Source organism: Oxobacter pfennigii (assembly GCF_001317355.1).
GTDB classification, from domain to species: Bacteria; Bacillota; Clostridia; order Clostridiales; family Oxobacteraceae; genus Oxobacter; species Oxobacter pfennigii.
Window position 1 is genome coordinate 1 of sequence record NZ_LKET01000014.1, and the last position, 57,671, is coordinate 57,671.

Here is a 57,671-nt window from a genome sequence, read left to right on the forward strand (position 1 = left end):
TAAATACCGCTTCAATTACCCTTGGGTTGGGGCTGTCTATGCAAACAGGCTTGTCTACCGCATTTTGAACTATGTCCATAAGCCATTTTAAAGTCTCAACTTCTATGTCCGGTGCAGTGCTGGCGCACACATCTATAAAATTAGCACCTGCTTCTGCTTGCCTTACAGCCAAATCCCGGATAAAAGCCTCATCTTTCTGTTCGATGGCATTTTTAACGCTGGGTATGGTACCGTTGATTTTTTCACCAATGATTATCAATTTAAACACCCTCCTAAAAAACCGTTATTTTCTTATATTTCATATATTTACTTGCAGTTTAGCATTATTTTTATTTTGTGTCAAACCTATTGATTGCTGTTATTCCTAAGCTCAATCAAGGCATCTCAATATTCTCTTCAAAAACTAATAAAAAATAGATATATTATTATTGTACATTTAAACCAAAAAATACAAAAATTTGATTTATTTTTGTATTTTACATCTTATTAAATGTTCTTTTATTATTTCTGTATATTTTAAAATGCATATATTTGTGTTATACTAATATATAAAGAATCAGGGTAATAATATAGCTTTTATGGTATTTTATGAACTAATAATCTTTTTTATAAAGTTTTCTAATGTACAAGCTATATGCTGCTTTTATTCTTTAAAACTCGAAATCAGAATTACATACTAAATTTTTCGGAGGAGCAGAGATGAGAATAATATTATTAGGCGCACCTGGATCCGGAAAAGGCACCCAGGCAGCAAGAATCCAGCAAAAATATAATATACCCCATATTTCAACGGGAGATATTTTCAGGAGCAACATACAAAGACAAACAGAAATAGGAATGGAAGCAAAAAAATACATGGATCAAGGGCTTTTAGTTCCCGATGAGCTTACATTAAGAATTGTTGAAAGCCGTCTTATGGAGGACGACTGCCAGATAGGATTCATGCTGGACGGATTTCCAAGAACAACTGTGCAGGCCGAAGCTTTGGATAAAAGGCTCAACGAGCTTGGAAAAAGCCTGAATGTAGTGATAAGTTTAGATGTTAATGATGATACCATAATAAAGAGAATAACCGGCAGACAGGTATGCAAAAGCTGCGGCGAAGTCTTTAATTTATATTTCAAAAATCCGGCAGAAGCAGGCAAATGCGATAAATGCGGCGGTGAGCTTTATACCAGAGCAGATGATACCGAAGAGACTGTAGCAAAACGGCTCAAGGTATATGGGGAACAGACTTATCCTCTTATTGATTTTTACTCCAAAAAGGGCAATCTTGTAAAGATCAACGGCGAGCAGGAAGAAGAGCAGGTATTCTATGACATAACTCAGACATTGAACAGCATTATATAGATGGAAGGGGCTGTTGCATTTGGAACAACATGAATGAGCATTGTGAGAGTTCTTTAAAAGCTCTTGGTGGCTCTGCCGAAGATACCTAGAATTTTAGATTGTTTGAACGAAGGAAGTTTAAAAATTATTGTATTTTCAAGGCAGGGCACCTTAGAACTTGAAGAACTCAAGCACAGCAATGCAGTGTTTCAAATGCGACAGCCCCAATCTATTAAGAAGCCATTTGCAATTTGCAAATGGCTCTTTTGCTTCTGTTATGCATTTTTGTGTGCACTGTAAAACTCCAGATATTTTTTAAGCTCTTTCTTTAAAAGATTGGGAGTGTCAATTTCATAGGGACAGTGGCTTTTGCAGTTGCCGCAGTCTATACAGTCATTGATAAGCTCCATTTTTTCTTTCCAGTCATCCTCAAGATACCGCTCGAAAGGAGCTCTCTTTAAAAGGAGTGACATCCTAGCGGAGTTGTTTATCTCAATTCCAGCAGGACATGGCATACAGTAGCCGCACCCCCTGCAGAATTCCCCCGCCAATTCCAAACGGTCCTTTTCTATAACCTTCATCATGTTTTCGTCCAGAACAGGAGGATTTTTTTCAAATTCAATAAATTGCTCCAACTCGCTCAACCTCTGGATCCCCCAAATGGGAACAACATTATCAAACTGCCTCAAAAATGCAAATGTGGAAGCCACGTTTGTTATCAGGCCGCCTGATAAGCCTTTCATGGCAATAACCCCCAAATCCATCTCCTTGCAGGCTTCAATAATTGTCAAATCCTTATTGGTAGATAAAGAATTTAAAGGGAACTGGATAGTGTCATATTTTCCTGATCTTGCAGCTTCTATTGCTATCTCTATCCTGTGATTGGTAAAACCTAAAAAACGTATCATTCCCTTTTTCTTTGCTTCCAAAAGCCCGCCGTATAAGCTGTCGGGATCATCGGGGTCAGGGATATCTTTGGGATTATGAAGCTGAAGTATATCTATATAGTCAGTTTTTAACATCTTCAAGCTGATTTCTATATCTTGAAGCAAGTCCTTTTTATTTTCTGCCGGGCTTTTGCTGGCTATTATTATATCCTTTCTGACATCTGACAGAGCATGGCCGATTTTCTCCTCACTGTCTGAATATCCCCTTGCAGTATCGAAAAAATTAACTCCGTTATCATAGGCTTTTCTTAAAATAATTTTTGCATCCGCAAATGAAATTCTCTGTATGGGAAGCGCTCCGAATCCGCTTTTGGATACCATCAAATTGGTACGCCCCAGTCTGAACTTATCCATAACTAATCTCCTTCCTATGTTTCAAACTTAGCAATATATAATTCACTCCAGGGATAAACTGATTAATTTATTCCTGGAGTGAATCTTTACTTTTTTAATATTCTTTTCCTAAACCCAACACCTCATGAACCTTTGGCATCCATTGGCTTATCTCTATCTTCTGCGGACATTTTTCTTCACAGACACCGCACTGTATACATGCGCCTGCCCGGTTTTCTTCACCTAGAAACCTTACGTATGTACCGCGGGCACCCGATAGATCATCATACATATATCCTTCATTATATGTTTTGAAGTTCCTCGGTATTTCCACATCATTTGGACATGGAACACAATAGCTGCAGCCGGTGCACGGGATTAATGTTCTTTGTGAATATTCTTCCCTGACCTTGTCAATGAGCTTTAAATCTTCGCTGCTCAATGAATTTGCTCCGGAGGAATCTGCTGATTTTAGATTCTCTATCACTTGCCCCATGGTAGTCATACCGCTTAATATGACAGTAACCTCAGGCTGGTTCCATAGCCACTGTAATGCCCAGTCGGCTGGAGTTTTCTGCTTGCTGTGTGATGCGAACAAATCCTTTACTGTTTTAGGGGGATTTGCCAGCTTTCCTCCGAGTAAAGGTTCCATAAGTACGACGGCTATGCCCTTTGAGGCAGCCAGCTTCAAGCCTTTCATTCCTGCCTGATTATCAACATCCATATAATTATATTGTATCTGGCAGAAGGTCCATCCATCATAGTAATTTATTATTTCTTCAAAGGTATCATAGTCATCATGGAATGAAAAGCCTAAGTGTTTAATCCTTCCGTCCGATATTGCGGCCTCTGCTTTTTCAATGAGCTTTAAATCCTTGACTGTTTTAAAGCTATGCTTCGAAAGGCCGTGTAAAAGATAGAAATCAATGTAGTCTATATCAAGCGCCTTTAATTGCTCATCTAAAAATCTGTCAAAATCGCCTTCTTCTTTTATAATTCTGACAGGGGATTTTGTAGCCACTTTGACTTTTTCCCTGTAACCATCCTTCAGTGCTTTTCCTAAGACCACTTCACTTTTTCCGTGAACCCAGCCTGCGCCATGATAAAAGTATGCTGTATCCACATAATTTACCCCATTATCAATGGCATGGCGTATCATTTTTATGGCCTCTTCTTCATCGACGCTTTCATTTCTTCCGTCCAATGTAGGCAGCCTCATACATCCGAAACCCAGGGCGGATGCTTCCCAGTCCAATTTACCAAATTTCCTGTATTGCATTTTTTCTCCTCCTTAGAGCTAAATATAAAAAAATTTTTTTAATCTTATTTAAATCATTCTGTAAAAAACATAAGTCCTTATAGATAATAACTCATTTCTTATATTCTATACCTTATATGGCAATTTTTAAATAAAAAATATATTTCTGCCCAATATATAAATATATTTTTTGAAGAAAAATTATAATAAAATTTAATATTTCACGCTGAATTAACCTGATTTAACCTGCTTAATACATAAAATTAATGTGATTTTGTTAGATTATATTCTAGAAATAATATTAGGAGGAATTGTTATGTTTTCACACACCCATGCATACATTGCCGATATGATTTCAAAAAAGCTCAGAGAAGAAAAGCAAATATTGCTGAATAATGCAGCTTTCAGATTTGGCAGCATTATACCGGATTTTTCCCCCAAGTATTTATCCATAGGCCACTATATGGATGAAAGTATGGACTTCATAACAGGTGAGGCTTTAAAATTATCAAAAGTATTGTTCCAGAACCATGAAGCAAAAGCTTCGGATTACTCCAAAAGGCTGGGAATAATAGTCCATTACGTTTCTGATTATTTCTGTTATGCCCATAATGATGATATATACAAAAAAGATAAAATCAGACACTTCTTTTATGAAGCAGACCTTAAATCCCAAATCGGCAAACTGAAAAACAGCATCACAATCCCTGCAGACACCCTGTCCCACACCATATACAAGGATAATTTCATCGATTATTTGGAGAATAAGCTTAAAAACTATAATATGGAGGACAAATCTCATCTTAAGGATATAAATTACGCTCTTGAAGCAAGCTATACCGTATGCAATTTCATATTAACAAGATCATTAAACAGGTTGGATATTGACGCAGCATAATATACGTACCATAACCTGTTTTTTATTTATGCAAAAATAAGAATCCCACATGCTATAGTTGCCAGCAGCCCCAGGAATCTATGTTTATGCAAAAATAAAAAGCTCCGTGAATTTTCGGGGCTTATTTTTATGGCTTAAATTATACTGATATTTTTTGGCTGCATTTTTTATCAATTATCTTTTTCCATTGAGGCCTTCTGTTTTCAAATACCGTTATATAGTTAAACCCGGCTTCATGAGCAAGATTTACGGCATCTATAACCCCTTTTCCCACATCACAGGCAAAATGGGCATCTGAGCCTATGGTCAGTATTTCTCCCCCTAATTCCCTGTAAAGCTTAAGAACGTCTATTCCCGGCATGGTTTCCTTTGGAGCCTGCCTTAATCCGGAAGTATTTATCTCCAGCCCCCTCCCCTTCTCAATCAATGTCTTTAAAACATCCCTTAAAAGTTCAGGCTTGTTCATAAGTGTAATCCTTGTTTTAAAGTGGTTTGCGCCATATCTTTTTATCAAATCCAGATGCCCTACGCAGTCCAATTGACCCCAGTCTGCCAGCGCTTTTAGCTCTTTAAGATAATCAACATATAAATCATCGAGATTGATTTTATCAAAGTTAAGTTCACTGACATCAGTGCCATCAGGGAATTTATGGGCCGAACCTATTACATAATCATAAGGCAGTGATTTTAATAAGAGCTCCGATGTCTCTTTAAACTGGTGAGGCTGACCTAATTCCACACCCATTTTTATATTAAGCTTTCCTTTGAATTTATCCCTTGCCGCTAAAACATCCTTCCAGTAAGCATTGGGTTTATATTCTCTGTAGCTTATATTTTTGGCTGAGGGTTCGAAATGGTCGGTTATAGCTATTTCATCCAGGCCTTTTTTAATGGCATTTTCGCACAGCCTAGATATTGTATCATTTCCATCCGTTGAATGCTTTGAATGCATATGGTAATCTATTAAATACATGCATACCTCCTGTTTTTATGATATTTAGCCTTATTGGTTTCAAATACATATTAACATAATAATGTTAAAGGCATATTAAGTCTTGATTAATTGCATATAACAAAGACTTTTAACCTCAAATTAACAGCTCTTTAATGCCCCTGTGACAAAGATATTCCATAATTAAAATCACACTGCAATTTTGAGGAATACTAATAACAAAGGATGGTTTATATGAGCATATCAGATGATGAAATTTATTATTTGGAGCTGAAGAATATGCTTGCTGCAAAAGAAGTGCATACGCATTTTCAGCCTATTGTTTCATTGACCGATGGTCATGTAATAGGCTATGAGGCTTTATCCCGGGGTAAAATAGGCTCAATTCTAGAAAATCCGGATACCATGTTTGAAATAGCCCACAAATATAACATGACCTGGGAATTAGAGCTATTGTGCAGAATCAAAGCAGTTAATAATGCACAAACAATGCCTTCCGAAAAAAAGCTTTTTTTAAATGTAGACCCTGGCGTTATCAAGGATGAAAATTTTAAAAGAGGCTTCACTCAGGATTTTCTTTTAAACAATAACATAGACCCAAACAATATAATCTTTGAAATAACCGAAAAAACCGCCATAGAGGACTATAAAACTTTCCGCATGCTTCTGGAAAACTATGTTGAGCAGGGTTATAAGATAGCCATTGATGACACCGGTGCAGGCTATTCGGGACTGAAGCTTTTAGCAGAAACTCATCCTCAGTACATAAAAATAGACATGGACTTAATTAGAAATATTGATAAAGACAGCTTCAAGCAGTCTCTTTTAATTAGTTTTTTGGATTTTTCCCAGGTTACAAATATGAAAATAATCGCAGAAGGCATTGAAACCTTGGATGAATTAAATACCCTCATAAATATCGGTATACCTTACGGTCAGGGCTTTTATCTTCATAAGCCCTGCAAAAAATTTGCAGAGCTTCCCCAATCCCTAAAAGAGCATATAGCAAATGCCAACAGAAGAAAATCTTCCAAGTACTTCAACAATTCTGAAACAGAAATAGTGGGGAATATAATCCGCTATGATTCCTCTATATTGCCTGATACCCTGTGCAAGGACGTCAAAGAAAAATTCGAGGACGATAACCTTCAGGGCATAGCCGTCGTAAATAAAAATCAGGAGCCTTTAGGTCTTATCATGAAATCTAAATTTAATGAACGCCTTGCCACTCAATACGGAGTTGCAATTTATATGAACAGGCCTATAAAGCTCCTTATGGACAAAAATGCCCTTATTGTTGATTATAATGATTCCTTATCTATGGTATCAAGAGCTGCTATGGCAAGGAAAGAAGAAAATATTTATGATTATATTATCATCACAAAGGATAATAAATACTGCGGTATAACTACTGTAAAAAGGCTTCTTGAACAGACAACCAACATCGAGCTTATATATGCAAGGCACTTAAACCCCTTAACCGGTCTTCCGGGGAATATACTTATAGAAAAAAAGATTAAAGAACTCATAGATTCAGAGGGAGACTTTTCTGTTCTTTACCTGGATTTGAACGATTTCAAAGCATATAATGATATTTACGGCTTTGAGAGCGGAGACGATATATTAAAGCATACGGCTAAAATAATTGAAGAAAATTTAAGTGATGTACCCTCCCGAGATCGCTTTTTAGGGCATATAGGCGGTGATGATTTTATAGTTTGCTTAAACTCATTTCAAAGAACAGAAGAAATTTGCAGTAATATCATTAAGAATTTTGATGAAGCAATAACTCATTATTATAATGAAAAAGACCTTGCAAAGGGATTTATAACCGCAATTAACAGATATGGGGTCTTAGAAAATTTTCCTTTAATGTCCGTTTCAATTGCCGTGATAACCAATAAAGGAGGGCAATTTATGAACTCTCATGAAATATCCGAGCTGGCTGCACAGATAAAGAAAAAATGCAAATCAATGAAGAAGAGCTGCTATATAAATGCAGATAAGGATATTTCCTGTAATATGACTAATATTTAGTTTTATCCTGCTGTATTAAAAAAATATTCTCGATATTTTTTCTTTGTGTTTTTACATGGTCTGCTCCCATTATAACAAACACTCTGTCATATTTGTTCAAGCTATCCTCTATGACAGACAGCAGATGTTGATTTCTGATATTCAGAACCTCACTATATATTCTATTGAGCTTGGTGCCACTTCTATAAATCAAATCATAATAATTAATATCCATCCAATTGCTGCTGTCAATATCTGCATTCAGATGTTCTTTCAATAAAGCGAGTACTTTCTTTAACAGAATTTCTTCAGAACTAAAAGGAAAACCCTGATTTGCCATAACATCCAGATATCTTTCGAGCTTCTGTTCAAAATCCATATTTTGAACAGAACTTTCTCTTTGGAACTGATAAAGCTGCCTTAGAACATACATTAACAGAACGTCCTCTTTGCTGTATTTTTCAAGAAGGATATCATATTGTCTTCTCATTGAAGGCTCCACACTTTGTAACGGTATATCCTTTTGCTGAGCCAGATATGAAACATATGCGCTTTCTCCCTTTTCTATTGCTTCATACATATCAGCATATTTTATTGCATTAAAATCCCCTTCTACCAGAACAACCTGCGGTTTAATTCTGTTGAAATTCTTTTCTATGTCTTTAAACATGGGGCTGTCTATATCGTTTGAATGATTTGAACCGTAAAACAATAATTTTTTATTGTTTTTGTCAAGGTTAATAATTTCCACTCCCCTGACTTCCTTTGAATTTATATTGTAATAATACAGCCCAAAGGTCAAACAAATTATTAAAAAGAACAGTATAAGAAAATTTCTTTTTTTCAACCCTCGCCCTCCTCGCTTTTAAAAGAATTATCCATGTCAATAGTACCGCAATGTCTGCCGCCAATTCAACATTGATTATTCAATGATAATTAACTAAAATTAAAGATATATAAAAAGATTACATATTATATATCAATACAATTCATTGAAAATATCGAGCAAAAAGAAGGGGTACATTTGCAAAAATATATAGAGGTTATAAATGTAAAAAAAATATATCAGATGGGGGAAGTGGAAATCAAAGCTTTAGATGACGTTTCCTTTTCCATAGACAAAGGCGAATTCGTAGTTGTGGTAGGACCCAGCGGTGCCGGCAAAAGCACGGTATTAAACATTTTAGGCGGTATGGACACATTAACAAGCGGACAGGTTATTGTGGACGGGCGAAACATAGGAGACTATAATTCAAAGCAGCTGACAACCTACAGGAGACATGACATTGGCTTTGTTTTTCAGTTTTACAATCTGGTGCAAAACCTTACTGCCGTTGAAAACGTGGAACTTGCCACTCAGATATGCGATAATCCCTTCGACCCGGCAGAAGTTTTAGAACAGGTAGGTTTAAAGGACAGAGCAAACAACTTTCCCGCCCAATTATCCGGCGGCGAACAGCAAAGGGTTGCCATAGCAAGGGCCCTTGCCAAAAACCCCAAACTGCTGTTATGCGACGAACCAACCGGGGCATTGGATTATAATACGGGTAAATCCATATTAAAACTTTTACAGGATACCTGCCGTGATTTAGGCATGACTGTCGTTGTCATAACTCACAATCTTGCCATTTCCCCTATGGCTGATAGGGTTATAAAAGTTAAAAACGGTAAAGTGGATGATATATCTGTAAATGAACATCCTATGCCTGTGGAAAGGATTGAATGGTAGCTATGAAAAATGCTCTGCTCAAGGATACATTGAGAGAGATACAAAAGACCTTTTCCAGGTTTCTCTCCATTTTTGCCATTGTTGCCCTGGGTGTTTCTTTTTTTGCGGGAATCAAGGCTGCCTGTCCGGACATGAAAATCACTGCCGATACCTATTTTGATGAATACAGGCTTATGGATATAAGGCTTGTATCAACTATAGGGTTTAATGACGAGGATGTGAAAGCCGTTAAAAGCACATCCGGAGTAGAAGGAGTTTTCCCCACCTATTCCATGGATGCAATAGTTAGCATCCAGAAAAAAGATGTGGTATTTAAAGTATTGTCCCTGCCTATGAATAAGCTGTATAATCCTGACGAATCATATATAAACAGGGTAAGGCTTATATCCGGAAGGTTTCCGCAAAAGGAAAATGAATGCGTAATAGAAAGCGAGAATATAAGTCCCAACCTAAACATAGGCTCTAAAATTAAGCTGGAATCGGGAACGGACTGGAACATTAGCCAGAGCCTTAAAGTAAGCGAATATACCATAACGGGCATCGTGGAATCGCCTTATTACATTTCCTTTGAGAGAGGAACAAGTTCTATTGGAAACGGCAAAGTACACTGCTTTATACTGGTACCTCAGAATAATTTCAGGCTGCCGCTTTACACCGATGTTTTTGTAACCGTAAAGGGCGCCAGGGATGCACAAAGCTATGATGATATATATGAAACAATTGTCGACCCTGTGAAGGAAGCATTAGAGGATGTAGGGGAAGACAGGGTAAAAAAACGTAATGATGAAATTCTTTATTATGCTTATAAAGAGCTTAACAATCAAAAATGGCAGCTGGATATGACACAAAGAAAGCAAAATAAAGAAATAAATACTGCCGACCTTGCCCTTTTGGAATCAAAGCTTCAAATTATAAGCGCAAACATGTCCCTTTCATCCGGCGAGGATGAATTTTACAATACCATGAGAGCAGCCGAAGACAGCATAAACGATGGCTTCAGAAAATTAGAAGAAAATGAAAGGGAACTGAATAAAAACCTTCAAAGTATAAATTCTGCAATGAAGCGGGCATCAGAAACCGAACTTCAGCAATATAAGGCTATGGAGTCACAGCTTAATGCAGCAAAAGCCAGCCTTGAAGTCTCGAGGCAGCGGCTTGAAAGTGAAAAAAGGGGACTTGAAGCTTATAAAAAAAGCATACTGGATGATTTTATAAGCAATAGAACTATGATTGATAATTCAATTGAAGACATCATAAGAGGTAATCTTGACATAAAGGCTGGGAAAAAGTTATCTGATATAAAATTCCACCAGGCCAACCAGCAAATAAAAACTGCTGAGGAAGAATTGGAGGAGATGGAGGAACCGGAATGGTATGTACTGGATAGGGACACCAACCCCGGATTTGCCGAATACGGCAGCGCCGCAGACAGAATGGATGCAATTGCTGCAGTATTTCCCGTGTTCTTTTTCCTCATTGCCGCACTGGTTTGTTTAACTACCATGACCAGGATGATAGATGAACAAAGGACATATATAGGAACACTTAAAGCTTTAGGCTACAATAAACTGTCCATAGCTTCAAAATACCTTCTATATGCCGCCGTTGCCAGCATAGGCGGCAGCATATTGGGGCTTTTAGTGGGCTTTAACCTGTTCCCTACAATAATTTTCAATGCCTATGGCGCCATGTACTCATTGCCTCCCATTATTACGGAGTTCAATGTGGAATATGCCGCATTATCCATGGCAGCCGCCGTATTGACGACTACACTGGCAGCCTTTTTTTCCTGCAACAAAGAGCTTTTAATGACACCTGCTCTTCTTATGAGGCCTAAAGCGCCCAAGGCAGGAAAAAGGATATTGCTGGAGAGAATTACTTTTATATGGTCCAGGTTTAATTTTACCCATAAAATAACCGCCAGAAATATGTTCAGGTATAAAAAGCGTTTTTTTATGACGGTAATAGGTATAAGCGGCTGTACCGCCCTGCTGGTAACCGGATATGGCTTAAGGGATTCTATTCTGTCCATATCTCAAAAACAATATGGGGAGATTTATCACTACGATTTATCCGTCAACCTTAAGGAGAGCTATAAGACCGACGAAACTCCGGAAATATTGACTGATATTGCAAAGGATAACCGTATAACAGATTATATACTTTTGAATGAACAAAATGTGGATGCCGGAACTGAATTAACCGAAAAAGCTGCATCCTTAATAGTTTCAAAAAATACCACGAAGCTTCAGGATTTCATAACCTTCCGGGTGAGAACAACGGGGGAAAAGCTAGAGCTTGATGACAAGGGCGTAATTATTACCGAAAAGCTGGCTAAACTTTTAAATGTAGCTGTTGGGGATACCATATATCTAACGGATGAAGATGATAACAAGGTGTATGTAAAAATAACGGGTATAACAGAGCACTTCGTATTCCATTATATTTACATGACCCCGGAGCTTTACAATTCCCTTTTCGAGGATGAGATAGAGTTTAATCAGGTTAAAGCCGTCATTGCCGATGGCTCAAAGGAATTTGAAAATACATTATCCACAGATTTGATTAAGGATTCCGAGGTGAGCTCCATAACCCTTTCCTCCAATACAATGGCAACTTTAAGCGATATTGTAGAGAGCCTGGATTTTATCATAATAGTTTTGATTGCATCTGCAGGAGCTTTAGCCTTTGTGGTTTTATACAACCTTACAAATATAAATATAACCGAGCGTTTAAGAGAAATTGCCACCATCAAGGTCCTTGGCTTTTACGATAATGAAGTGTCCGCCTATGTATACAGAGAGAATGCTATTTTAACCGTCATAGGCATTTTTGCCGGCCTGGTACTTGGCATATTCCTTCACAAGTTTATAATACTTACAGCTGAAATAGAAAGCCTTATGTTCGGAAGAGAGATAAAAATACCAAGCTACATTTACTCAGCCATTCTCACAGCAGTATTTGCAGCATTGGTAAACACGGTAATGTATTTCAAGCTTAAGAAAATAACCATGGTTGAATCCTTGAAATCGGTAGATTAATAATTTATACTGTTTATATTATTGTCTAACAAGCCAAGTGGTGTTATTATAATTGTGTAAATTATTTTGGGGAGGCCGCAAATGGGCGAAGAAATAACACAAAAGCCAATGTATCAGCAAATAGCACTGGATATTGCCCGCCGCGTTGTAAACGGCGACTTTCAGGCAGGCTGTAAAATTCACGGTCGTTCCACTCTTGCCGGCGAATATAATGTGTCTCCTGAAACTGTGAGAAGGGCGGTAATTCTCCTTCAGGACATGGATGTGGTTTCAGTTTCCCATGGAAGTGGCATTACCATTAACTCCCAGGAGGAAGCCTGTAAGTTTATAGACAAATTCAAGGATATGGAATCCATAGCATCCTTGAAAATGAATTTAGACAAGCTATTTGAGGATAAAAAAGAGATTGATTCAAACCTTGCCAATACCATTGAAAAAATAATAGATTATTCCGACCGCTTAAGAAACATAAGCCCTTATAATCCGCTGGAAATAGAAATCAAGGAAGATTCGATGGTGGTCGGTGAGACCGTTTCTTCCGTAAAGTTCTGGCAAAATACCGGCGCTACCATAATAGCAATCAGAAGAGACAAGGACATTATACTTTCTCCCGGCCCTTATGCTGAGTTTAGGGCAGGGGATGTGATTGTGGTGGTTGGAGATGAAGGAGTTTTAAAAAGAGTTAAAGTTTTCCTGAATGTATAGAATGTTATACTTAATTATATATAGTTTTTATATAAACAGGGTCTGTTGCATTTTAAACAACGTAATGAGCATTGTGAGAGTTCTGTACAAGTTCTTGGTGACACTTTCGCAGAAAATACTTAGAATTTTAGATTGTTTGAGCGGAGTGAAGTTTAAAAATTCTTGTATTTTCAAGGCAGGGAGCCTTAGAACTTGCAGAACACGAACATAGCAATGCAGTGTTTAAAATGCAACAGACCCTTAATTTATTTATTTTAAGAAATTGACAACTGACAACTTAAATAATATAATTAAGTTGTATCTTGCTATCTCAAGGAGGTCTGGTAATTTAAAATTATTAACAAGCGCTGAATTCACAGTATGTGAAGCGGGGGACCCGATAATATGGGGTGAATCCGATGCATTTAAATGCATTGGAGGGGTCATACTCTTTCGATCCTAATCCGTCAGCTAACCTCGTAAGCCAAAGAAAGAGGAGGTAAAAATTATGAAGAACAATAAAAAGAGCTTGAATTATGCTGTTATCGGAGCAGGTAACGGCGGTCAGGCGATGGCCGCGCATCTGGCCTTATGCGGGCACAATGTGCGCTTATACAATAGAAGCATTACGAAAATAAAGAAAATACAGGAACAAAGAGGTATTTATCTCACCGGAAAAGAAGAAGGCTTCGGCAGGCTTTCTTCAATGACAGACAATATAAAAGAAGCAATAGAAAACGCAGATGTAATAATGGTAACCATCCCGGCATCAGGCCATAGAGAGATAGCAAATCTATGCCATCCTTACCTTAAAGACGGGCAAATCATTGTCTTAAATCCCGGCAGGACAGGCGGCGCTTTGGAGTTTCTTAATATCATAAAGCAAAAAGCTCCCAATAAAAATATTATAATATCTGAAGCCCAGACCTTTGTTTATGCTTGCCGTGCAGAAACAGCAGGCGTTGTTAAAATTTTCAGCATTAAAAACCAAGTATCCTTGGCTTCCATACCCTCATATATGACAAAGTACGTTGTGGATACCATAAAGGATGCTTATCCTCAGTTTATTCCGGCAGATAATGTTTTGGAAACCAGCCTCAATAACATTGGTGCTATTTTTCATCCTTGTCCTACCCTTTTAAACTGCGGACGGATAGAATCCACCAATGGAGATTTTGAATATTATTTAGAAGGCATCACTCCCACTGTTTCAAAAATTTTAGAGCAGATGGATTCAGAAAGAGTTAAAGTAGCCCATGCGCTGGGAGTCAAAACAGTTACGGCCCTTAAATGGCTTGAAGTCACTTATGGTTCAAAGGGAGAAAGCCTTCATGAAGCCATTCAGAATACTTCAGGATATATGGGCATTAAGGCCCCTAGTTCAATGGATACCAGATATATTTTTGAAGATATACCCGAAAGCCTGGTTCCTATTTCAGCCATAGGGGCAACTGTAGGCATCAGGACACCAATAATTGATTCTATCATAAATCTGGCATGCACTGCTCACGGTGAAAACTATTTTGCGGCAGGCCGAAATGTAAGAAATTTAGGAATAGAAGGACTTACGGTAAGTGAGCTTATGGAGCTTGCAACTTTCGGTATAGTTGAAAGGCCCAGGGAGGTTGTTGCATAATGAAAAAGATAATTGCAGCTGCTATCGGAAATTGCGTCCACGTAGCAGGTGTTGCAAATTTTCTCAAGCTTGCAGAAAAAGAAGGATATGATACGGACTTCTTAGGCCCTGCAGTTTCCATAGAAAACCTTATTAAAGCCATAAAGAAGCAAAAACCCGATATAGTGGGGGTAAGCTACAGGCTGACTCCATCTGCGGTAAAGCCCCTTTTGGATGAGTTACAAAGAGCAATTGAAGATAACGGTTTATTAAACATAGAATGGCTTTTTGGCGGTACCCGTCCGGTATGCGAAGTAGCAAAAAGCTATAGCTTCTTTAAAGAAATCTTTGACGGGAGCAGCGATGATGAATTTACCATATGCTATCTTAGCGGTAAATCCAGTGACTGTAAGGATACTTATTTTGAAAGTAGCTTAATTGAGAGAATAAATAGAAAATATCCATATCCTGTGCTCCGGCATCATTTTGGTCTGCCTTCACTTTCGGCTACCATTGAAGGCATAAAAACCATATCGGAAGCAAAGGTGCTGGACGTTATTTCCATAGCCCCCGATCAGAATGCCCAGGAACATTTCTTTGAAATGGAGAAGGCCAGCAGTGCCTTGGATGGTGCCGGGGGGGTACCGGTAAGATCTCCTGAAGATTTCATAAAGATGTATGAAGCATCAAGAAGGGGTAATTACCCTCTTTTAAGATGTTACAGCGGTACCAGCGATGTGTTCCGTTTCGCAGAAATGCTGAGAGAAACTATAAATAACAGCTGGGCTGCAGTTCCATTATGCTGGTATAACGTCTTAGACGGAAGAGGCCCAAGGGATGTTGAAACTTCCATAAGGGAAAATCAGGCCCTTATGAAATGGCACGGCGATAGAAATATACCCGTGGAGGTTAATGAATCACATCATTGGAGTTTAAGAGACGCCCACGATACCATCGGCGTGGCCTCGGCTTTTCTAGCTGCCTACAATGCCAAAAGAATGGGAGTTAAGGATTATATTGCACAATACATGTTCAATGTACCTCCGGCCATATCTCCAAAAATGGATTTAGCTAAAATGCTGGCTAAAATAGAGATGATAGAATCTCTGGAGAATGAACACTTCAAAGCTTATCGCCAGGTCAGGTCCGGACTTGCAAGCTTTCCGGATGACTTAAATACTGCTAAAGGACAGATGGCAGCTTCAATTTATCTTGGTATGGCAGTTAAGCCTCACATAGTACATGTAGTGGGATTTTGCGAAGCTCATCACGCAGCCCTGCCCGAAGATATAATCGAAAGCGCCAGCATAGCCCGGGGAGTAATTAAAAACTGCTTGTTAGGGCTTCCTGATATGTCCATGGATAGAGAAGTACAGAGCCGTAAGAATCAGCTTATTGATGAAGCCCAGTATTTATTAAAATCCATGTATCAAATTTCCCCTGAATCAAAGGATCCCTGGTGTGACCCATCCGTCATTGCAGAGGCAATTGCTATTGGAATTTTGGATGCACCCCATCTTAAGGGAAACAAAGCTGCAAAGGGAACTTTGAAAACCAGGATGGTAAATGGCTGCTGTGTAGCCTATGACGATGTAAAAGACACGGTTATATCTGAATGCGACAGAATAGATATGCTTTTTAACAGAATAGATATGCTTACAAAATAATTGAAAATAGTCCTCCTAAAATAAAAAGGGCATAAGGATTTTTAATTAAAATTCTTATGCCTTTTCCATTTATCCTAAAATGTTCTTGATAAAAATTAATTGCAATAAATTATCGATTTATATATTATATTATAAATAATAAGTTGTAATATAAATTTATAAATACTGATTTTTAATGCGAAAATAATATGCTTTTTAAAAGCAGAAATCAATTAGGAATATATATTATGCTTGAACCGGAACTTAGGACTAAAATATAATAAAAAGCTGATAAGCATTAAATTTATATGAAATCCTTGGTTATATTTATTTTTGTAAGCTATGGTTATGTTTATAATAGGGGGGAAAAGAATGGCCGATTTCAGCCTATTGAGAAAGATGTTTATGTTCCGTGACTTAAGCGACGAAAGCCTTATCAAAGTCTGCAGCATATGGCATGAAAGGATGTATAAAAAAGGAAAGATAATATTCATGGAGGGCGAGCCCGGATATGCCTTTTATTATGTAATATCGGGCAAGGTTAAAATATATAATACAGCAAGTGACGGAAGGGAACATATTATTCACATTTTCGGTGATGGTAATGTATTTGGTGAAGTGACAATATTGAATAATATCGCTTATCCTGCTACTGCAGAGGTACTTGAAGACAGCCGGATAGGCATGATAAAAAATGATGAACTTGAATTACTCATGAAGGAAGATGGCTCTCTGGCCTTTGAGCTCATTAAAGTATTGTGCCGCAGGCTTCACATGGCAAGTATAGAGATACGCAACCTGGCATTTAAGGACACCCTGCAGAGGACTGCCATATCCCTTTTAAAGCTCTCTCAAAGCCATGGAGTAAAAACTTCAAGGGGTATAGAATTAAATATCGATATAACAAGGCAGGAACTGGCAGACGTTGCCGGAACTACAAGGGAGTCGGTTACCCGGGCATTATCAAAACTTAAAAAAGATAAAATCATAGATATGGGCGACACTATAATCATAAAGGATGTTGACCAGCTGATAAAATGGATAGATAATTGAATAAAAACACCCCGTTCTGCTTAAATGAACGAGGTGTTTTTATGCTTATTAAGTTATTATGGAGACTAATACCATATCAATTCCATCAAATACCTAAGCTTGCCCGTTTTGACATAATGTGTTCCTCTATCTGTTCTGCAGCTTTCACCATATCCTGCTCTACGTTAGCCTTACCCCCCACAAGGTCTTCAACGGCGCCTGTAAGAATGCTTGTAACATTTGGTGCTCCAGCTACCGGCGGTACAGGTCCTAAGTGTGTTAAAAGTCCGAAGGCTATGGCAAATACTCCGTCAACCACAGCTTTTTGCTCCAGATATTCCGGTGCCGACGCTGCCACAGGCAGTTGACTTGGGTCTACCCCAAGGGCTTCGGAAATTGCAGTTACCGCGATTCCTATCCTGCCTATATCTATGCAGGAGCCGAAGTTTAATACCGGCGGTACATTCAATGCCTTGCAGATAGCCTTAAGTTTTTCTCCTGCATAGTCTGATGCTTCCAGAGTCTGAAGCCCTTCTATCTGAGCTCCGCTGGCTACACAGCCTGCAGTTATAACCATAATATCTTTCTTAAGCAATTCCTTTATAAGCTGCAGTGACGCCGAGTCATGTCCGTTCCTGTTGTTCGTACATCCAACAACGGCTACTATACCTTTTATCTGACCCGACTTTATTACATCAAGCAATGGGTCTAAGGATCCGCCAAGAACTCCAAGAAGGGATTCAACGCCTACTCCAGCTATAACATCCGACTTATATTTAGGGACTTTAACTGCATTTACGGTGCCGCGTTTTTTATATGCTTCGATAGCCATCATAACAAGCTCTCTTGCCTGTTCTTTTACTTTTTCGGGGACATAATCCATATTCGTATCTACTCCATCCATCCTAAGGACGTGAGATACCGAAACAAGTTTGGTATGGAACTTGTCGGCAGCAAGTTTAAGGCCGGGTATGGAGCAGTTAAGATCCATCATTACAAGGTCAACAGCCCCTGTTGTAACCATAAGCTCCTGGGTCAGCCAGTTGCCAAGCTGCCCTGCAAATCCCTTTCCTGCCGTATTAAGCCTTTGTAAAAGTTCCTGCCCCGTATCCATTGACCCATAAAGCTTTATACCTTTTGCTCCGGCTTCCTTTGCCAGGTAGTTAAGCTCCTCATCTTCAGCTATTGCCTTCAGTACGGCCACTGCGACGTATGGCACGTGTCCATGGGCTACGATGTTTACAGTTTCAGTATCCAGCACCCCAAGGTCTGCTTGTGTTACGCCAATCTGCGGATTACCCAAAATAATGTCCTGAAGTGTGATGGTAGCTATCAATCCCATGTATCCTGCCGCGATAGAAAGCCTCATTGTGGTCAGCAGCAGGTCAACAGGGTCTGTATTAATATTGCTCATGGTCTTTGTCATTGCATCCCTTAATTCGGAAAGAGGCCCTCCGGGAATAATACCGAGTTTATCCCATGCGCTAAGCCTGGTCTTAGGCGCAAGAAGCTCTACCAATTTTAAAGGCTCCCTTGTCTCTTTCCTCAACTCATATGCTACTGCATTTGCAAGATCTGCCGCAATAGCATTTATATCTCTTGAGGTATCTATACCAAGAGCCCCCGCTATATCCTTAAGCTTTCCTTCCTCCATAATCTTATATGGAGTCTTACCCTCGGCTGTTGCTTTCAGTGTGTTTATCGCTTCTTCCAACTGGTGGGAATAGGCTGAAAGGCCATGACATGCCAGGCGCAGCAGGTTTCTTGCGGCAATAGTATCGGCTGTAGCCCCGCATATAGCCCTTGGAGCTTTTGGGGTTATCCTGCAGGGTCCATGGGAGCAAAGCTGGCAGCATACTCCCTCCATTCCAAAACTGCATTGTGGCAGCTGGTCCTGATACCTGTCGAAAGTTGTTTTTATTCCAAGTTCCTGGGCCCTTCCGTACATCTCCTGTATGGAAGCATGACTTGATGTGCATGTTGAACAATCTATTGTGCATTTAGCCATATTAATTCTCCTCTCCTATCTAAAAATTTATTGGTTTACCAATTGATACGCATAACTGTATCTGTCGGATAATAAACGATGTTTGACATTGGAAGCGTCTTTCCCATTCCTGATATAGCCGGCTACAACTCCGGCATTTTGTATATCTCCGAGAAATATCATTCCTACAGGTATATCATCCTTTAGTACAATTTTCCTATATACTTTCTGATGTTCATCATAATGCACCAGAGTCTCAAATCCTTCTCCTTCTGGAGGGTTAATGGTGCCTACCGATATAAAAGGCACTTCTCTGAATTCCGATGTATTTTGCATACTTACCTGTTCAACAAATCTTTTCTTTAAACCCGCCATATTATATCCTGCAAATTTTCCCTGGATTACTGCATTAGGCCATATTGGACTTAGCCGTTTAAGTTTTGTTACAGCATCCGTCGTCTCCGTCACATCTCCAGCGGCGTATATATTTTCTATATTTGTCTGCATATATTCATCGACAATGATTCCCTTATCTGTGCTTATACCGCTGCCTTTAACCATATCCATATTGGCTTTTGTGCCTGATGCAAACACCAGCATATCGCAGGATATCATCGTACCATCGGCCAGCATAACTCCCTTGATTTCCTTAGCTTTAAAGAACCTCATTAACTTTGAATATGCTATTATTTCCGATATTTTGCAGCCTAGCTTAAGCTCTATGCCTGACTTTTCAATCTCATTTCGCATCAGTCCGGCAGCAAAGTCATCCAGCTGGCCGCTGAGTATTCTATTTGACCTTCCGATTACCACTACGTCCTTTTTTCTTTTTCTAAGGGCAAAGGCCAGTTCAATTCCTATAAACCCGCTGCCTATAATGGCTACTTTTTTACATCTTCCGCTATCCCTCAGTATTTTTTCTGCATCTTCAAGGCTGTTCAAAGTGTATGGAGTTATATTCTCTATGCTCATGAATTCCGGGATCAGCGGAATACTCCCTGTAGCGATGAGAAGCTTGTCATAATGGATCCGGCTCATATCCTCCAATATAACGCAGGCAGACTGGGGCAAAATAGCTGTTACCGTTTTACCGAGAAGGGTTTTTATTTTATTGCGGCGATAAAAATCAAAATCCCTGATGCCAAGTTCTTCTTTACCCAACTCTCCCGATATATAGTCCGGCAATAAGCAGCGGGAATATACCGGCTCCTGCTCTTTTGATATAATGAGGATGTCGCATTTTTTATCCAGCTTCCTTATCTCCTGGGCAGCTGAAATTCCGGCAGCGCTATTACCGATGATTACATAGTGCATAGAATTCCCCCTCCTCCCTATCAATCTTTAATTTCATACGCGGTAATTTTTCTTTTATAATCGGCAAATTCCTCTTCTTCCATTAACACAATAGCACCTGTTGGACATGCTTCTGCGCATGCCGGACCGGCAGCCCTGTTTTTGCATAAATCGCATTTTACGGCAACTTTTTGTGACCCGTCTTTTTTAGGAGTAATTACTCCATAAGGACATGCCATGATGCACATCCAGCAGCCTACGCATTTCTGAAGGTTTCCTTCGTTGCTTACAATTCCTGTTTCGGAATCTTTTTGCATGGCTCCGCTCATACATGCATTTACGCATGCAGGGTTTTCACAGTGATGGCACACTAAAGGTACCGGTTTGCCCTTCACCGCCTGGACGCTTATGCGGCCCGGCTCAATTTTTGATGCCGATTGATATGTGGAAGCCTTTTCATGGGCAAGTGTACATGCCACAACACAGCTCATGCAGCCGTTGCATTTTTCTTTTATCACAAATATCTTCTTCATCAACAACCCTCCTTCTCTGTATATATTGAAATAAGTATACGAAAACCTCATAATAAAGAAAAATAAATATCTCACATAAAAATGTGTTTTATATCACACAAAAAATGTTATTAAAATGGAAATACATAAATTTTAGAATCATGGAGAACCTTTGAGAATATCTTTCGTCTAATAAATGGAAATAATTAATTAACAGAAAGGGGAGCGATGTCTTGGACAATTTAAATAAATCCAAAAAAATTATGGCTTTTGCTGCCGTTTTAGTAGCAGTTTTAAGCTGTACATTTGTATTGATGGCTGTGTATAACAACGGCAGTTCACGGCAAGAAATAAGTAAACTGTTACCTGACAAGAAGGATAATCTTAAACAGGACGAGCAGGATGTAGAGGAATTGGTGGAAGCTTTCGGAAAAAGGCTCCAAATGGTCTCCCTCCTGGCTCCAAAAGATGTGGTGGCTGCAAGCATTGAAAAGAATTACAGCAGTTATGTGACGACTGAGCTGCTGCAAAAATGGAGCTCTGATCCGCAAAGCGCACCCGGCCGCAGGGTTTCCAGCCCATGGCCCGACCGTATTGATATTTTGAGAATGGAAATGGCAGATAAGAATGAATACACTGTTTATGGAGAGATCATCGAGGTTACCAGCGTGGAGCTGGCAAAGGGAGGGGCTGCCGCCAAGCGTCCGGTCACCATTGTGGTCCAGAAGGTAAAGGACCGCTGGCTTATCAGCAACATGACCCTAGGCGAGTACGTACAATATGGCCCTGTTGTTTATGAAAATATCCGGTATGGCTTCCAATTTCATCTTCCGGAAACCTGGAAAGGATATTCAATAATTGAGGAACAATGGGAAGGAACCTCCGGGACGGATATTATTGAAGCCGGTCCGCAGCTTTTGATACGGCATCCGGATTGGAGCCAGAAGGACCCACATCAGGACATCCCTATTATGATTTTTACATTTGAACAGTGGGACGCTCTGAATGAGGGAGATTTCTTTGTCAGCGCGGCGCCTATTGGCCCAAGCAAATTGGGCAGCAATTCTAAATACGTTTTTGCGCTGCCGGCCCGCTACAACCATGCCTTAATGACGGGCTTTGAGGAAGTGGAGGAAATTTTAAAAGGCAGCCCCCTTTGGCCTCTAGAACCGTCTTAGAAGATGGGGGATATTCAATAATATTCATGGGCTGTCGCATTGACACACTGCATTTACTGTGCTTGAGTTCTGCAAGTTCTAAGGTTCCCTGCCTTGAAAATACAAGAATTTTTAAACTTCTTCCGTTCAAACAATCTAAAATTCTAAGTAATATCTTTGGCAGAGTCACCAAGAGCTTTAGAGAGAACTCTCTCAAATGCTCATTTATGTTGTTTCAAATGCGACAGCCCCATGAATATCTGTCATCACCTGCATATTAATTTTCCGTTGAATTAGTAAACTGGCTAAAGTAAAGGTTGTGATATACGCCTTTATATTTTAAAAGGCTTTCATGGTCTCCTTTTTCAACTATCTCCCCTCCGTCAATTACCATGATTATATCCGCATCCCTTATGGTGCTTAAACGGTGGGCTATAATAAAGCTGGTTCGGCCTTCCATTAATTTCAGCATAGCTTCCTGTATATGAAGCTCGGTGCGGGTATCAACGCTGCTTGTAGCCTCGTCCAGTATCAGTATGGAGGGGTTTTTCAATATTGCCCTGGCAATGGCCAGAAGCTGTCTTTGTCCTTGGCTTAAATTTCCTCCGCTCTCCGTGAGTACGGTATCATATCCTTTAGGGAGCCTCCTTATAAAAGGATGGGCATTTGCCATAATTGAGGCTGCAATTATATCCTCATCTTTAGCATCAGGACTTCCATATTTTAAATTTTCTTTTATGGTACCGGTAAATAAATAAGTATCCTGCAGCACTATCCCAAAGCACCTTCTTAAACTGTCTCTGGTATATTCCCTTATGTCTAAACCGTCTATTAAAATACTTCCTTCTGTTACATCATAGAATCTGGTCAGCAAATTTACTATTGTGGTTTTACCGGCTCCGGTAGGTCCGACCAAGGCTATGGTGCTTCCCGCATGTGCTTCAAAGCTTATATTTTTAAGTACTTTTAAATCATTCCGGTAACCAAAGCTTACATTGTCAAATATAACATTACCTCTTGGATTTTTAAGTTCAATTGCATCTTCAGCATCCTTAGGCTCTTCCTCCTGATCTAATATTTCAAAGACTCTTTCAGCCCCGGCTACTGCCGACTGAAGGTTATTAAATATGTTTGCCATCTCATTTAAGGGCCTGGCAAACTGCCTTGAATAACTTAAAAAGCTGGCAATGATGCCGATGGTAATCAGATCGTTGACTGCCAATACTCCGCCTACACCGGCTACAGCAGCAAAGCCTATGTTGTTTATGACGTTCATCATGGGCATTATAAATCCCGACCACATATTGGCTTTCAAACCAACCTCGCACAATCTGTCATTTACTGCATCGAATTCTTCCATGGCCTTTTCTTCATGGTTAAAGGCTTTGATTATCTGTATACCCGATATGGTCTCCTCTATATGTCCGTTTAGCCTTCCCAATTCCGCCTGCTGGCTTTTAAACAATACATTGGTCCTTTTGGCAATGGTTTTGGTCAATAAAAATACCATTGGTATGGTTATAACACTTGCCAATGTCAGCATGGGGCTTAGTATAACCATCATTACAAATGAACCCGATATAATTATTGAGCCTGTCATAAGCTGTGTGGTAATCTGGGATATAATGGTGCTTATGTTCTCAATATCATTTGATAATCTGCTCATAATTTCTCCATGGGTGTGCCTGTCAAAAAATGATACAGGCAAGCTTTGAAGCTTTGAAAAAAGTGTCCGCCTCAAGCTCATGACAATTCGCTGGGCAACGCCTGCCATGGTCCATTCCTGTAGAAAAACAACAATGGCATCAGATAGATAAACAATGGCAAGGATAGATATCATTTTGGTTAAAAGATTGAAATCCACCAAACCGCCCCTTGCTTCCATAGCATCCACAGACCGTCCTATGAGAAAGGGCACTAAAAGGCCTAAAAATGAGTTCAATAAAATGAACATGAAGGCAGCCATCAATAGTTTTCGTTCACCTGCGAAATATTCCCACATCCTTAATACCGTTGCCTTAAAATTTTTAGGCTTTATGACAGGCATGCCGCGGCGATTGCCTCCCGGCCTTCCGCTCATATTTATGACCGGAGTATAGGAATTATCCGCCCCTTTATTTCTTCCACTACTCTCTGCCATTTAACTAACCTCCCTGCCGATCTGTGAATGGTATATATCCTTGTATACATCACAGCAATTTAAAAGTTCCTCATGACTGCCCATCCCTGCAATCTCACCATCATCCAATACAATTACCCTGTCAGCTCCCATGACGGAGGTTATGCGCTGTGCAATTATAATACAGGTCAGCTTATTGAAATGCTGCCTCAGTGCCTGCCTTATTTTTGCTTCTGTATTCATATCCACCGCACTTGTGCAATCATCAAGGATGAGTATCTTAGGCTCTTTAATAAGAGCTCTTGCTATAGATACTCTTTGTTTCTGACCTCCGGATAAATTGACTCCCCCCTGACCCAGCATGGTATTATAACCTTCGGGGAAAGAGGCGATGAAATCATGAGCCTGGGCTTCTTTTGCAGCCTTTAAAACTTCCTCGTATTTTGCATCTTCCTTGCCCCATAAAATATTATCCATGATAGTCCCTGTGAATAAAATTATTTTCTGGGGTACAATTGCTATACTGTTTCTCAATTCCTTCATATCCATGCTTTTAACATCCATACCGTCTATTTTTACACAGCCAGCCGACACGTCATAAAAACGGGGAATCAAATTTACAAGGCTGCTTTTACCCGAGCCTGTAGAACCGATAATACCTAATGTTTCACCCGGCATGCAGGTAAAATTAATATTTTTGAGTGCGGGATGATTGTCATATCCGTCATATGAAAAATACACACCTTCAAAATCAATTCTGCCTTTTATATTTAAAGGCTTTACAGGTTCTTTTGCCATAAACATAGTATTTTCTTCTGAAAATACTTCGCTTATACGTTCGGCAGAAGCCCGGGCTCTCACGAATGTGGTGAAGACAAAGGATATTCTTAAAAGAGAAAAAAGAATCTGGGTCATATAATTTATAAAAGCTATTATTTCTCCCACGCCCATACTGCCTATATCTGTTAAGAGACCTCCAAACCACAGAACCGCAACTATGCCTAAATTAACAGCCAAGGATATTCCGGGTGAAAATATTGCCATAATCCTTGCGGCATTTATGGACATGGCTGCCATATACTCGTTGGTCTTTTGAAACCTTTGGTCTTCATAATCAAAGCTGTTAAAGGCTTTAACTACCCTTACACCGCTTAAGTATTCCCTCATTATAGTATTAACCTTATCCAAAGATTTCTGAACTTTTACAAAACGGGGGTATCCAAGCTTTAAATTAAGGTATATCAAGATACTTATAAGAGGAATAACGGCCAGAAGCACCAAAGACATCCTTGGATTCAGCCTCACAGCCATTATAATGCTCCCAATACATAAAATAGGTGACTTCGCAAAAAATCTCATAAGTCCGTTTGTAAAAGTCTGAATTTGTGTCACATCATTGGTCAGCCTTGTAATGAGGGATGCACCTTCAAATTTATCCAGATTGTCAAAGGAATAGGTCTGTATCTTTTTAAAAAGGTCGGAACGCAATTGTGCGCCAAATTTCTGAGATACATTACTGGCCATTATATTGCGCCCCACTGCACCTATAGCTCCGATAAAAGTTACTAAAAGCATTATGGCACCGTTTTTAAGTACATAGTCCATTTGCTTATTCTTGACACCTATATCAACTATCTTTGACATTATAGAAGGCTGAAGGAGGTCGCAAAAAGCTTCTGTCATCAGAAATAAAATTGCAAGTGAAAAGCCCTTCCAGTATTTTTTTATATATTTATTTAAAAATTCCATCTATTCCTCACCCCATAAAAATATATTCTCTCATTTAATCATCCAATGTCAATGCTTTTACTGTAACTATTTAAATTCATTTTAATATAATGGTATGATAGCAAATAAAAATCGGAGGATAAAATGTACTTCGGCAATTTAGACAAGGGCTACAGAAGCCTTATAATGGGTGCAGATACCAAGGTTCCTATTGAGAACGGAAGGTTTGTCACAGCCATTAATTTTGATAATGCTGCTACCACACCTCCCTTTGTATCTGTCATAAATGAAGTAAATAAATTTGCACCCTGGTATTCTTCGGTGCACCGGGGCAGTGGATATAAGTCCAGGTTATCATCGGATTTATTTGAAAGCGCCAGATTAAGGGTGCTGAATTTCGTCAATGCCGACCCGGAAAAATACACAGCAATCTTTGTAAAAAATACAACTGAAGCGCTAAACAAGCTTTCATATTGTTTTTACAATAACCACAAAGATTGTGTCATACTGTCATCATACATGGAACATCATTCAAACGACCTGCCCTGGAGGGACAAATTCAAGGTGGAATATATCGATATCACAGAGGAAGGCCGCCTTCAAGTCAGTGATTTGGAGAAAAGGCTTATAAAACATAAGGGTAAGGTAAAGCTGGTGACCATAACAGGCGCTTCCAATGTCACAGGATATAAAAACCCAATTCATGAGATAGCCGCCCTGTCACATAAATACGGAGCCCAAATCTGTGTGGACGGCGCCCAGTTGATTCCCCATTCTTCAATTGATATGATGCCTCACACTCCATTGGAAAACATAGATTTTCTTGCATTTTCGGCCCATAAAATGTATGCTCCCTTCGGAACGGGAGTGCTAATAGGCCCTAAAGATATGTTTGAAAGGGGAGATCCCGATTATAAAGGCGGGGGTACCGTAAAAATTGTGACAAAAGACTTTGTCATATGGGATGAAGCCCCCTACAGAGAAGAAGCCGGTTCTCCCAATATAATAGGCGTTGTGGCACTTTTAGCTGCCATCAATACTCTTGAGGCAGTATCCATGGAAAACATTGAAAGTTACGAGCAGGAATTAACCGGCTATGCCGCTGAAAAAATCCGCCATATTCCGGATATAACAGTATATGGAGATTCTTACAGCAAAGATGACAAGGTAGGAATCATATCATTTAATATAAAAGGGCTGCACCATGAAATAGTTGCAGAGGCCTTGTCCCGGGAAGTCGGAATCGCCGTTCGAAACGGCTGTTTCTGCGCCCAGCCTTATATACAAAAAATACTGAATTTAACTTCCGGGGATATTAAAAATATTATTGATAATGCTTATTTTCCGAGGCCGGGCATGGTAAGAATAAGCTTCGGACTTTATAATTCCTTTGAAGAAATAGATAAAGCAATAAATGCACTTCAATGGATTACAGCACATAGGTACAGATACACTGAAAAATACGCATCTTTCAGAAGAAGCCGGTAAATTATCTTTAATAATAACCATATATAAGGTAATAATAAACATTGAGTTTAAATGGAACTTTTAGGAGGAAAAATACTTGGAAAAAAAATTGAATATACTTCTTTTCAGCGGAGATTACGATAAAGCTTTAGCAGCCCTCATAATAGCAGACGGTGCTGCAGAAATGGGTGTAAAGGTTACATTATTTTGTGCATTCTGGGGTTTGATGCTTTTAAGGGATCCGGATAAGCTAAGCTTGGAAGACAAGACCATATATGAAAAGATATTCGGCATGACAACACCAAAGGGGCCGGAGGAGCTGCCTTTATCAAAAATGGATATGAAGGGCATGGGGAAAAAGATGCTGACCATGATGATGAAGGACGCAGAATCTCCAAGCCTTAAGGATTTTTTGGAAGAAGCTCGAAAAAAGGGCATAAAATTTTATGGCTGCCAGCTGTCGGTGGAGGTCATGGGATTTAAAAAGGAAGAGATGATACCCGAGCTTGAGATCGTGGATGTCAAGGAATATTTAAAGGATGCTTTGGATTCAAACATGCAGTTATTTGTTTAAAATAAGTAGCTGTCGCACTTGAAACACTACATTCGCCGTGCTCATTTATGTTGTTTCAAGTGCGACAGCCACTATTAAGCTATTAAAAAAACAAAGCTGCTACAGTCAAAGTCCAGTCAGTAATAGGACCGGGATAAATTCCCATAGCCAAAATCATAAATAATGATACTGCCATTACAATCTTTAAAGAAGGCGGTATATTTATCCTTTCATCGCCCTCCGGTTCTCCCATTATCATTGTCTTTATCACCGTTATATAATAATATATTGAAACCACGCTCATAGCCATGGCTAAAAATGCCAGCCATATATATCCCTGTTTTACGACTTCCGAAAACAGATAGAATTTTCCTATAAAGCCTGCAGCCGGAGGAATGCCGGCTAATGATAAAAGGCTTATTAAAAGCACTGAGGATAAAAAGGGCGAACGTTTCCACATGCCGCTTAAATCCTGTATGTCCTCCCTGCCTGTAGAATTTATAAAGGCTGTTATTGAGGCAAAAGCCCCCACATTTGCAAACATATAGAGCATGAGGTAATAAAGCATGGCGCTTATACCAAATTCAGTGTGGGCAATTAAACCTAAGAGTATATAACCGGCATGGGATATCCCCGAATATGCAAGCATCCTTTTTATATTTTTCTGAGGTATTGCCGTTAAATTGCCCACAATCATGGATAATACCGCAAGGCCAATTATAAGTACAGATATTTTATTGAAGGCCGGGTTTAATACTTGCGTCATGATTCTAATCAAAGCCGAAAAAGCTGCTGCTTTGGAGCCTACGGCCAAAAATGCCGTAACGGGACTTGGTGCTCCTTCATATACGTCCGGTGACCACATGTGAAAAGGAACCGCCGATATTTTAAAAGCAAAACCTGCAAGCATCAAAATGCTTGCTAAAAGAATCAAGGGTTCATTGCCATTATTCAATGTACTTATCAACTCCTTGAAGTCCACACTACCGTAAATACCGTAAAAAAAACTCATTCCATATAAAAGTACAGCCGAAGATATGGCATTTAACAGCACATATTTCATCCCGGCTTCCGATGATTTTATATTCTTTTTTTCATAGGAAGTCAGTATTATAAAGGATATGGACATCAATTCCATGCTGACATACAAGGTTATAAGGTCGCCAGAGGATGATACGCACATCATTCCTAACGCTGCAAACAGAATTATTGCAAAAAACTCGCTTCTGCTGTCCGTAAGCCCCTTTATATAATTTACCGACATCAAGGTCACCATAATTGCCCCTATTATAAAAACTTGCTTAAAATACAAGGACATACTATCATTTACATAAATTCCTTCATAAAAGCTTGCGCTCATATTGCTTTTAAATACAAAGCTTAAAATAAGAATGCACAAAAGAATAAATGCCGAGAAATAACCAAGGTATCCTTTTTTTTCTTGAGCAAACATAGGGCCGATAACGAGTATTAAAAGTCCAAGGGCTGCAACTCCTATTTCAAGCAAAACCGAAGAAAAATTCATTATAAAATCCCCCCTATCCCAAGGGTAGTAAACTTATTAACTATGGGCACTATACTGGCTTTCAGCATATTCATCATAAGTCCGGGGAATATGCCAAGAACTATCATTACACCGCAAAGCAATACAACCGGAATCATTTCCATAGCCTTTGCATCTTCTAAATGGTTCCATCTTGTATTTTTAGGCCCGAAGAACACCTGCTGAATAATCCTCAATACATAACTGGCAGTTACCACCACCGCAAATATGGATATTACCGAAAGCAGGGGATAAACCTGTATGGCACCGACAAATACCGAAAATTCCGCAATAAAGTTAAACATTCCCGGCAGGCCTAAAGATGCAAGTCCGCAGATTATAAAGGCACAAGCTATCCTTGGCATCTGGTGAGCCAATCCTCCTAATTCTGAAATCATTCTGGTGTGTGTTTTTTCATAAATCAATCCTACAAGTGCAAAGAATAATGCCGCCATTATTCCGTGAGCAAACATCTGGGCTGCCGCACCGCTTATGGAGGCTGCATTATAGGATGCTAATCCTAATAATACATAGCCCATATGGCTGACTGATGAATTGGCAATGACATATTTAATATCCTTTTGAACCATGGCAACATATGCAACATATACTGCATTTATTGAAGCTAAAAGAGCCATCAAAGGCCCCCAGAACACGGCGCCTTGAGGGAAGAAATTTATTCCGACTCGAATGAGGGCATATCCCCCCAGCTTCATGATTACGCCGGCCAAAATCATGCTTATAGCCGTAGGCGCTGCAGAATGCCCATCCGGTGTCCACCTGTGAAGGGGAAACATGGGTACCAAAACTCCGAATCCCAGCATGACTATAAAAAAGGCAAATCTCTGAAAATTAACATCATACTTTATTGATGAAAGCTTTGCAATATCCATGGTATAGCTTCCAAGCCCTAAAACTTTATCGCCGCCGTAAATATATATGGCCATAATACCCACCAGGGCTATGGCGCTTCCCCCTAACAGGTAAAGGGTGTATTTCATTGCAGCATATTCCTTGTTTTTGCTGCCCCATACATTTATCAGTATGAATTTGGGTATAACAGCCATTTCCATGAACATAAACATTAAAAGCAAATCTCCCGACATAAATACGCCAAAGACTCCGCTTGATAGAATGAACATGAAAAAGAAAAATTCCTTTACCCTTTCCTGAAGCTTATAGGAAACAAGGACACTGCATGTTAAAATAATGGAGGTTAAAAGCACTAAGGGAAGGCTTAAGCCGTCCACTCCCAGTGTAAAATCAATTCCATAGCCTTTAATCCAGGTATAATGTTCTAAAAACTGCAAACCTCCTGTTTTGCTGTCATAATTTAAAAATATAGCAAATGAAAGCATCAGAGATATAAGTGCAGTTAACAAAGCTATAATTTTTACTGCCTTTTCTTTTTTTCCAGGCACAATGAGTATTGCCATCCCTCCTATCATGGGAGATAGCAATATAATCAAAAGTATATGAATTCCCATTATTTAAATGCACCTCCTAAGTATGGAGCACATAGAATAATTGCCATTACAACCACGGCACTAAGCATTACCAAAGCATAGCTTTGAAGGTAGCCCGTCTGTATCAAGCGTATCTTTTTACCGGCAAACCCAATGGTTTTGGCAAAACCATCAAAAACTCCGTCTATAAGCTTGTGCTCAATTACATCAAAGGCGCGTCCTGCTCCTAACATAACCTTCTCAAATAAAAAAGCATATAAATTGTCTATATAAAACCTATTGTATATCAAGTTATATAAACCTTTCCATTTCTTTTTAATTGCACTTGCATGTATAACCTCTTTACGATACATAAGCCAGGCAAGGAATATTCCAAAGAGTGCAGCGAAAGTAGAAACAGCCGCAACAGTTATATCAACATCAGGCATTTCCGCTTCCTTGTAAAATATAAATGTGCCGAAGCTTTTGTTAAATGCATTATAAAACCATGGAGAATTAACAAAACCTGTAATTACAGACAAAACTGAAAGCAATACCAAGGGCAGTTTCATAAAAATGCTTCCTTCATGGGCATGGTAGTCTGAGCGCTTTTTACCGAAGAAGGCAGTAAAAATCATCCTGAACATATAAAAGGAGGTCAAGAATGCCACAAAGGTACCCAATATATATAAGCCTGTGTGGCCGCTTTTTAATGCTGTGCTTAATATTTCATCCTTGCTCCAAAAGCCTGCCAGAGGAAAGATCCCCGACAGCGCTAAAGAGCCTGTAATAAAGGTATAGCAGGTTAAAGGCATATACTCCTTTAAGCCACCCATTTTAAATATGTTTTGATTATCGAGAGCATGAATTATACTTCCGGCACCTAAAAAGAGCAGTGCCTTAAAAAATGCATGGGTTGTCAAATGAAACATGCCGGCGGTTATATTGCCCATACCCATAGCCATTATCATATAACCTAACTGGCTTAAGGTGGAAAAAGCAAGTATTTTCTTGATATCATCCTGAGTAATTGCGATAACTGCCGCAAAAACTGAAGTAAAGCCGCCTATATAAGCCATTGCAGTCAAAATATGGGGCAATCCTTCAAATATAACAAAGCTTCTGGCAATAAGAAAGACACCTGCCGCCACCATAGTTGCCGCATGAATAAGGGCGCTCACCGGTGTAGGACCTTCCATGGCATCGGGAAGCCATACATGAAGGGGAAACTGTGCTGATTTTCCTATAGGCCCCATAAATATAAGGGCTGCAATGAGTATATTGGAAGGTAAATCATTCGCAGCAACAAGAATGATCAGCTCATTAAAATTGAATGTGCCATATTTAATAAATAATAAAATAATGCCGATCATAAAACCAAAATCCGCCCACCTGTTTGTTATGAAGGCTTTCTTGCTGGCATCCGATGCTGATTTCTTATGAAACCAGAAGCCTATTAAAAGATAAGAGCAAAGACCTACCAATTCCCAGAATACAAAGATCTGAAAAAAGTTGCTTGAAACAACAAGACCCAGCATCGAAAAGGTAAAGAGGGAAATATATGCAAAATACCTGGAATATCCTTCATCTCCCTTCATATATTCAAAGGAATAAAGAATTACTAAAAAGGCTACAAACGTCACTATTACAAGCATTAATGATGAAAGAGGGTCTATAAGTAAACCCATCTCTATATTTAAACCTTTTATGGCACCCATTGTCGGTATATCAAGCCAATTTATGCTTACTTCCACCGGTGCTCTTCCGGATAAAATATTTACTAAAACTATTATGGATAAAAGTGCGGAAATTGCCGCAGCAGCCAATGAAATACAAGCGCTTAAAAATTTATATTTCTTTGTAAAAAATACGATCAATATAAATGCTATAAGAGGCAGCATTTGGATTGCTAAAACATTACCTAGCATTTTTTTCACCTACCTTAAAATATCTACCACTTTAATAAATCTATATCGTCAACGTTGGTGGATTTGCGGTGGCGATATAAGGACAATATAATTGCCAGGCCTACCGCCACTTCAGCTGCAGCAACTGCAATCACAAAGATGGCAAATACATGTCCTGACAATACATTAGGCTTTAAATAATGATTGAAAGCCACGATATTTATATTTGCTGAATTCAGCATAAGCTCCACTCCCATGAATACCGCAATGGCATTTTTCTTAGAAGTTGCACCATACAAGCCTATACAAAAGAGAGCTGCGCTCAATATCAAATAATGATGTAAGGTAATCATTTCTGTTCCTTCACTCCTCTCCCGATTACAATTGCCCCAATGGTGGCAGTTAATAAAAGCATTCCCGTAATTTCAAAAGTTATGGCATCATCATTGAACAATAATGATGATATTGCATGGATTGAAGACTCCGGAGCAGCTTCATTTGAAGGAACATACTTAAATGTTAAAAGACAAGCTGCAAAAACTGCAAAGACACTTAAGGATACAATAATACCTCCTATCTTATATCTGCCGAAGGTACTGCTTATACTTATATCTTTGCGTTTGGTCAGCATTACGCCAAAAACAAAGAGCACCGATATGGCACCTACATAAATCATCAATTGAACGATTGCAAGATAATCCGCATTAAGCAATATATATATAATTGCGATACCCGCAAAAGCAGCCGCCATGAAAAGGGTGCTGTGAACCAGGTTTGTGGAATTAACCATCCTTATGGCTGCAAAAATAATTAAAAGCGCTGCCACATAAAAAATTACGGTAACCAGCATGGCTATACCCCCTGACTTATGGGTTTACCCTCTATGTCCCTTATATTATCCACGGGCAAATCTTCAGCTGAATTAGTTATTTCATGTCTGTCCCAGTGATATGCCGTATCGCATTTCTGGTAGCATACCATATGAAAGTCCTTTTTAAAATATACGGCATCCTTAGGGCAGGCTTTTACGCAAAGACCGCAAAAAAGGCAGTAACCGAGGTTCATATTGTAGTCTTTAAGAACTCTTTTTCCTTTTTCGTCCTTTGTAAAATCAACTTTTATGACACCGTTAGGACAGGCATCTGCACACATGTTGCAGGCTATGCATTTATCAAAATCAAATCCCAAGGAACCGTGAGATCTTTCCGGCAATACAGGTTTCACATCGGGATACTGTACTGTCACCTTCTTTTTAAAGAATCTCTTCATTGTTATACCCATTCCCTTAACTATACCTAAACCGTACAATTTAAATTACCCCCAAACTATTTTATAAATTGAATTATTTTTAAACCTACTCCAGTCATAAACACATTTGCCATGGATACAGGAATAAGAAACTTCCAGTTAAACTGCATCATTTTATCTATTCTTGCTCTGGGCAAGGACCACCTCAGCCACAAAATAAAAAATATCATCATGTAGGTCTTAACCATGAACCACAGCCAGGAAGGAAGGAATGGCCCCTGCCATCCGCCGAAGAACAAAGTTACGCCCAATCCTGCCATAACAAAGAGGTTTGCATATTCCGCCATAAAAAACAATGCAAAGCGCATTCCCGAATATTCGGTGTGATACCCTGCCACGATCTCCTGCTCGGCTTCCATCATATCAAAGGGAGATTTATTAAGCTCAGCCAATGCCGAAATGATGAATACTAAAAATGCCACCGGCTGATAGAGTATATACCACACCTTTTGTTGTGAAGCCACTATTTCATTTAAGTTCAGTGTTCCCGCAAGCATCACTATACCTAGCATTGAAAAACAAAAGGGAATTTCATAGCTTATAATCTGTGCTATGGTCCTCATGCCGCCTATAAGTGAATATTTATTATTTGAACCCCATCCTGCCATAAGGATTACGATTGAAGACATGGACGAAATGGCAGTGAAATATAAAATCCCTACATTAATATTTACTGCCGACATATCCTTGCCATAAGGAAGCACAGCATAAAGCATTATTGTAATTGTAAATATAAAAATAGGAGCCAGCTTGTAAACATATTTATCCACTGCTTCAGGTATTATGGATTCTTTTCCTATGAGTTTGACTGCATCATTTAATGATTGCAGCAGCCCAAAGGGTCCTACTCTGTTTGGCCCGACCCTTTCCTGAAAGAATCCGGAACCGCGCCTGTCAATCCATAAAATAAATATTATATTAAAGGTTACTACGGCTGCGACAGCAACAAAATAAATAACCGACATTAAGAAATCCGTTATAAGTCCGTTAAATCCCAAATATATCAATATATCCCTTACTTTTGCTGAACCCTTAGTAAAAATATCATTTAAAATATTCATAAAACTTTCCCCTTAAATCAAGTCTTAATTTTAGCGATCGATCTCCCCCAAGCAGATGTCAAAGGATGCCAGGGTGGCTATAAAATTCTGCATGCTCTGTCCCGCAGCCAGCTTCGGAAAAATACCTATATTGACAAATGAAGGCGAGTGAATATGAAGCCTGTATGGCTTGTCACTTCCATCGCTTACTATATAATAGCCTAAGATTCCCTTAGCGCTTTCTATCTGGCCGTATACTTCACCCGGAGATGGCTTTATTATCCTTGGAACCTTTGAAGATATATCACCTTGAGGCAGCATATCAAGAGCCTGTTCAATTATTTTTACGCTTTCTCTTATTTCAAGGATACGTATATGATATCTGTCAAAACTGTCACCATTTTCAAGCACTGGAACTTCAAAATCAAACTTGTCATAAACGCTGTAGGGTGCGATTTTCCTTAAATCATGGGCTATTCCCGCCGTTCTTATATTAGGTCCGGTTATTCCATACTCCATAGCCATATCCTTTGTAATAACCCCGACGTTTTTTGTCCTTCCCTGAAATATTTCATTACCCAAAACCATGTTTTCTATATCCGCTAATCTGTCATTTAATTCGGCTATGGCCTTTTTTACGGCAGCATCAAAACCATAAGGCAAATCATCCATGACGCCTCCTATTGTAAAATAATTTGGTGTCATTCTGGAGCCTGTTACCATTTCTATTAAATCAAGTATTCCTTCCCTTGCAGTAAAGCCATACATCCAGGCAGTGACCGCGTTTAAATCTATAGAGGTGCTGGACAGCATTACAAGATGGCTGGCAATGCGCTGCAATTCACCTATTATTACACGAAGATACTCCGCTCTTTTAGGCACTTCTATACCCATTAACTTTTCCACAGTATACACATATCCCCAGTTATTAAGCGCACCTGCCAAATAATCCAGCCTGGGGGTTAAAGCGGCAAACTGGGAATATGTTTTGCCTTCCGCAAGCTTCTCAATGCCTCTGTGAAGATAGCCTATATGGTTTTCACATTTTATAATCTGCTCACCGTTTAATGTGAGCACTGCCCGAAATACCCCATGGGTACTGGGATGCTGGGGGCCTAAGTTTATTTTATATTCCTGGGTTTCAAAATCCGTCTCAACAATAGACATCCCAAAAATTCCTCCTGTCTTCAGATGTAGCTAAAATCTCTTTGCCGGGCTTAGCTTGAAACTCTTCTGCAAGGGATGCCCGACAAAATCGTCAGGGCACAAAATCCTTTTCAGGTTTTCATGCCCTTTAAACACTATACCCATCAAATCGTATATTTCTCTCTCCTGCTCATTCGCATATTTAAAAACATGAGTAATGGTGGGTATTATCATATTATTTTTATCAAGCTTCACTTTCAGTGTAAGCATTTCTGCTTCATTATCGCTTAAATGGTATACGACTTCATACCTGTCTTCATAATCGACTGCTGTCATATCCGACAGCCTTACAATATCAAATTCCTCTTTTAGAAGCTTCATAACATTTACTATGCTTTTGCTCTTTACATATATAGATTGCCCATTCTCTGAAATTTCAAGTCCCTCGATAAAATGTTTATTCAGCTCACTTACTATTGAAATAATATCATACATTCCTTCTCACCTTCGCAACTTCCGGATTTCTTACTTTTTCCTTAAGACTTAAAAAACCATCTATCAACGCTTCGGGCCTTGGCGGACAACCGGGTACTATAACATCTACCGGCACTATTTCATCTACTCCCCTTACTACAGAATAGGAATCTGCAAAGGGACCTCCTGAAATTGCACAGCTTCCCATGGCTATGACATACTTAGGCTCCGGCATTTGATCATATAGATGTTTTAAAAGAGGAGCCATCTTTTCAGTCACCGTTCCTGCCACAATCATGACATCTGCATGGCGGGGTGAAGGGCGGAAAACCTCATAGCCGAATCTTGATATATCATATTTTGCTCCGCCGGAGGCCATCATTTCAATGGCACAGCAGGCCAAACCAAAGGAAACAGGCCACAAGGAATTTGAGCGGCAGAAATCTATGGCCTTTTCAAAGGTGGTGAAAAATACCCTGTTATTTATCTGTTCTCTTAATAATTCTTCTTCCTCTTTTTTAAGCCTCATTTCTTTTTCAAGCAAGGATACATTTTTATCTATTCCCATTCCAATGCTCCTTTCTTCCACGCATACCATAAGCCTAAAGCAAGGATAGCTATGAATATACACATTTCAACCAGGGCAAATAAGCCTACAGAATTAAATGCCACCGCCCAGGGATAAAGAAATACCGTTTCCACATCAAATAAAACAAACAATAAGGCATATAAAAAATAGTTTATTTTAAATTGTACCCAGGTAGGTCCCTGAGTATCCAGCCCGCACTCATAGGTGGTTTCCTTCTCGTGGCTGGGTTTTCTGGGTCTAACCAGCCAATTGGTGATTAAAATAACAAATCCGAAGGCCATGCCGCCCAGCAAAAATATGCCAAGTATACCGTAATCTCTGAGCAATTTTCATTCTCCTTCCTGATCTGAGCTAAGTTTTTATGTCTATACTTCTTTAAAATTATTATTAGATATCTCACATTTATTTATTGTAAAACTATAAAATTACTATTTCAATATGTAGAAGTAAATAAAATTTTAACATATAGCAATTTTGCTGTTGTATAACACACACCCTTTTGTAACCCATTGTGATCACAGTAAAAAAGCTGATTTCAATGCCCTATAGCCATACCTTAGAAGCAATGGGAGTTTATAAATTTTTAATAATTTATTAATTGTGCCATAATGATTTTGATTTGTGTATATATTCACATGCAGAATAAAAATCTTCAGAATTTAGAGAAGTTCAATAGAAATCAATAAAAATCAATAATTTTTACAATAAAGAAAATGCGCCTCAACTTTCGTCAAGGCGGCATTATTTTTCCCGTTAATTATAATCTCATATTGAATATTCTTCTCATGGCTTCCTCATCCTCTTCTGATATTAGCTGAGGCGTTCCCAAACTTAAGGCATGATGATATATTTTTGCGGCATCTTCCATATATAAAGCCCTGAAATAAGCTTCATTAAGACTTCTCCCTACAGCCAATGTGCCGTGGTTCTTTAAAATACAGCCGTATCTTTTGTCTAAGACCTTTAAAGCTTCAAACCCCAATTCCGCTGATCCAGGAAGCGCAAACTCCGCAACTGGTATATCCCCGCCTATAGAGGGAATCATTTCAATCAATATAAGCGGTATGCTTTTGCCTAGCACTCCAAGGCTTGTGGCATAGGGGGAATGGGTATGTATGATAGCTTTAATATCCCTTTTGTGCTTATACAAAACCGCATGCATCCTCCATTCCGACGAAGGCATTAAATTCCCGTGGACTATATTGCCTTCTAAGTCTATTACCACAATATCCTCAAGCTTCATTACTCCGTAATCCATGCTGCTGGGGGTTATGGCTAAAAGCATACATTCCGGATCATAAGCACTGGCATTTCCGCTGGTTCCGACAACCAATCCAATATTATAGGAAGCTTTAGCTATATTTAAGACATCCTTCTTCAATTCCAAAATATTGTCCATAAAATTACCCTCCATAAATATATTATCACAGCTTAAGGCATATTGTATTTGTCCGAAATAGATTCTATAATAAATAATTGTAGATATTTAAACATAAATGTCAAATTTATAAAAAAATTGATGTTCTTCTATAAAATATTAAGGACTGAGGAGTAAAAAATGATAAGCAGTTACATAAAGGACATAAAACAGGAATTTTCAGGATACAATTTGAACAGCTTGAAACAAGACCTTATGGCCGGCCTTACAGTTACGGCAGTTGCCCTGCCTTTGGCATTGGCTTTTGGTGTAGGCTCAGGCGCATCTGCTGCTGCAGGGCTTATAACCGCAATAATTTCAGGGCTTTTGATTGCCCCCCTTTCAGGCGGTTCTTATCAAATCTCCGGACCTACGGGAGCAATGACGGCAATATTGATACTTCTGTCCCAGAAATACGGTTTAAATGGAATATGGGTTGCAGGTTTAATGGCTGGTATTATAATGGTTGCCGCCGGATTTTTAAAATTCGGCAAGGTAATATCCTATATTCCCGTTCCTGTTATAACAGGCTTCACATCAGGCATAGCAGTTATTATTGCTGTAGGCCAGATTGACAATTTCTTCGGTATAACCTCAGAACATACAGAATCCAGTTTATTGAAGCTTTTTTCATATTTTAAAAACGGCATAAACCCGGACTGGCCTTCTGTAATTTTAGGGTTGATTGTAATCGGGGTAATGGTTTTATGGCCCAAAAAATGGAACAAGGTCATACCCTCTTCCCTTGCAGGCATAGGTATTTCTCTTATAGCAAATATGTTTCTTAAACTGCCGGTAGCGGTAATCGGTGAAATTCCAAAAACTCTTCTGCCAGATAGCAGATTAAACCTTATGTCCATAAATTTATCGGATATTCGGGATATGCTCCTTCCCGCATTGAGCATATCTGCATTAGGTATGATTGAAAGCCTGCTTTGCGGTGAGGTGGGCGGAAAGATGAGCGGCGAAAAGCTGGATGCTAACCGTGAGCTTATTTCCCAGGGTATAGGAAATATTCTGATACCTTTCTTTGGCGGAGTTCCTGCAACAGCTGCTATTGCCCGCACCAGCGTGGCAATAAAATCCGGAGGCAAAACCCGTTTAGTCAGCGTATTTCATTCCATCGGGTTATTGATATCCATGTTCATTCTTGCTCCGGTAATGTCTCAAATAGCTCTGTCCGCTCTTGCAGGAGTCTTGATGGTAACTGCATGGCGTATGAATGAATGGCATAATATCAAGTATATATTCTCGAAGAAATTTAAAAGTGCCATGGCAAAATTTTTAATAACCATGACAGCAACTGTAGTGTTTGATTTGACCCAGGCTATTATAATAGGCGTTGTATTTGCAAGTTTAATGTTTTTGGTCAAGATATCAAACATGGAAATCGCCATCCATGAAGTTGATAAAGCCAGAATGAACGGAAGTTTGAATATCAGCCTCAATGATCTTTTAGGCTATATAAGGGTAGTATACTTCACAGGACCCATATTTTTTGCAACGGTACAGCAGCTGTCTTCAAAGCTTAAACAGCTTGATGATGTACGTGTGCTCATACTTTCCATGAGAGGTGTTCCTCTTATTGATACATCGGGCATTTATGCACTGGATGAGCTTATACATGAACTGAGCAAGAAAAACTGCAAATTGATGCTGTGCGCTCTCCAACCCCAGGTAAAAAACATGCTGGAGAAAAGCTCACTATCTGACAAAATAGGCAAGGATATGATATTCTGGAGCGCTGATCAGGCAATTATAGCCGCTCAGGATATAGTTGTAGCCTAAAAAACAGGCTGCTCAATTTTTGAACATGACCTTCGCTGTGTTGAGAGTTCTGCAAGTTCTAAGGCTCCCTGCCTTGAAAATACAAGAATTTTGATAACTCGCTATTGCTCAGACAATCTAAAATTCTAAGTATTTTCTGCGGCAGAGTCTCCAAGAACTTTTAAAGAACTCTCACAATGCTCATTTCATTGTTCAAAATTGAGCAGCTACTTATTTCTTCCAAGAAGTATTTACCCTACATAGTTTAATGTAACCTTCTTACTGTCATCACAAAAATATTGGATATTTTTATGTTTTAACTTTGTGTTCAGTTGAATGGGATACCCCCAAAGGTCATATATATGCTTTAATGTAGCCTCAGTATAGGCTGAATTTAAGTCCCTGCCCTCATGGATATGATTGAGTACGAGGGCGTTATTGTGCTTTGATATACTGTCTACCTTAATATCAGGCATCATCCCCATTCCGGAGTTGCTGCATAATGTATTTCTTATCTTTTGCCAGCCTGAATCATCGGATATTTCATCAACAAAATAGTCGTCATCTTCCTTGATATATTGGAAGAGATTCAAATCATGGCAAAGGTCTTTTGTAAGATACCTTCTTATAAAAGAGTCATCCCTCTCCAGCATCCTTATTTCGAATATCTTTTCAATGCCGTATCTTTTTTCTATATCCTTATACATTTCAAAGCCTAAATGATAAGGGTTAATCCTTCCCATGGCCGGCCTTATTACATCATTATGCCGCTTTATAAACTCAATATGAAGGGAATTGGGAAGGTTCAGCATATTGAGTATTTTATAATGCCAGTAGCTTGCCCAGCCTTCATTCATTATCTTTGTTTCTATCTGGGGTATGAAATAAAGGGTTTCTTTTCTCACAACGTTTAAAATATTTTTCTGCCATTCCGTCAAATTGCCATAAGCCATTATAAATCCCATTAAATCATCTTCCGAGGCTTCATTTTTAACGCCTGGATGGGGCATTTTTGCTATTCCTACTACTCTGTTTACCTGAAATCTTACGGCATGAGCAGCGTTTAATACCTTTTCAACCTCATCATAACCAATGCTTGGATCATTTATATACTCCCTCACCATACCTGCATTGTTTTTGAACATCTCCAAGGTATATGAAGCCCTGGTGCCTTCCTTAAAAAGGCGGTTATTTTTAAAGAAGTCATTATGGCCGTATACATGAGCAATGGTTAAAATCTGCAGAAGCAGGGTATTGTCTTTCATTAAATATGCCAGGCAGGGATCTGAATTTATCACCATTTCATAAGGCAGTCCCGTAAGGTTATATTTATACAATGACTCTGTACGCTCAAAGGATTTTCCAAAGCTCCAGTGAGGGTACCTTGATGGCATTCCTACATAAGCTTCGTAGCCTATCATCTCCTTGTGGCCTATTATTTCAAATTCCTGGGGATAAAACAGAAGGCCGAAATCCTTTGCAGCACCTTCAATTGTTTCGCACCAGCTCATCAACTCTTGTCCTGTGTATTCCATGGAAATCACCTCCCATAGAGCTCTTTTTTGAGTATTTTTTTAAGAGATTCCCACACATCATGCTTATCCATAATGGTTACGGCGGTGAAATTATTTCTCCTTATTCCTTTTTCAAGTATTTCTTTTATGTCGCTTTCAAAGGAACCTGGAATAATTTCGCTGTAACCGAAAAGATTGCATATCTCACTTAATTTTATACCATATTTTAAAGCCTGTTCGTTGTCTTCATACCAGTTCTCACCATCGGTAACGCAGAAGGTATATACATTCCAGAAGGCCGGGTTATAATTTTCCTCAATTACTTCCAGAGCTTTTTTAAGCCCGCTGGATATATAGGTTCCTCCCGATTGCACCTTGTGGAAGAACTCGCTTTCCGTAACCACCTTTGCGATGGTTGAATGGGCTATAAATTTTACTTCCACGTTATTATATTTCATTTTAATAAACTGATAGAGAATGAAGAAAAAGGACCGTGCAAGAAATTTCTTGGTGTTATCCATGGAACCGGATGTATCCATGACGCAAATAACTGCGGCATTAAGCTCTCTTTTGGGCTTTTTCTTTACCCTGAAATATCTTAAATCATCCTGACGGAAAGGAAATCTTATCTTTATTGTGCTGTTATCTGTTAAGGAGCCATCGTTTGACTCCCGAACTGCCCTCTTTGCTGTCTGCTCTCTTTTGAGTTTTTCAATAACAGTCCTTTTTTTAGCAAACCTGGGGTTAATTCCATTCCTTTGATAGCCGGACCTTTTCTTTGAATTGCTGGATATTATTTCAGAAAACTTTTTCTTATCCATCAAAGGCAGCTCCAAATCCTCAATGAGATAGTTAATAAGGTCTTCCAATGTTATCTCAGTCTCATAAATATCTTCCCCTTCTTCATTTCCAGGACCATCCTTTCCCCTTCCTTTCTCACTGTCCTGACCAATCTTGTCTCCCCTTTTTTGATTTCCGTCTCCGCTTCCTACACCTTTTCCATTATTATCCCCATAGATAAACTGATATTCTTTTATACCCTTTATGGGAATTTTTATTTTTTTATCCTTGCTTTGGCCTATAATGCTCTCTTCTGATATTACATCGGCCAGATTATCTTTAATGGACTTTTCCACCAGCTGCCTGTGACGCCTTCTGTCCTCTATTGACCTGTCAGGATGATTAGGTTCAAATTCCCTCAGGATAGCCATGCTATCAATCCTTCCATAAATTATTTGCAGCGTATTTCAAAATGACATCACAGCAGTGGTCACAGTATCCATTTGCCTTCATTTCTTCTACCATAGAATTGTATTTTTCATCCTGATTGTTGTCCCTCACTTTGGATTTTGTTATTATTCTGGAAAGCTCTTTCACGGATGCCGTAAGCTTCTTTTCTATTGCTTCCTTAAGGGGTTCATAGGATGTATAGTCAATTTTGCCTCCATTCCTTATTATATAGAACATATAAGAGGTTACATCCGTCCTGAAACCCTTGGCAGAGCTTATGGATATTCCGATGTGCTCTTCGATGGATCTCATGAATTCCTCGTCGGGCTCTAATTCCTCACCTGTCTGACGGTCCTTTATCTTATTCCTGTTTACATAGGCCTCAGCATGGTCAAGATAGTTGTCAAAGAGGCTTTCAGCCTGTTCTTTGAAGCTGTGTATAAAGGCTTTTGTAACTTCCTTTTCCAATATCTTGTTGTATTCTTTCCTTATGGTATCCTGTAAAAATGTGAGATATCTTTGTTTGTCATCATCTGCAATATCCAAATCCTTTACGGCTCTATATAGGCTTTCCATAACGCTCAGGGGATTTATGCAATTATGCTCCGAGCTTGATAATGCATGGTCTAAGGCCTTTATGATAAACCTGGTTGAAATTCCTGTCATACCTTCCCTCATGCCTGCTTCTTCTTTAAGCTCGGTATAATCAATTTTTTTAGTAGTTCCCTTTTCAACTACATCTTCTCCGTTATATATTTTTAACTTGGTCATGGGATCCACCTTGTTTGAAGGTGCCAGCCTTGATAGAATTGCAAACATGGCTGCAGTTTCTATGGTATGGGGGGCTATATGGGCATCATACCTGCTTTTATTCAATATCTTCTGATATATCTTTACTTCCTCACTGAGTTCCATGCAATAAGGGACCTCTATTTTTACAATTCTGTCCAATATAGCTTCATTGGTATGGTCGGATTTAAACTTATTCCATTCGGCTTCATTGGAGTGGGCTAAAATTATACCGTCAAAATAAATCATTGAGCCCTTCCCCGGTGAGGGTACGGATTTCTCCTGGGTGGCTGTTATTACGGTATGGAGGTATTCCACATCATTTTTAAAGACTTCTATAAATTCAACGATACCTCTGTTTCCGACGTTAAATGCCCCGTTTAATGAAAATATTCTGGGATCATCTTCAGAATACATGTCCATCTTTGATATATCAATTGAACCTGTGAGGACTGAAGTATCCTGATTGTTAGGGTCAACAGGGGGCACAACGCCTATTCCTTTTCTTGATCTTATGGAAAAATCCGTCGTCACTACAGGAACTTTTTCATATTCACCGCCGTATTCGTGCTTAAGCCTGTACTTGCATACCGGGCATAAATCTCCCTCGATCTCAACGCCCAAAGCCTTTTCAAAGTCCTTTCTCAAATGCTTGGGTATCAAATGCAAGGGCTCTTCTCTCATGGGGCATCCTTTTATGGCGTATATTGGCTCTGCACTTTCCAATGCCTTTTTAACCGACTCAACCAAAGAGGATTTTCCGGCTCCCACCGGCCCTACCAGATAAAGTACCTGCCTTGATTCCTCTCCTTTCATGGCCGCCGAATGAAAATAATTTACAAGCTTCATTACCACCTTATCGATACCGAAAAAATCATCTTTAAAGAAATTATATTTCCGTATGGATTCATTTCCGTATAATTTCTTGACTCTGGGGTTATCCTCAGGTTTTAATACCTCGTATCCTTTGCCCGTTATGATATCATGCATTCTTCTATGGGACAGCTTTACAATTTGGGGATTCTCTTTCACTATTTGAAGATATTCAAGAAAAGTACCTTCAAACTCCTGCTTTTTTCTAATATCTCTATCTTTTGCAATCATTTCTCTAAAGTCCATATAAATCTCCTCCTCAATTTGTAGGTTAACTTCTGCAAAAATTGTATAGATTTAGCCTGAATTTATAAATTCAGGTAATACAAAATAAATGTCAATAATTATATTGCATTTTAAAATTGCTTATAATTTGTAAAGGAGCTTTTATAATCTTAATTAAAGAACAGCTAAACATTTTTAGAAGCATTAGATAAAAGCAAGGTTTTTTCCGGAATAAAACAATGGCAAGGATATAAGTATCCTTCGTAAGACATGTACTTTTTTGTGTGTTAAAAAATATTATATTATTGCATAAGTCTTATGTCAACTGAAATAACCTGCTTTGTATATAGTAACTTATCCCATAAAAAGAAGGAGTTCTTAAAAATTAAGAACTCCTTCTTTTAGTAGATAGCTGCACTTCTACATCATCAAAAGCTGATGCGCTTACCCGGTAAGCTTTCATCCCATAAAGGATATGGCGCGGCAGCAAAAGCGCCATTAATAATATTATACAAATTCTATGATTTCCATGAAATCCTTTGAATTTGTAAATTTTTTAATTATACTGAGCCTTTTTAATCTTTCTTTTCCAGTAAAATTTTTATTTGACCCTTTAAAATTCTCAATGATGTTTTCTATTTCAGCTTTGAGCTCTTCCATTGGATTTTTGGTATGGGGAACGAATAGTTTAAGCCCTATTAAATTGTTTGTCAACCACACCCCTTCAGCATTTGATGCAACTTTTATCTTAATGGTTGAAGCGCTGTAATCCGTAAGCTTTCTGGATAAGTTTAAACTGCCTAATCTTTCTATTTCAATGGATGCACCGCACCTTACACATATAAAGGTTTCCTGGTTAAGCCTGTTTTTTATTGAATAGGAATTACACATATGGCAGCGGTAAAAGATATCCACCGGGCTTACTTTAACAGGCTGAGGCAGTCCTTCCTCAGGAAGCTTATATTCCAATAATCTTATAATTTTTATATAGGCTTTAAAGGAGAAGACGCGGTTGCTTGATAATTCTTCCTTATTCCATTCCAGCCTATCCCCTTTATCTAAAAGGTTTTGAAGGATAACCTGTGATTTATACTCTTTGGCAATTTTGACAATAGCATTTGAGAGTATGTGAAGCTCATTTAAAGGCAGAGGACCTTTTCTGTGACTGACTTTGACAGGTATTGAGCCTGAACTTAAAATACTTCCCTTTAAATCTGTTACAGCATAGCTCAAATTGTCTTTTAAGCCCCTTGAAACGCCTAAAAATGTATCGGTATATACCTTTTCTTTTTCCCCCGTATCCACACTGACAGCCAGATAATATTCATCTCCCTTTACCTTTAGTTTGGCGGTTCTTAGTATAGCAGGATTTTTCATAGCTTCCTTCAAAATTTTCTCCTGATATTTGCCAAAAGATAAGGGAACTATTATATAAGGCTCTTTCCTTTTGCTTATGTTGACGGCTTCAAAGGTTTTATACACATAAACTAATCTTTGCTTACTTTTTCCTTCAGGATTTACAGCTCTGGCATTTTTGTTGTTCATCAGATAAAGCTTAACATAATACCTGTCTTTTGCACAGTCATATAAAAGGCAGTAATTTCTCTTAACATCATACCTGCAGAAATATACAGGCCTCAGTTTTCCTTCTGCGGCGCTTTGCCTTACGCTTACAAGGGGAAAGCCTGTATTATGCTTTATGGTTTTAAGTTTCAAATATCCCGCCAGGGTCATGGAGAGGTCCATCTCCAGGGAATCTTTAAAGGGCTGGATATCAAAATTATTTAATTGACTGGTATATTCCCTTACCAGATTTTTAGACAGGGTAGAAGCAAAATAAGGGCTTCTTCTTTCACTTATATCGCCTATATCGCCGACAGGCTCTTTCTTAAGAGAACTATATGCCTTTTCAAGGAGAAAGCCAAAGGCATGATTATAATTTATTATGGCTTCATTTATGATCCTGCGCTTTTCCCTTCCCGGTTTATAAAGTTTCAATACTATTGTCTTTAATCCCATTTTATTACCTTCAATCGATATTATTAGTAATATTCCAATGTAACCTGCTTTCCTATACTGTTAAGATAGCTTACGATTTCTTCTACCAAACCTATTTTCATACTTAGACTGGTTGGAAACTCTGTGTTCTCATGGGCAGGATTCATAGCTCTTCCTAAGAATATATTAATATTTGTACCCTCATTCAATATCATTTTTGCCAGCCTGGAAGCCCCGTCTTTATTATTAAGGCTTAAAAAATCCTCCATGGTACTGTCCTGTTTAACACAGGCTTTTATAAGCCCCAAAGCTTTTTTTATGGTTATAACACCTTCAGTCACAAGGTCTATTCCATCTATTTCAGCTGTAGGCGGAACTGATGGGTTAAAATAATTAAAATTCGGTATGATTTTCTTGCCCAGTTCCCGAGCGACTATTTGAGCTGTAGTACCACCGCAGACAACTTTTACTCCATCTGTCGCAGCAAATCGCATGACTACTTCCTCATCCCTTTTTTTGTCGGCCGGAGGTCCTACCATAAGGTTTAATGTAACAGGCCTTTTGGCTTTTACCGCTGCAATTGTAACATCATCGCCGGGTTTTTTGTTATAAAGATTGCTGCAGGCATTCAATAAAAGCTTGGTTATGGCTTTGGTATTCATGCCGTCTTTATTTGCATTTTGAATGTACTCTCCTACATTTTTCCACTGCCATCCCAAATTTAAACGCCCGCCTATACCGGCATGTACCACGCCGTCACTTACAATTACGAATAGATCCTCCTGCTCCACATCAAACCTGGCCTCCCTGACAATTTTCTCGCTTATAACCCTGGTGGTAGTCTCTATGGGAATTAATTTTTCCTTATTTAGGCGGAAAGCTGAAGGATTATCAAATTCTACCAAATATCCTTTGCCGCTTTTAAATAATTGAAGAATGGTGAAGGTAGAGTAGGCTACCCCCCTCTCTTTATCCACCGGGAGAGTACTTACTATGGTTTCAACAGCTTCATCAATCCCCGAACCGTTAGCCAGCATGGTGCCAATTATCTTTGCGGTCAAAGTAGACAATATATTGGCCTTAACACCGCTTCCCAAGCCATCTGCCAACACCATAACAATTGAATTGTCTTCCCTTATGACTTCCACCTTGTCGCCGCAGAGCTCTTCATTGTATTTATTCATGCTTTCATGGTAAGTTTCAAGATAATAACTCATTCTGCATCACCCACTTCTGCCACAATGGACTTTTTGAGTTTGGTCAGAGCAACTTTGGTTTCCGCTGTGGTTTCACCAAGTAAGCTTGCAATTTCCTGAGCCACCCTCATTTGCTTATCTATGACTTTCTGAGCTAATTCAACATTTTCTGTGCTTAACTGATGCATCTGCTTGCGCCTTTGCTCTTCTTTTGTGATATCCTTTATTATAAGAATGGTAGTCTTTTGCTCGGGAATATATATAATGGACTGCTCTACAGTAACTCCATGCTCCTCATAGTAATATTTGCTGTCATTTATATTGGTTCCGCTTATCATTACTTTCTCAATATCCGGGCATTTCAGTATTTCATGGATACTTCTTCCTTCTGCTATTTCCGACTTCAACCCAAATAATTCTCTTGCCGAATTATTTAATTCCTGAATCCTAAGCTCGCTGTCCAATGCAAATATTGCCTGAGGGGCAGTGCTTATAACAAGGTTGGATATTGATTCTGCCCTTTCCTTCATATACGGCATACACATATAAAGCTGTGCTTTTTTGTTATAGACTGCTATGGCTTTATCACGGCAGGTGGAATAGCCGCAGGCTCCGCAGTTTAATTCCTTATCAGGCGTGAATTTCCCTGTACTGTTTAATATTTCCTGAATTACTTCATCAGATGGAACTGTATTGTTGTGGCTCCGGGGAGAAAACTTTCTGGAGAAATCTATTTTTGGTTCAGAGATATTTGGCTGTCCTATTTTTGCGCTGTTCTTTCTTATATAATCAATCAATCTTGTTCTGGCTTCAATCAAACCGCCTTTTACTTCACTCATGCAAGGCCCGCCTATACATCCGCCGGCACAGGAATTCATTTCTATAAAATAATTTTCCATACCTTCATTTTTTATGGAATCCAGTGCTTTTATACACCGATCAACTCCATCAATGCTTATAGATTTATAATTCTTCTTAAACTTACTATCTATGGTTTTGAGTATGCCGCCGGGCAGAGGGTATATCCTTCCCGATGTTTCCTTTAATTTTTTTATATCCTCACTGAATTGCCCGTTCAGATAAATACCTTCATCAGCCATCCATTCCTTTAATTCCTGAAAGGTCAGTACAAAGCTTATTACCCCTGCATTATTTATATCCTTAAATTCCTGTTTTTTAGAAGCACAGGGTCCTATAAACACCACCTTTATCCTGGGTCCGTACATTTCCTTTAGCATTTTCCCATGGGCAACCATAGGCGATATTACAGGTGCCAGCATATCTACCAATTCAGGATAATACCGCTCAACAAGATATACTATGGATGGACATGCAGTAGTTATTATATTTTTCATTTTCCTTTCGCTCATCAGCTTCTCATATTGTCTGGATACATGGTATGCCGCCAAGGCTGTCTCCTCAACATAAATAAAACCTAATTTTTCCAAGGCGTGTGTCATTAACCTTTCATTAACATTTTCAAAAGCAGCGGCAAAAGAGGGTGCAAGACTTACATATACTTTCTCCTTTTTATTTATAGATGCTTTCACTAATTCTATATCTCTTCTTATGCTTTTTGCATTCTGAGGACATACCGAAAGACAATTTCCGCATAATATACAATCTTCATCAATAATTTCAACCTGGTCATTTTTATATGCAATGGCTTTAACGGGGCATTGGCGGATGCATTTGTAACAATTTCTGCAATCGGCCTTTTTATACTGGATTATGCTCATCTATAAACCTGCTTAATATTTTTTGTGTAAATACATCTCTTGCATTTGCAGCGGTGACCCCGCATAATAACTCATCGCCAATTTTGGTTGAAACTCCGTTAGTGCATTGCCCCAGACAAAAAGATGCTTTCAATTCTACATAATCCTGCAAATTATACTCTTTGACAAACTCCTGGAATAATCTTACGATATCATAAGAGCCTTTTAAATGACAGGAGCTGCCGACACATATGAATACTTCAAGCATTTTAAAACCTTCTCTCTATATGGCCTCTGATAATTAATTAAAATTTTATCAATCTACTTTAATTTTATCACAACTTAGGCCACATAAAAACACATATAAAAGACTGGTTTGAATAAAAACTTATTCATACCAGTCCTTTAAATCCCCTAACCCCATGATTCTTATATGTTTATTTATATTATGATACTTTTTAAATATTTAATATTTTAATTTTTCTTTAAAATATAATCCAAATATTCTCCATCACTGCAGGGTGTTTCCATGGATGATTTTGCCTCATTTACCATGTATCCATACCTTGCAAACTCACAGACTTTACCTTTTTCTAAAAAATACTTGCAAGTTTTACAATTAGACATATAAACATCTCCTTTTTTATTTATTAATGTAATTAAGTTTCTATAATTCGTAGCTGTCATGGATTGTTATTTATTTATCAATTTTATTGTAAGTCTTATTTTCTGCCAATACAACATAGCGAGCCTTAGTGAATGGTCGATTATTAATATTCGCATCTAATTAGATACGGATTATACATATCGCTAATAAAAGAACCGCCCCTACAGCAATTAATAATCGCCGGCAGTTCCTCGGAGATTTTTTCTAAACATAATAAAAAGAGGTGAAATCATCATCACCTCTCTAATCCGGATAATTAAATATTACTTTGCATTGGGTATGAATAAGGATTGACCGTACTTATCCTTACCAAATTCGCTTATTAAACCCTGAACTTTATCTGAAAGAATCCATTCAATAAATTTCTGTGCGCCTTCTGCATTGATATTGGTATTTTTATTTGGATTGACTGCTATAACACCATACTGGTTTTGAAGCTTGCTGTCGCCTTCAACTATAATGCCTAAATCAACATCGTCCCTCATAGCTAAATATGTAGCTCTGTCTGCAATTGTATATGCTTTCTTTTCATCTGCCATCTGGATTACTGCCCCCATTCCTTTTCCGGCAGATACATACCAGTCACCTTCCGGAGTAATGTTTATACCCTTCCAAAGATTCTTTTCCATAGTATGTGTACCGGATTCATCTCCTCTGGATATAAAAGTTATCTTGTTATTATTAATAAATTCCAAAGCCTTTGATATATCGCTTCCGGCATTTGCATTTACCTTTGCCGGATCATCCTTTGGCCCTATCAATATAAAGTCATTATACATAACGTCAAACCTTTCCAATCCATGTCCTGCACTGACAAAGGCTTCTTCCTGAGCTTTTGCGTGAACCAGCAATACATCGGCATCTCCGGCTTCACCTAATTTTATTGCCTGGCCGGTGCCTACAGCAACTACTTTTGGTTCTATTCCTGTATCCTGAGTAAATATTGGCAGCAGATAATCTAAGAGACCGCTGTCCTGGGTACTTGTTGTCGTAGCCATAATTATGCTTTTGCTTCCTGCTGCTTCAGTAACCGGAGGAGTGGTTTCAGGTGTGGGTGTCGGAGTTGGCTGTGTATTTGAGCCGCTGCCGCATCCAACCAACATCAGCAATAACGCAGCAGTTATTGCCAAAACAGATACTATTGATTTTAACTTGCTTTTCATAATTGTTCTCTCCCTCATAAATTGAATAATAAAAAAACACTCCTATGTTTATATGTAAAGGAGTGTTATATAATCATTTCCGAAGTTAAAAAAGACGTTTCAATGGAAACGTCTCAAATACACCGGTAAATAAATACAGGTTATATCATCTTACTCCTTTCCAAAAGGAGGCATTGAAGTTTCCAACAATACCCTGACGGCTCATCAGCCATAGTGACGATAACCTTAGGCAAAATAAGCTCGGAGCTATTGAATTTTATTATAGTTTAGCAAATATATGCCGATTTGTAAATAGAAAACCAGCTTCTTGACACCTAGTTTGCAATCAAAGTACAATTAAATTATGGATAAAATTAATATGGATAATACAATTAATCTTATGAGCAGAATCAACGAGCGGGCTAATAGTTTTATATCCGACGAGCTGAATAGGCATGGAGTTAAAGATGTATCCCCCTCCCATGGCGCCGTGTTGATGTCCTTGTTCAGAAAAGATCAACTGACTATGAGTGAAATTGCGGAACTGGTTAACCGTGACCGTTCCACAGTTACAACTTCAGTCAATAAATTAATGGACTTAGGTTATTTAGACACCATGAAAAATTCACTGGACAGCCGATCAACTATTGTATTTCTTACAAAAAAAGGAAAGGAGTTAGAGCCGGTTTTTTATCAGATATCTCAAAGTCTTATAACTGTGGTATATAAAAATATAGGTGCTGAAGAAAGAAAAATCTTCAGGGATATATTACAGAAAATATTTGCAAATTTTTCTTAAACCATATTACAGCCAGAGATAAAATATCCCTGGCTGCCTTAATTTTAGTCTTCCTTTTTCTTTTCCATATCCATTGCCGCACCGATTAAGGATACCGGGCCGCTTAATCCTAGCATTTCCTTGGCACATGACAGATAATAATGCCGTGCATTGGCGCTGGCGTGCATTCGCCCTAAATGAATCAGCCCTTCAGCCTTAAGCTTTTTAGCTTCATCTGACATTTGACCGGCATCAAGGAGTATATCACAGAGTTCTATACCCCATTGCTCATCCTGATTTTCTATTGCATCCTTTGCTTTTTTGTATACTCTTTCAGGCCCACCCATAAGAGACAGGTTTTTTTCCGCTTTAACCTTCACAGGCTGGCAACCTAATTTAGTAGGATTACCGTCAAACCATCCTAAATATCCGGTATAAATTGACCTGACAGTCCATTCAACAGTGCCGTAATATTCCTGCAAATTGGGCAAAGCAGCCCATATTGAAGGTAGTTTCACACTATCAACAAGCTGATCAATAGTCAATCCTTTATTCATACCATGCAAGGTTTCTTCCAGAACATATTTTATAGCGTCTCTGTAACTTGTGAGCTTTTCCCTGACATTGTCTTTTCCGCTTATTGACTTTGTATGGCCGGGCAAAAGATGCTCTGCTTCATAATTAATCATAGTATCCAGTATATTTATCCACTGGCTTATATCCCTGTATTGACCGCCTCTTATGGCATAAAGATTAGGCCAGGAATTGTAATAATTATCCCCGCAGCACAAAACTTCAAACTGTGGAAGCCATGCAAAGAGCTGATCATCTGTTTCTCCGGGAGCTTCTACCAACAGCACTTCTATGCCATCGATATCAAGCTTCAGCGTTTTTTCGGAAAACATCCGGGTAGGCTTAAGTGCTGCAATTGTGCTATGAAGATTGCTTACAGGACCTATTCCAAGAGAAATGCTTTCATCTGGATTAAGACCTGCTCCAAATTGCCTTGCACCTCTTACTGCAGCTATATCTTTAATAAGCTCTGACCGGGTATATTGGGGATAACTGGGTTTTCTTGCTATGATTTCACAGCCTTCATTCGCAAAAACTGCAGCTCCCGATATATGGTCATAATGAAGATAATGGGTAAAAATTATGTTTTTAATTGGCTTGTCAGTGATTTCCCGGATATCTTTAAGAGCTTCTTCGGCAAATTCACGTCCGTACAAAGTGTCAATCATAAGCAGGCTTTCCCGGCCTTCAACCATAATAGCCTGACTTGCTCCATAACCTTGTATGAAATACACTCTGTCAGTTATTTTCTTGACCCCTTTAGGAAATCCTGTCTTAGCTTCATCAATTAATTTTTGTTCACCAATGTAGCGATTCATAAAATACACCTCCATTTACTTGGATATAAAACTATCTCAATTTCATTTTACTTTGATATCCAAGCAAAATCAATAAAAAAAGAGGAAATATCATTAAAGATATCCTCTTTTTAGCATGAAACTGCTATTTTTTGATATCAAATAATTATTGATTTGATATCATACCGTAATATTCATCAAAGGTTATATCATATGCCGTTATAAATTCGGCAGCTTCCTTTCCGACATATCTTATATGCCAAGGTTCGTAGCTGTAGCCTGTTATATGGGTTTTATCCTTAGGATAACGGATAATAAAGCCGGCATCCTTTGCATGCTCTTTAAGCCATTTTCCCTCCTTCGTATCTTCAAAGGATTCTTCCAGGGTAAAATTCATACCGGCACTTGACACATCCATAGTCAAGCCCGTTTGATGTTCACTTTGTCCCGGCACTGCAACAACCTTACTGGCAGCTTCTTCTCCCGATTGCTTAACCTCGGTATTAAAAAGCCTTTGCTGGGTTTCATAGGAACGATAGCCTGACATTGCATAAAGCTTTATGCCATCTTCTTGTGCCAGTTCAAACAGTTCTTCCAATGCTTCTGCTGCTTCTTTTCTCATATATTTTCTGGGAGCATCCTCTTTAAAGGGGAATGCAACATTGGGCACAACAAGATCAGGCGGCACCCAATCGGAAGGTAAATTTCTTTCTTTATTTACCAAAACCAAAATACTGTCGGGATTCTTTACAATCTGCTTGCCGTTTACCAGCAAGGTTTCGGCACCGATAAGGGCATCTGTTATATGCTGTGCAACTTTCGGCGTAACCTTAGGCGTATTCTCAACCACGCTTCCAGGATTTTCCGTAGGTGTCGGTGCAGGTGAAGGATCTTTAGCTGAGTTCCCGCATCCTGACAATAAAACTGTAACTGCCAATAAACATACTATCTTTTTCATTTTAAATATTCTCCTTAGTGCTAAATAGCTTTGTCTTACAATTAAGTATCTTACAGTCTTATTCTACCACAAGCAGTGAATATGGGTATGAAATTTTTATAAATTTTTTGCTGTCAATGCAGCGCCGATGGAGCCTGCAAATCTGGCATCAGGTTTAGAAAATACAGGTTTATTTAATTTCTCAGCAATTCTTTCTATTACAACCGGGTTTTCGCAAAGGCCTCCCGTCAAAAAATATCTCTCTGACTGGCCATGCTTTTGACACAGTGATTTAACCCTTCCGGCAATAGAGGAGATAATTCCCGATGCAATATCCTCTCTTTTAGCGCCGCTGCCAATAAGGCTTATTACCTCGGATTCGGCAAAAACGGTGCACATGGAGGTTATGGTAATTTCTTTTCCTCTTAATGCCAAAGAAGATAAATCATCTATGGAAACTCCTAGACTTCCTGCCATAAGCTCTAAAAATCTGCCTGTGCCGGCAGCACATTTATCATTCATGGTGAAGCTTACTATATTACCCTTCTTTATGGTAATAATCTTTGTATCCTGTCCGCCAATATCTATTACCGTTAAATCTTCTCCTGTAATGTAATATGCACCTTTCCCATGGCAGGTAATTTCCGTCACCGTTTTGTCCGCATAGGGAACAGAAACTCTGCCGTAACCCGTTGCAACAATCTTGGAGTTGCTCTTAATTACATCCATACTGCTAAGCTTTTTCTCTATGGTTTTGGCAGTATCAATGCTGCTCCATCCCGTTGGCAATATAAAATTCGAAAATTTATTATCATTATTTAAAACCGATACCTTTGATGCTGTGGAACCTATATCTATTCCTACGTAAAACATATATATCACGCCTTCATTTATCTAAATAGATGTTCTTTTTTTCTTTTATAAGGCTACGAAAGCCTGATATTTTAATCGAGTTTTCCTCAATTAAAGACTTGATTTTTGTCTCATCATTTTCATTATACATTATGCTTATTCCGCAGCACTCTGAGAGCTCCCGTGGTGTGGGTACAATGGTATATTTTATTTTTTGCCCTTTAAGTAATGCTTCCAATTGAAGACCCCAGGTATAGCTAGGAAAAAGAATGTAGTATCGTTTCTCATCCATGGCTTTATCTAGATCATTTCCAAAAAGGCTTCCACCCTGGTTTTCATCTGTCCCGAATCTTCGGATGAATAATCTGTTTCTATAAAAAGCACTGGAATGTCGTTTTTCTTTAATTCATCCTCGACTTTTTTATATTCAACTGAGTAAGTATGACAAAATGACAGATTGTAATATATTACCCCGTCAACCTTGTATTCACCAGCATATTTTATAATATCCTGTGCCCTGCCGTCATTGGGTGTAAAACAGGCACAGTTTATCTTCAGATATCGGTCGGCCAGGTTTTTTATCAAATCCTCCAATGTATCACCATTCGATGAAACTTCATTTTCAAAATATCTTGTACCGGTACAGGTTTCTTCCACGACAACCTGGGCATTTAATTCTTCTATGATGGAATGCATCTTCCAATTTGGTATTGCCATTGGTGTACCTGTAATAAGTATTCTCTTTCTCTCATCTGGATTTTGAGTTTTTACCCTTTCATCCAGCTCGTCGCATAATTCATTAACCTTTGCTATAAATCTTTCGGGATCATCGTAAAATGCTATCTGAGATATAAGCAGGCTGTCCAATCCGCTTATAGGGGATGGTATATTCTTTCTTAAATCATATAGCCTTTTTAAAGCCCTTCTTTTTTGGTTTGCCAAAGCAATTGACTCTTTTAAGCTCTCTACGGTTATCTTATTTCCCGTCAATTCCTCTACCTTGTTTATAAAAAGCTTTATTTCTTCTCTCCAGGATTCATAATCCCTTTCTCTTTTCATTTGAGGCAAATCCATAACATGTATTGGGACATGTTCACCAAGTATTTCCCAGGCCTTTTTCTTCCCGTCACAGGTTGTCTCACCAACTAACATGTCACAGGATTGAAAATATGGACATGTAGCGCTTAATTTTGCACCGACGATTGCCTTCACCAAAGGACATAGATTTCTGGGCAGCACCTTTTCACCGTCTTCAATCCAGAACTGGGATCCTCCGCATAATCCCACGCTGGTAGCTTTTGCGGCTAGGATTATTTCATCGGGTACAAATACGCAAAAGGTTCCTACCACCTTATTGCCTTCCGTTTTAGTATTGGCAAGTTCTTCAATTCTCAGCCCATGAACCTCTGATACGACGAAATTAAAATAATTCATGCCTTCCGGCCTGTTT

At 38.8% G+C, this 57,671-nt stretch carries 49 protein-coding genes, 1 pseudogene and 2 riboswitches (1 of these 52 running past the window's edge); of the genes and pseudogenes, 14 read left to right on the top strand and 36 right to left on the bottom strand.

Annotation, left to right across the window (positions count from 1 at the left end; all coding sequences use genetic code 11):
- A pseudogene (locus OXPF_RS00915) lies at positions 1–259 on the bottom strand (methyltetrahydrofolate cobalamin methyltransferase); the annotation flags it as partial.
- Between the two features lie 440 nt (positions 260–699).
- On the opposite strand from OXPF_RS00915, the gene OXPF_RS00920 reads away from it, so the two are divergent.
- Positions 700–1,350: an adenylate kinase gene (locus OXPF_RS00920; RefSeq protein WP_054873338.1), complete on the top strand. Its 651-nt coding sequence runs from the start codon at positions 700–702 to the stop codon at positions 1,348–1,350.
- 254 nt (positions 1,351–1,604) lie between these two features.
- Here OXPF_RS00920 and OXPF_RS00925 read toward each other — a convergent pair whose 3' ends face one another.
- Positions 1,605–2,630 carry an aldo/keto reductase gene (locus OXPF_RS00925; protein WP_054873339.1) on the bottom strand — a complete coding sequence of 342 codons (1,026 nt, stop codon included), beginning with the start codon at positions 2,628–2,630 and terminating at the stop codon, positions 1,605–1,607.
- 94 nt (positions 2,631–2,724) lie between these two features.
- Positions 2,725–3,888 (bottom strand): aldo/keto reductase, encoded by a 1,164-nt coding sequence (locus OXPF_RS00930; protein ID WP_054873340.1) that lies wholly within the window; start codon positions 3,886–3,888, stop codon positions 2,725–2,727.
- A 295-nt stretch (positions 3,889–4,183) separates the two neighbouring features.
- Here OXPF_RS00930 and OXPF_RS00935 point away from each other — a divergent pair, with 295 nt between their 5' ends.
- Complete coding sequence (locus OXPF_RS00935; RefSeq protein WP_054873341.1) at positions 4,184–4,765, top strand: zinc dependent phospholipase C family protein; 582 nt, start codon at positions 4,184–4,186, stop codon at positions 4,763–4,765.
- A gap of 139 nt (positions 4,766–4,904) precedes the next feature.
- Here OXPF_RS00935 and OXPF_RS00940 read toward each other — a convergent pair whose 3' ends face one another.
- On the bottom strand, positions 4,905–5,738 hold the full coding sequence (locus OXPF_RS00940) for a histidinol-phosphatase HisJ family protein (protein ID WP_054873342.1): 834 nt from the start codon (positions 5,736–5,738) through the stop codon (positions 4,905–4,907).
- Positions 5,739–5,951: 213 nt separating this feature from the next.
- Here OXPF_RS00940 and OXPF_RS00945 point away from each other — a divergent pair, with 213 nt between their 5' ends.
- On the top strand, positions 5,952–7,754 hold the full coding sequence (locus OXPF_RS00945; protein WP_242854286.1) for a GGDEF domain-containing protein: 1,803 nt from the start codon (positions 5,952–5,954) through the stop codon (positions 7,752–7,754).
- On the opposite strand, the gene OXPF_RS00950 is transcribed toward OXPF_RS00945, so the two are convergent.
- Positions 7,744–8,580, bottom strand: coding sequence for a hypothetical protein (locus OXPF_RS00950; protein ID WP_054873344.1), 837 nt, complete (start codon positions 8,578–8,580; stop codon positions 7,744–7,746). The two genes, OXPF_RS00945 and OXPF_RS00950, sit on opposite strands and share 11 nt — an antisense overlap.
- 177 nt (positions 8,581–8,757) lie before the next feature.
- On the opposite strand from OXPF_RS00950, the gene OXPF_RS00955 reads away from it, so the two are divergent.
- The 6 genes from OXPF_RS00955 to OXPF_RS00980 all read left to right on the top strand — a co-directional run bounded on the left by OXPF_RS00955 (position 8,758) and on the right by OXPF_RS00980 (position 17,501).
- Complete coding sequence (locus tag OXPF_RS00955; protein ID WP_152967668.1) at positions 8,758–9,462, top strand: ABC transporter ATP-binding protein; 705 nt, start codon at positions 8,758–8,760, stop codon at positions 9,460–9,462.
- Positions 9,463–9,464: 2 nt separating this feature from the next.
- The gene (locus tag OXPF_RS00960) at positions 9,465–12,503 is read left to right on the top strand and encodes an ABC transporter permease (RefSeq protein WP_160317121.1); all 3,039 of its coding nucleotides are present in this window, start codon (positions 9,465–9,467) and stop codon (positions 12,501–12,503) included.
- A gap of 81 nt (positions 12,504–12,584) precedes the next feature.
- On the top strand, positions 12,585–13,208 hold the full coding sequence (locus OXPF_RS00965; RefSeq protein ID WP_054873346.1) for a GntR family transcriptional regulator: 624 nt from the start codon (positions 12,585–12,587) through the stop codon (positions 13,206–13,208).
- A gap of 335 nt (positions 13,209–13,543) precedes the next feature.
- Positions 13,544–13,688: riboswitch (cyclic di-AMP (ydaO/yuaA leader) on the top strand.
- A gap of 7 nt (positions 13,689–13,695) precedes the next feature.
- Positions 13,696–14,823 (top strand): NAD/NADP-dependent octopine/nopaline dehydrogenase family protein, encoded by a 1,128-nt coding sequence (locus OXPF_RS00970; protein WP_054873347.1) that lies wholly within the window; start codon positions 13,696–13,698, stop codon positions 14,821–14,823.
- The gene (locus OXPF_RS00975) at positions 14,823–16,469 is read left to right on the top strand and encodes a cobalamin B12-binding domain-containing protein (RefSeq protein ID WP_054873348.1); all 1,647 of its coding nucleotides are present in this window, start codon (positions 14,823–14,825) and stop codon (positions 16,467–16,469) included. The genes OXPF_RS00970 and OXPF_RS00975 overlap by 1 nt, the downstream gene beginning before the upstream one ends.
- Positions 16,470–16,820: 351 nt before the next feature.
- Positions 16,821–17,501 carry a Crp/Fnr family transcriptional regulator gene (locus OXPF_RS00980; RefSeq protein WP_054873349.1) on the top strand — a complete coding sequence of 227 codons (681 nt, stop codon included), beginning with the start codon at positions 16,821–16,823 and terminating at the stop codon, positions 17,499–17,501.
- Positions 17,502–17,586: 85 nt separating this feature from the next.
- Here OXPF_RS00980 and cooS read toward each other — a convergent pair whose 3' ends face one another.
- The 3 genes from cooS to OXPF_RS00995 are packed head-to-tail and all read right to left on the bottom strand — an operon-like array spanning position 17,587 to position 21,293.
- A complete protein-coding gene (gene cooS / locus OXPF_RS00985; RefSeq protein WP_054873350.1) occupies positions 17,587–19,488 on the bottom strand; it encodes an anaerobic carbon-monoxide dehydrogenase catalytic subunit in 1,902 nt (633 codons plus the stop codon).
- 27 nt (positions 19,489–19,515) lie between these two features.
- Positions 19,516–20,781: an NAD(P)/FAD-dependent oxidoreductase gene (locus tag OXPF_RS00990; protein WP_054873351.1), complete on the bottom strand. Its 1,266-nt coding sequence runs from the start codon at positions 20,779–20,781 to the stop codon at positions 19,516–19,518.
- A gap of 20 nt (positions 20,782–20,801) precedes the next feature.
- Positions 20,802–21,293 carry a 4Fe-4S dicluster domain-containing protein gene (locus OXPF_RS00995; protein WP_054873352.1) on the bottom strand — a complete coding sequence of 164 codons (492 nt, stop codon included), beginning with the start codon at positions 21,291–21,293 and terminating at the stop codon, positions 20,802–20,804.
- A gap of 212 nt (positions 21,294–21,505) precedes the next feature.
- On the opposite strand from OXPF_RS00995, the gene OXPF_RS01000 reads away from it, so the two are divergent.
- Positions 21,506–22,450 (top strand): hypothetical protein, encoded by a 945-nt coding sequence (locus OXPF_RS01000; RefSeq protein ID WP_054873353.1) that lies wholly within the window; start codon positions 21,506–21,508, stop codon positions 22,448–22,450.
- Between the two features lie 256 nt (positions 22,451–22,706).
- Here OXPF_RS01000 and OXPF_RS01005 read toward each other — a convergent pair whose 3' ends face one another.
- Complete coding sequence (locus tag OXPF_RS01005) at positions 22,707–24,569, bottom strand: ABC transporter ATP-binding protein (RefSeq protein ID WP_054873354.1); 1,863 nt, start codon at positions 24,567–24,569, stop codon at positions 22,707–22,709.
- Entirely contained in the window at positions 24,570–26,297 is a 1,728-nt protein-coding gene (locus tag OXPF_RS01010) for an ABC transporter ATP-binding protein (RefSeq protein ID WP_054873355.1), read from the bottom strand.
- Between the two features lie 123 nt (positions 26,298–26,420).
- On the opposite strand from OXPF_RS01010, the gene OXPF_RS01015 reads away from it, so the two are divergent.
- Both OXPF_RS01015 and OXPF_RS01020 read left to right on the top strand, forming a co-directional pair.
- On the top strand, positions 26,421–27,764 hold the full coding sequence (locus OXPF_RS01015; RefSeq protein ID WP_054873356.1) for an aminotransferase class V-fold PLP-dependent enzyme: 1,344 nt from the start codon (positions 26,421–26,423) through the stop codon (positions 27,762–27,764).
- Positions 27,765–27,840: 76 nt separating this feature from the next.
- Entirely contained in the window at positions 27,841–28,317 is a 477-nt protein-coding gene (locus OXPF_RS01020) for a DsrE/DsrF/DrsH-like family protein (protein WP_054873357.1), read from the top strand.
- Positions 28,318–28,399: 82 nt separating this feature from the next.
- On the opposite strand, the gene OXPF_RS01025 is transcribed toward OXPF_RS01020, so the two are convergent.
- The 12 genes from OXPF_RS01025 to OXPF_RS01080 all read right to left on the bottom strand — a co-directional run bounded on the left by OXPF_RS01025 (position 28,400) and on the right by OXPF_RS01080 (position 39,147).
- Positions 28,400–29,821 carry an NADH-quinone oxidoreductase subunit N gene (locus OXPF_RS01025; protein ID WP_054873358.1) on the bottom strand — a complete coding sequence of 474 codons (1,422 nt, stop codon included), beginning with the start codon at positions 29,819–29,821 and terminating at the stop codon, positions 28,400–28,402.
- Positions 29,821–31,326, bottom strand: a complete 1,506-nt coding sequence (locus tag OXPF_RS01030) for a complex I subunit 4 family protein (RefSeq protein WP_054873359.1) — start codon at positions 31,324–31,326, stop codon at positions 29,821–29,823. Before OXPF_RS01030 ends, OXPF_RS01025 begins: the two co-directional genes overlap by 1 nt.
- Positions 31,326–33,212, bottom strand: coding sequence for an NADH-quinone oxidoreductase subunit L (gene nuoL, locus OXPF_RS01035; RefSeq protein WP_054873360.1), 1,887 nt, complete (start codon positions 33,210–33,212; stop codon positions 31,326–31,328). Before nuoL ends, OXPF_RS01030 begins: the two co-directional genes overlap by 1 nt.
- 23 nt (positions 33,213–33,235) lie before the next feature.
- Positions 33,236–33,544, bottom strand: coding sequence for an NADH-quinone oxidoreductase subunit NuoK (gene nuoK / locus OXPF_RS01040; RefSeq protein ID WP_054873361.1), 309 nt, complete (start codon positions 33,542–33,544; stop codon positions 33,236–33,238).
- On the bottom strand, positions 33,541–34,041 hold the full coding sequence (locus OXPF_RS01045; protein WP_054873362.1) for an NADH-quinone oxidoreductase subunit J family protein: 501 nt from the start codon (positions 34,039–34,041) through the stop codon (positions 33,541–33,543). The genes nuoK and OXPF_RS01045 overlap by 4 nt, the downstream gene beginning before the upstream one ends.
- A 2-nt stretch (positions 34,042–34,043) precedes the next feature.
- On the bottom strand, positions 34,044–34,499 hold the full coding sequence (locus tag OXPF_RS01050; RefSeq protein WP_054873363.1) for a NuoI/complex I 23 kDa subunit family protein: 456 nt from the start codon (positions 34,497–34,499) through the stop codon (positions 34,044–34,046).
- A 17-nt stretch (positions 34,500–34,516) separates the two neighbouring features.
- Positions 34,517–35,560: an NADH-quinone oxidoreductase subunit NuoH gene (nuoH, locus tag OXPF_RS01055; protein ID WP_054873364.1), complete on the bottom strand. Its 1,044-nt coding sequence runs from the start codon at positions 35,558–35,560 to the stop codon at positions 34,517–34,519.
- Between the two features lie 30 nt (positions 35,561–35,590).
- The gene (locus OXPF_RS01060; protein WP_054873365.1) at positions 35,591–36,706 is read right to left on the bottom strand and encodes an NADH-quinone oxidoreductase subunit D; all 1,116 of its coding nucleotides are present in this window, start codon (positions 36,704–36,706) and stop codon (positions 35,591–35,593) included.
- Between the two features lie 30 nt (positions 36,707–36,736).
- Entirely contained in the window at positions 36,737–37,180 is a 444-nt protein-coding gene (locus tag OXPF_RS01065) for an NADH-quinone oxidoreductase subunit C (RefSeq protein ID WP_054873366.1), read from the bottom strand.
- Positions 37,173–37,727, bottom strand: a complete 555-nt coding sequence (locus tag OXPF_RS01070; RefSeq protein ID WP_423230550.1) for an NADH-quinone oxidoreductase subunit B — start codon at positions 37,725–37,727, stop codon at positions 37,173–37,175. The genes OXPF_RS01065 and OXPF_RS01070 overlap by 8 nt, the downstream gene beginning before the upstream one ends.
- Positions 37,718–38,074, bottom strand: coding sequence for an NADH-quinone oxidoreductase subunit A (locus tag OXPF_RS01075; RefSeq protein ID WP_054873367.1), 357 nt, complete (start codon positions 38,072–38,074; stop codon positions 37,718–37,720). The genes OXPF_RS01070 and OXPF_RS01075 overlap by 10 nt, the downstream gene beginning before the upstream one ends.
- A 431-nt stretch (positions 38,075–38,505) precedes the next feature.
- Entirely contained in the window at positions 38,506–39,147 is a 642-nt protein-coding gene (locus OXPF_RS01080) for a class II aldolase/adducin family protein (protein WP_054873368.1), read from the bottom strand.
- 159 nt (positions 39,148–39,306) lie between these two features.
- Between OXPF_RS01080 and OXPF_RS01085 the strand changes: the two genes are divergently transcribed.
- The gene (locus OXPF_RS01085; protein WP_054873369.1) at positions 39,307–40,953 is read left to right on the top strand and encodes a SulP family inorganic anion transporter; all 1,647 of its coding nucleotides are present in this window, start codon (positions 39,307–39,309) and stop codon (positions 40,951–40,953) included.
- A gap of 230 nt (positions 40,954–41,183) precedes the next feature.
- Here the strand turns inward: OXPF_RS01085 and OXPF_RS01090 are convergent, their stop codons facing one another.
- From OXPF_RS01090 to OXPF_RS01125, 9 genes are all read right to left on the bottom strand, one after another.
- On the bottom strand, positions 41,184–42,467 hold the full coding sequence (locus tag OXPF_RS01090; protein ID WP_054873370.1) for a SpoVR family protein: 1,284 nt from the start codon (positions 42,465–42,467) through the stop codon (positions 41,184–41,186).
- Positions 42,468–42,472: 5 nt separating this feature from the next.
- Complete coding sequence (yhbH, locus tag OXPF_RS01095; RefSeq protein WP_054873371.1) at positions 42,473–43,657, bottom strand: sporulation protein YhbH; 1,185 nt, start codon at positions 43,655–43,657, stop codon at positions 42,473–42,475.
- Positions 43,658–43,661: 4 nt separating this feature from the next.
- Positions 43,662–45,584: a PrkA family serine protein kinase gene (locus OXPF_RS01100; protein ID WP_054873372.1), complete on the bottom strand. Its 1,923-nt coding sequence runs from the start codon at positions 45,582–45,584 to the stop codon at positions 43,662–43,664.
- Positions 45,585–46,070: 486 nt separating this feature from the next.
- Positions 46,071–47,582 carry a hypothetical protein gene (locus OXPF_RS01105; RefSeq protein ID WP_054873373.1) on the bottom strand — a complete coding sequence of 504 codons (1,512 nt, stop codon included), beginning with the start codon at positions 47,580–47,582 and terminating at the stop codon, positions 46,071–46,073.
- 23 nt (positions 47,583–47,605) lie between these two features.
- Positions 47,606–48,778: a SpoIIE family protein phosphatase gene (locus OXPF_RS01110; RefSeq protein WP_054873374.1), complete on the bottom strand. Its 1,173-nt coding sequence runs from the start codon at positions 48,776–48,778 to the stop codon at positions 47,606–47,608.
- Positions 48,775–50,496, bottom strand: coding sequence for a [Fe-Fe] hydrogenase large subunit C-terminal domain-containing protein (locus OXPF_RS01115; RefSeq protein ID WP_054873375.1), 1,722 nt, complete (start codon positions 50,494–50,496; stop codon positions 48,775–48,777). Before OXPF_RS01115 ends, OXPF_RS01110 begins: the two co-directional genes overlap by 4 nt.
- Entirely contained in the window at positions 50,477–50,743 is a 267-nt protein-coding gene (locus OXPF_RS01120) for a (2Fe-2S) ferredoxin domain-containing protein (protein ID WP_054873376.1), read from the bottom strand. Before OXPF_RS01120 ends, OXPF_RS01115 begins: the two co-directional genes overlap by 20 nt.
- 206 nt (positions 50,744–50,949) lie before the next feature.
- Complete coding sequence (locus tag OXPF_RS22245) at positions 50,950–51,102, bottom strand: hypothetical protein (protein WP_160317122.1); 153 nt, start codon at positions 51,100–51,102, stop codon at positions 50,950–50,952.
- Between the two features lie 303 nt (positions 51,103–51,405).
- The gene (locus tag OXPF_RS01125) at positions 51,406–52,305 is read right to left on the bottom strand and encodes an ABC transporter substrate-binding protein (protein WP_054873377.1); all 900 of its coding nucleotides are present in this window, start codon (positions 52,303–52,305) and stop codon (positions 51,406–51,408) included.
- A 137-nt stretch (positions 52,306–52,442) separates the two neighbouring features.
- A riboswitch (molybdenum cofactor riboswitch) is annotated at positions 52,443–52,563 on the bottom strand.
- Positions 52,564–52,648: 85 nt separating this feature from the next.
- Between OXPF_RS01125 and OXPF_RS01130 the strand changes: the two genes are divergently transcribed.
- Complete coding sequence (locus OXPF_RS01130; protein ID WP_054873378.1) at positions 52,649–53,083, top strand: MarR family winged helix-turn-helix transcriptional regulator; 435 nt, start codon at positions 52,649–52,651, stop codon at positions 53,081–53,083.
- A 44-nt stretch (positions 53,084–53,127) separates the two neighbouring features.
- Here the strand turns inward: OXPF_RS01130 and OXPF_RS01135 are convergent, their stop codons facing one another.
- From OXPF_RS01135 to OXPF_RS01155, 5 genes are all read right to left on the bottom strand, one after another.
- Positions 53,128–54,453: an alkyl/aryl-sulfatase gene (locus tag OXPF_RS01135; protein ID WP_054873379.1), complete on the bottom strand. Its 1,326-nt coding sequence runs from the start codon at positions 54,451–54,453 to the stop codon at positions 53,128–53,130.
- A gap of 145 nt (positions 54,454–54,598) precedes the next feature.
- Entirely contained in the window at positions 54,599–55,390 is a 792-nt protein-coding gene (locus OXPF_RS01140; protein ID WP_054873380.1) for a M15 family metallopeptidase, read from the bottom strand.
- 96 nt (positions 55,391–55,486) lie between these two features.
- Positions 55,487–56,242, bottom strand: coding sequence for an acyl-CoA dehydratase activase (locus OXPF_RS01145; RefSeq protein ID WP_054873381.1), 756 nt, complete (start codon positions 56,240–56,242; stop codon positions 55,487–55,489).
- Between the two features lie 13 nt (positions 56,243–56,255).
- The gene (locus OXPF_RS01150; protein WP_054873382.1) at positions 56,256–56,513 is read right to left on the bottom strand and encodes a putative Se/S carrier protein; all 258 of its coding nucleotides are present in this window, start codon (positions 56,511–56,513) and stop codon (positions 56,256–56,258) included.
- Positions 56,514–56,521: 8 nt separating this feature from the next.
- A protein-coding gene (locus tag OXPF_RS01155) for a double-cubane-cluster-containing anaerobic reductase (protein WP_054873383.1) crosses the window boundary here: on the bottom strand, positions 56,522–57,671 show its 3' portion. Its footprint extends 110 nt past the window's final position; the window shows 1,150 of its 1,260 coding nt (coding positions 111–1,260); its start codon lies off the right edge, out of view — the gene reads right to left on this strand; it ends in the stop codon at positions 56,522–56,524.

What these genes read in the sequence shown, in the direction of transcription:
- OXPF_RS01070 (WP_423230550.1), bottom strand. Translation starts at nt 37,727, where the DNA reads ATGGGAATAGATAAAAATGTATCCTTGCTTGAAAAAGAAATGAGGCTT.
- OXPF_RS01145 (WP_054873381.1), bottom strand. Translation starts at nt 56,242, where the DNA reads ATGTTTTACGTAGGAATAGATATAGGTTCCACAGCATCAAAGGTATCG.
- OXPF_RS00975 (WP_054873348.1), top strand. Translation starts at nt 14,823, where the DNA reads ATGAAAAAGATAATTGCAGCTGCTATCGGAAATTGCGTCCACGTAGCA.
- OXPF_RS01015 (WP_054873356.1), top strand. Translation starts at nt 26,421, where the DNA reads ATGTACTTCGGCAATTTAGACAAGGGCTACAGAAGCCTTATAATGGGT.
- OXPF_RS01110 (WP_054873374.1), bottom strand. Translation starts at nt 48,778, where the DNA reads ATGAGTTATTATCTTGAAACTTACCATGAAAGCATGAATAAATACAAT.
- OXPF_RS01005 (WP_054873354.1), bottom strand. Translation starts at nt 24,569, where the DNA reads ATGGCAGAGAGTAGTGGAAGAAATAAAGGGGCGGATAATTCCTATACT.
- OXPF_RS00960 (WP_160317121.1), top strand. Translation starts at nt 9,465, where the DNA reads ATGAAAAATGCTCTGCTCAAGGATACATTGAGAGAGATACAAAAGACC.
- OXPF_RS01115 (WP_054873375.1), bottom strand. Translation starts at nt 50,496, where the DNA reads ATGAGCATAATCCAGTATAAAAAGGCCGATTGCAGAAATTGTTACAAA.
- OXPF_RS00995 (WP_054873352.1), bottom strand. Translation starts at nt 21,293, where the DNA reads ATGAAGAAGATATTTGTGATAAAAGAAAAATGCAACGGCTGCATGAGC.
- OXPF_RS01125 (WP_054873377.1), bottom strand. Translation starts at nt 52,305, where the DNA reads ATGAAAAGCAAGTTAAAATCAATAGTATCTGTTTTGGCAATAACTGCT.
- OXPF_RS01080 (WP_054873368.1), bottom strand. Translation starts at nt 39,147, where the DNA reads ATGGACAATATTTTGGAATTGAAGAAGGATGTCTTAAATATAGCTAAA.
- OXPF_RS00920 (WP_054873338.1), top strand. Translation starts at nt 700, where the DNA reads ATGAGAATAATATTATTAGGCGCACCTGGATCCGGAAAAGGCACCCAG.
- OXPF_RS01085 (WP_054873369.1), top strand. Translation starts at nt 39,307, where the DNA reads ATGATAAGCAGTTACATAAAGGACATAAAACAGGAATTTTCAGGATAC.
- OXPF_RS01025 (WP_054873358.1), bottom strand. Translation starts at nt 29,821, where the DNA reads ATGAATTTTTCTTCGGTTTTGCTTGAAATAGGAGTTGCAGCCCTTGGA.
- OXPF_RS01105 (WP_054873373.1), bottom strand. Translation starts at nt 47,582, where the DNA reads ATGGGATTAAAGACAATAGTATTGAAACTTTATAAACCGGGAAGGGAA.
- OXPF_RS01090 (WP_054873370.1), bottom strand. Translation starts at nt 42,467, where the DNA reads ATGGAATACACAGGACAAGAGTTGATGAGCTGGTGCGAAACAATTGAA.
- OXPF_RS00935 (WP_054873341.1), top strand. Translation starts at nt 4,184, where the DNA reads ATGTTTTCACACACCCATGCATACATTGCCGATATGATTTCAAAAAAG.
- OXPF_RS01130 (WP_054873378.1), top strand. Translation starts at nt 52,649, where the DNA reads ATGGATAAAATTAATATGGATAATACAATTAATCTTATGAGCAGAATC.
- OXPF_RS01120 (WP_054873376.1), bottom strand. Translation starts at nt 50,743, where the DNA reads ATGCTTGAAGTATTCATATGTGTCGGCAGCTCCTGTCATTTAAAAGGC.
- OXPF_RS01010 (WP_054873355.1), bottom strand. Translation starts at nt 26,297, where the DNA reads ATGGAATTTTTAAATAAATATATAAAAAAATACTGGAAGGGCTTTTCA.
- nuoL (WP_054873360.1), bottom strand. Translation starts at nt 33,212, where the DNA reads ATGCTAGGTAATGTTTTAGCAATCCAAATGCTGCCTCTTATAGCATTT.
- OXPF_RS00945 (WP_242854286.1), top strand. Translation starts at nt 5,952, where the DNA reads ATGAGCATATCAGATGATGAAATTTATTATTTGGAGCTGAAGAATATG.
- OXPF_RS01100 (WP_054873372.1), bottom strand. Translation starts at nt 45,584, where the DNA reads ATGGACTTTAGAGAAATGATTGCAAAAGATAGAGATATTAGAAAAAAG.
- OXPF_RS22245 (WP_160317122.1), bottom strand. Translation starts at nt 51,102, where the DNA reads ATGTCTAATTGTAAAACTTGCAAGTATTTTTTAGAAAAAGGTAAAGTC.
- OXPF_RS01065 (WP_054873366.1), bottom strand. Translation starts at nt 37,180, where the DNA reads ATGTATGATATTATTTCAATAGTAAGTGAGCTGAATAAACATTTTATC.
- OXPF_RS00970 (WP_054873347.1), top strand. Translation starts at nt 13,696, where the DNA reads ATGAAGAACAATAAAAAGAGCTTGAATTATGCTGTTATCGGAGCAGGT.
- OXPF_RS01030 (WP_054873359.1), bottom strand. Translation starts at nt 31,326, where the DNA reads ATGGGAATTCATATACTTTTGATTATATTGCTATCTCCCATGATAGGA.
- OXPF_RS00990 (WP_054873351.1), bottom strand. Translation starts at nt 20,781, where the DNA reads ATGCACTATGTAATCATCGGTAATAGCGCTGCCGGAATTTCAGCTGCC.
- OXPF_RS00930 (WP_054873340.1), bottom strand. Translation starts at nt 3,888, where the DNA reads ATGCAATACAGGAAATTTGGTAAATTGGACTGGGAAGCATCCGCCCTG.
- OXPF_RS01140 (WP_054873380.1), bottom strand. Translation starts at nt 55,390, where the DNA reads ATGAAAAAGATAGTATGTTTATTGGCAGTTACAGTTTTATTGTCAGGA.
- OXPF_RS01060 (WP_054873365.1), bottom strand. Translation starts at nt 36,706, where the DNA reads ATGTCTATTGTTGAGACGGATTTTGAAACCCAGGAATATAAAATAAAC.
- OXPF_RS01045 (WP_054873362.1), bottom strand. Translation starts at nt 34,041, where the DNA reads ATGCTGGTTACCGTAATTTTTTATGTGGCAGCGCTTTTAATTATTTTT.
- OXPF_RS01135 (WP_054873379.1), bottom strand. Translation starts at nt 54,453, where the DNA reads ATGAATCGCTACATTGGTGAACAAAAATTAATTGATGAAGCTAAGACA.
- OXPF_RS00940 (WP_054873342.1), bottom strand. Translation starts at nt 5,738, where the DNA reads ATGTATTTAATAGATTACCATATGCATTCAAAGCATTCAACGGATGGA.
- cooS (WP_054873350.1), bottom strand. Translation starts at nt 19,488, where the DNA reads ATGGCTAAATGCACAATAGATTGTTCAACATGCACATCAAGTCATGCT.
- yhbH (WP_054873371.1), bottom strand. Translation starts at nt 43,657, where the DNA reads ATGGCTATCCTGAGGGAATTTGAACCTAATCATCCTGACAGGTCAATA.
- OXPF_RS01150 (WP_054873382.1), bottom strand. Translation starts at nt 56,513, where the DNA reads ATGGATGAGAAACGATACTACATTCTTTTTCCTAGCTATACCTGGGGT.
- OXPF_RS00980 (WP_054873349.1), top strand. Translation starts at nt 16,821, where the DNA reads ATGGCCGATTTCAGCCTATTGAGAAAGATGTTTATGTTCCGTGACTTA.
- OXPF_RS00965 (WP_054873346.1), top strand. Translation starts at nt 12,585, where the DNA reads ATGGGCGAAGAAATAACACAAAAGCCAATGTATCAGCAAATAGCACTG.
- nuoH (WP_054873364.1), bottom strand. Translation starts at nt 35,560, where the DNA reads ATGAATATTTTAAATGATATTTTTACTAAGGGTTCAGCAAAAGTAAGG.
- nuoK (WP_054873361.1), bottom strand. Translation starts at nt 33,544, where the DNA reads ATGATTACCTTACATCATTATTTGATATTGAGCGCAGCTCTCTTTTGT.
- OXPF_RS00925 (WP_054873339.1), bottom strand. Translation starts at nt 2,630, where the DNA reads ATGGATAAGTTCAGACTGGGGCGTACCAATTTGATGGTATCCAAAAGC.